Origin of the sequence: Bifidobacterium callimiconis, from assembly GCF_003952005.1 — a bacterium.
In the GTDB taxonomy this organism is placed as follows: Bacteria; Actinomycetota; Actinomycetes; order Actinomycetales; family Bifidobacteriaceae; genus Galliscardovia; species Galliscardovia callimiconis.
Window position 1 is genome coordinate 1 of the sequence record NZ_QXGJ01000008.1, and the last position, 57,671, is coordinate 57,671.

Below are 57,671 nucleotides of genomic sequence, written 5' to 3' on the forward strand. Positions count from 1 at the left end.
GGGTTGGGAGCGCGCAGGGGTCTGATCCCTCCCCTTTGTCTGCTTTGCAGACATCTCCCCTCCCTGGGAGGGGAGACACTGGGGTATCTCATACTGGTCACTTGAGCAACCGGATCTGGGTGCTGACCCCTCCCCTCTGTCAGCGGAGCTGACATCTCCCCTCCCTGGGAGGGGAGACGGCGAATTAGGAATCAGTTGTCGGAGAGGTGGAAATCGTTGCGCATGTTCATGCTGGCGGCGTACAGCACGTCGCCGAGCAGCGCGTCGGTCTCCGCCTTCACCTGATCGGCGATCGTCTGATTGGCGGCGGCGAGAATGCCGCGCACCTCCGGGTTACGCGTGGACGCGATGATCGCGTCGGCGTCACGCACGTCGTCGACGGCCTTCTCCTCGTCCGCAAGATCATCCAGATCCACCGGATTCGTATCGAGACGGCCCACCTGCTCGTCGGCCGCGGCGAGCATACGGTGACCAAGTCCGCCGGTCTTCTCGCAGTAGCGGTCGATCAGCGGCGACGCGGCGGCGAAATGCGCGTCGGCGAGCGCGGCGATCAGTCGGTTCGCCCAGTAGAAGTTGCCGGAGTCCACATGATCGGTGGTATCGGCAAGATAGGCGGGCGTGGTGTCGACGTTCGCGTAGAACGGCACGAGCGTGTTGAACGGGTTGGAGCCGAACGCCATCCACTGAATGGAGCGGCAGGATTCGGGACGGTACGGGCGGATCTGCATGACGGCGAGCTGGCTCTGACGATTGATGCCGATCGGGCGCAGACTGCCGCGCGTGTGTTCGTCGCCAAGCGTTCCGTACGGATCGTACGGCGTGCCCTGATAGTGCGAGCTGAGCACGTACTTCACGTCCTCGATCGTGATCTTGCGTTCGGGCTGACGAGCCCACGGGATGTCGTCGCTGTCGGGGCGATGGGCGGCGTCGGGGCCGTCCCACACCTCGTCGTACGGGTTGAGGAAGCGCTGCATGTACCAGGCGCGCGGCGTGTTGTACACGTGGTCGCGGTCGGAATGCGAGCCGAACATGTCACGCGGGTTGAGCGGGCTGACCGGTTCGACGGCGAGATCGAGGTGATTGTCGTCGATGAACTCACGAAGGTCGGCGGAGCACATGTGCTCCTCCTGGGCGCCAAGTGCGTCGTCGAGATCGAACTCGTCGATGCCCAGCTGGTTCGGCATGGTCACGTAGGCGTCGTCGGGAACGCGCTTGGCGATCCAGTGATGGCCGCCGACGGTCTCCATCCACCAGATCTCGTTGACGTCGGAGAAGGCGATGCCGTTCATCTCGTAGGTGCCGTATTCCTCGAGCAGCGCACCGAGTCGTTCCACGCCTTCGCGGGCGGAGCGGATGTACGGCAGCACGATGGTGAGCATGTCTTCCTCGCCGATGCCGCCGGGCACTTCGGGTTCGTAGCCGGGCTCGCCTTCGGTTCCGCGCGCGGGGGTGAGCTCGACGAACGGGTCGGCGCCGATCACACGCTCGTTGGTGGTGAGGGTTTCGGTGGCGCTCATGGCCACGTTCGCCTCGTTGACGCCGGCCTCGCCCCAGATGCCTTCCTTGAGGTTCGCGTTCGGCACGGAGGTGTACTGCATCGGATCGTCCGGCAGGTCGAGTTCGACGTGGCTGATGACGGAACGGTAATGGCGAGGCTGATCATCGGGCTTGACGACGATGAACTTCTTCGACGTGAATTCGCCCTGCTGCGAATCCTCGTTGCGAGCGATGATCGTGGATCCGTCGTAGCTGGCGTTCTTGCCGACCAGAATCGTGGTGCATGCCATGGTGGGTTTGGGTTCTCCTTTGGTGAATGATGGGTTTGAGGGGATGGCGGGGATGGGTGTGATCTGTGATCACCTCATCCGTCACGCTGCGCGTGCCACCTTCCCCTCAAGGGGAAGGATAGGGAATGAAGTGCACTTCGTGTGCTGGCCTTCTCTGGGGAAGGATGGTTGGTGAGTCAGGCCTTGCCGGTGAGGAAGATGGCGTCCTGATCGGCGGGGTCGCCGTTGGCGGCGGAATCGCGCAGGGCGTGGATCATCTCGTTCATCCAGAAGCCGCCGTTCAGTCCCTTGAGCGGCTGCTTGGTGGCGTACACGTGCAGATAGTAGTCGTGGTCCTTGTCCGGCGGCTGCGGTCCGTTGTACCGCATGGTCGCGGCCGGGTCGGTGCCGCCGACGAAGCGGGACGCCTGCGAGGTGCGGCCCTGCAGCGCCTCGGGGATCATGGCCACCATCTGGCGGGAGAAGTCCGGCGGGATCTGCAGCGCATGCGAATCGTTGAAGTCGTACATAAGCGCGGCGATCGGCAGATTGGCGACCGTCCAATGGATCCATTCGAACCCGCACACGGGAATCGAATCGGGGTCGGTGAACGTCCAGTGCAGGTACTGGGCGTCGGGATTGACATCGTCCACGTAGAACGGGAACGACACGACGGGCACGCCGGCGTTGATGTACTCCGGTTCGGCGGCCTTGGCGAACACATCGGGAATCACGGTGAAATCGGCTGAAATCTTCATGGTTTCAGTATAGGTGGGCGAACGGGGGCAGCCGATTACGCTCGGTTACGGTGTGATTACCGGCGCGGTGCGGGAGCGGTGCTCGCGCGGGGGATGAATTCGGCGGGCACGCGCACGACCGGACCGGCGGATTCGCCGATGTGCAGCAGACGTGAGATCAGGCAGCGGGCCGCCGCACTGCCGAGGTCACGGTAGTCGATGGCGATGGTGGACAGCTGCGGCGTGTATTCCGCGCCCTGCACGATGCCGTCGAAGCCGATCACCGAGCAGCGGTCGGGAATCGCGTATCCGCGCGCGGCCAGCCCCTCCATGAACCCGATTGCCATCAGATCGTCGTAGGAGACCACCGCCGTGGTCGGATTACGCAGGAACTCGTCGACCGCACGCCGACCGCCCTCGCGCAGGAACGATTCGCCAGCCACGCGGCGCATCGTCATGCCGATTCTGCGGCTCGCCAGATGCAGGGAATTCCAACGGTATCCGTCCTGCCATGAGCCGTCCGGACCGGCCAGATACGTCACCTTGCCGTGGCCGAGTCGGGAAAGATACTCCATCGCGTCGGCCGTGGCAGCACGATCGTCGACCACGATCGACGGCACGCCGCGCACCACACGATCGGCCACCACTGTGGGTACCACCTGCGCGATCTTGCGGATCGACGTGCTCGACGTGCGCGGCGAAGCGAACACGACCGCATCCACGAACGGGGCGAGACGCTCGGCGACCTCGATCTCGCGAACGGGGTCCTCCTGGAAATCGACGACGCTCGTCACGAATCCGTATTCGGCAAGACGCGTATCCATGCCGTGGATCATGTCCACGAACACGGGATTGTCGAGGTTCGCCACCAGCACGGCGATCACGGAGCGCAGCTGCCGCTTCTCCTCCACCGGCGCGATCGGATCGGGGATATATCCGAGTTCGTTCGCCACCTGATGCACGTATCGCACCGTGCGCTCGCTCACGCGGCCGGGACGAGAAAACGCGCGCGACACCGTGGTCAGCGACAGTCCGGCCGCCTCGGCCACGTCCTTGAGCCGCACCCGGGCCGGCGGGTGCCCCTTCTCCGAATCACTCATGTGCACCATCGTAATGATGGGTGCGGCTGGGGACTCGGCATCGTGGCGGTCGACGCCCGATCAAGGCCCGGCAAATGCCCGGCATTTACTGGTTCATGCAACAACAAGCATTTCGTCGCATGAACCAGAAATAGAGCTGAAGGACTCCCCTCGGTCTGTCATGTATTGAACGGCCGCCTTCCCCGGGGAGTCGAAGAACGAGGAAGTGGCCCGGACCCAAGGAAGGCAAAAAATCCGGGCCACAGTGATATCGCCGCAAAGCGGCGATCCAGCCGATCGGCGTCAACGCTCAGGTGTATCGGCCATTTGGCTGGCAGAGTTGAATCAGTCGCCCCAGGCGGGCTTGTAGAACTCGCCGTTAAGCGCCTTCTCGGCCTTCTCGCGGGCCTCGTCCATCGTCCAGTTGGCCAGTTCGGCGCGTACGTCGTCGAGGGCGACCGGAGTCATCGACAGGGAGTTGACGCCAATGCCGGCGAGAACCACGGCCAGATCGGGATCGGCCGCAGCCTCACCGCACACGCCGACCGGCATGCCGTACTTGTTGCCGGCATCGGCGATGAGCTTGATCATGCGCAGCACGGCCGGATGCCATGCGGTCTGGTAGTTGGAGACCGTGCCGAGCGTACGGTCGGCGGCCATGGTGTACTGGGTCAGATCGTTGGTGCCGATCGACACGAAGTCGGCGACCTGCGCCACCTTGTCGGCCATCAGGGCGATGGACGGCACCTCGGCCATCACACCGACCTTCTTCAGACCGAAGCTCTTGCCCAGCTTGACGAAGTAGGCGGCCTCATGCTCGTCGGAGACCATCGGGGCCATGACCCACAGATCGGCGTTGGTCTGGGCGTCGGCGGCGGCAAGGGCCTTGAGCTGGCCCTCGATGACGTCCTTGTGCACGCGCAGGGTGCGCAGACCGCGCAGACCCAGCGCGGGATTCGGCTCGTCCTCCTGAGTGAGGAACGGCAGCGGCTTGTCCGCACCGGCGTCGAGCAGACGGATCACGACCTTCTTGCCCGGGAAACGGCTCAGCAGTTCGGTGTAAGCCTTCGTCTGTTCCTCCACGCTCGGCGGCTCGGAGTTGCCGATGAACAGGAACTCCGTGCGGAACAGGCCCACGCCCTCGGCGCCGTACTCGAGCGCCGGATCGGCGTCCTTGGGCTTGCCGACGTTGGCGAGCAGCGGAATGTGGGTGCCGTCCTTGAGGGAACCGGGCTTGCCGCGCAGCTCCTTGGCCTTGGCGGCGTGGGCGCGGGCTGCCTCGGCGGCGGCGATTTGGTCGTCGGTCGGCTCGGAGATCACGGTGCCGGAAGCCGCGTTGACGATCACGGTCTCGCCGTCGGTCAGATCATCGGCCTCGGCCGCGGAGACCACCGCGACGATGCCACGGGCGCGGGCCAGGATGGCGGTGTGCGAGGTGGGACCTCCCTGCGAGGTGACGATGGCGAGGGTCTTGTCCATGTCAAGCGAGGCGGTGTCGGCGGGGGAAAGATCCTCGGCCACCAGCACGAACGGGGTCTCGCTGAACGGAATGCCGGGGGCCGGCAGACCCATCAGGTTGGCGATGACGCGCTGACCGACATCATGCAGATCGGCCGCACGTTCGGCCTGGTAGCCGCCGATCGCCTTGAACACGGACTCGACCGCGGCGAATCCCTCCAGCACAGCACGCTCGGCGGTCTTGCCATTGGCGATGAGATCGGAGATGTTCTTGGCCAGCGACGGATCGGACGCGAACATGGAGATGGCCTGCAGGATCGGAGCGGCCTTCTTGGCACCCTCGTCTCCGTTGGCGGCCTCTTCGGCACGACGACGCAGATCGTCGTTCACCACGGCCAGCGCATCGTTCGCGCGCTTGATCTCCGCCTCGGCGGACACGCTCTCCGCACGCGGCGTATCCGCCGGCTCCGGCAATGCCGCCGCCATACGGACGACAGGACCAACCGCAACGCCGCGGCCAATGCCAACACCTGTGATTTCCATGGGATTCTCCTTCTTTGTTTGGTATTCAGTTGTCCTGAGCTGTTTCAGAAATCGTTTTCTGAAAGTCTGAATTTTATACTTTTCTTTTCGCGACACACCAAGGGTAATCGTTTGCTGGATTTTGTCGCCGTATACACTATACTCGTCAATACGTGGTCGAAATCGACCGCAACGAGATGCACACAACCAACTATCCACAGACGCAAAGGAGTGTCATCATGGTTACCCGCACAGCAGTCATCAACGATCCGGTCGGCATTCACGCCCGCCCGGCGGCCCAGTTCGTTCAGGCCGTCATGGGCTCCGGCTGCACCGTCACCATCGCCAAGGAGGGCGGCGATCCCGCTCCGGCCGGCTCCATCCTGTCGATCATGGCCCTGGGTATTCAGCAGGGCGATACGGTGGAAATCACCGTTGAGGGCGACAACGCCGAATCCGTTGCCGATTCCCTGATCGAAACTCTTCTCGCCGCCGACTGATTTCACAGTCGACACCCGCTGTTTGCCTACGACCGCCCGCGGTATCCGGGCGGTCGTATTCTGTTCTGCGAAACATTTCGACCCCCACGCATGCATCATGCGGGCACGGCGACCATCAGGAAGGGCGTATGACCAAACACATACCAACGGCATCCGCATCATCATCGACCCCCTCTCTCGCCAATGTGGCGGCACTGGCGGGCGTCTCCTCCGCCACGGCGTCCCGCGTACTGTCCGGCAAACGCACGAAAGACGACGACATCGCCCGAAACGTGCGAGACGCCGCCATCAAACTCAACTATTCGGTGAATCACGCGGCCAGCGCACTGCGCTCCGACGTGACCAACACCATCGGCCTGATCGCGTCCAACGCCGACGACCCATTCGTCGCCCAGCTGATCGGAGTCCTCGAACCGATGATCAGCCAGCGGTCGCAGCAGCTGGCGCTTGGCCTCGGCGGCACAGCCACGCTGCTGAAGCAACGCATCGCCGCCATGACGGCCCGTCATGTGGACGGTCTGATCATCGCGACCGACCCCGGCGTCGATCTCACGGATGTTCTGGAGCATCACGCCCGGCGTATTCCCATCGTGCAGGTGGGCGGCACCCAGCGAGCGTTCTGCACGTCGATGATCGGCATCGACAACGCGGCATCCATGACGGAGACCCTGCGGCACCTCGCCAAAGTCGGCGTACGGTCGGCCGCATTCCTGCACGGACCCCGCCCGACGGTCTCCGCTGCCGGCAACGGCGGTGCGTTCGACGCCGACGCGCTGCTGAGCGCATTCGATTCCCAGACCACGCAATACGGCCTGTTCACCCGCCGGGAATGGAACGACCGGACGGCCGTACCAGCCGGCACCTCGACGATGGCATACGGATTCGATTACGCCACGAGGCTGTTCGCGAACTCCGGTGATGGCAACTCCGGCGACGGCGACGCCGGCGACATTGCCACGGAAACGAGGAACGACACGAGCGCATTCCAGCGACGCCCCGAAGCGCTGATCTGCATCAACGACGCCATCGCGATGGGCGCACTGCACGCACTGCACGCACTGGGACTGCGCGTCCCGCAGGACGTGTGCATCGTCAGCCATGGCGATACGCCGCTCGCGACGCTCGCCATGCCGCAGCTGACGTCCCTGCAGCCGCCCACGCAGCAGATCGCCGCAGAGGCGCTGCGTCTGATCGACGCCGACCGTGATTGCCCGGCTCATGTCTTCCTCCTTCCTCATGTGATAGTCCGCGATTCCACGCAACGTTCCCGTTCCTGACTGCGGCCGACCTACAGCAGCTGCAGTCGCTGAAGCGCCTGATACAGCCCGCCCTCGTCGACGTCGCCCGTGACGAAATCGGCGACATCCTTGACGGAATCGGTGCCGTTGCCCATGGCCACGGCGGTGCCGGCCGCCTCGAGCATGGCCAGATCGTTGTCACTATCGCCAACGGCCACGGTTTCCGACATCGGCACGCCGGTCAGTTCGGCGACCTCGCGCAATGCCGAACCCTTGGTGACGCCCGGAATCATCACCTCGCCGTTGACCTTCGCAAACGAACCCATCGAGCCGTTGACCATCGCCAGATCGTCGCCGAGCGCCCAATGCACGTCGGCCAGGGTGAGCTCGGAATCGTCCGGCACCAGGAACGTGCCCTTGCTGGCCGGCACAACATCGCCGATGCCGCAGCCAAGCGAGACCGCATGACGTCGGCTGTCGTCGATGTCATGCCAACGGGACATCGCATCCGAAGAGTCCTTGAACCGTGTGAACACCTGAAGCCTCTCGAGAAGTCGGCGAGTGCCCCACATGCCCTTGGACGACTGCCAGACGTAATCCACGCCCAACGTGTCCAGCACCTTGCTGGCGCTCGTCACCACATCCGGCTCTATGAACCGTTCGGAGCGCACCGTTCCGCCGACTTCCACGTATGCGCCGGATACGGCGATCAGTCCGTCGAAGCCCGTCTGGAGAATATGGTCCTCGATCTCCACACTGGCCCGCCCGGTGCAGATCATCACCAGATGCCCCTTGGCCTGGGCGGCGTGTACAGCACTGACCGCGCTCTCGGGAATATGATGCGTCCGTCCTACCAGCGTGCCATCGATATCCAGCAGAATCAGCTTGCGCGACATCGTATTCCTTTCTCTCCGTCCGGCTCCCTGCCGGCGTATCCGCGTTGCTTGCACATAATGCGATGTGGACCGAAACTCCCGTTTCGGCCCACACAGCCTTTACAGTTCCTCGCCGTTGCTGGCGATCACCTTGCGATACCAGTCGAAGGACTTCTTACGGAACCGTCGATAACTGCCCTTGCCGTAGTCGTCGGCGTCCACGTAGATCAGTCCGTAGCGCTTCTTCATCTCGCCGGTGCCGAAGGAGATCACGTCGATGCAGCCCCACACGGTGTAGCCCATGACCTCAACGCCATCCAGCGCGATGGCCTTGCCGACCTGTTCGATGTGCGAACGCAGGTAGGCGATGCGCGCGTCGTCGGACACGAAGTTGTCGGCGTCGGGCGTCTCGTACATGCCGATGCCGTTCTCCACCACGAAGATCGGCTTGCGGTAGCGTTCGTACAGCGTGCACAGCACGTAACGCAGGCCGACCGGATCGATCTGCCAGCCCCAGTCCGTGGCGGCGATGTATGGGTTGCGCACCTGACCGGGCAGACCGTGTCCGTCCCAGTTCGGCACTTCACTGGCCTTGACGGCCGCGCTCATGTAGTAGCTGATCGAGATGAAGTCGACGGTGCCGGCCTTGATGATCTCGTCGTCGCCGGGCTCGCGCTTGATGTCGAATCCCTCGCGCTCCCAACGATTGAGCAGGTAGTGCGGGTACTCGCCGTTCACGTATACGTCGCCGAACAGCAGACGATCGCGCATCAGCACCTCGGCATGCATCACGTCGTCCGGGTTGCAGGTGGCCGGGTAGATCGGCACCATGGCAATCATGCATCCGATCTGGAAGTCCGGATTGATCTCATGACCGCGCTTGACGACGATGGCGCTGGCGACGAATTCGTTGTGGATGGCCTGCCAGACCTTCTGCTCCACCTCGTGCGGGGTGTCGTTCGGGTCGGGGATGATGCCCGAGTTCGTGTACGGGAAGATCTCGGTGTGCATCTCCATCTGGTTGTTGACCTCATTGAAGGTCAGCCAGTACTTGACCAGATCCTTGTAGCGCTCCATGACCGTGGTGGCGAACCGTACGAAGCAGTCGACCACGTCACGGTTGACGAATCCGCCCTGCTTGGCCAGATGCAGAGGCATCTCGAAGTGCGAGAGCGTGACCACCGGCTCCATGCCCTTGGCACGGTAGTCGGCGAACAGCTTGTCGTAGAACTTGAGTCCCTCCTCGTTCGGCTCGTCCTCGTCCCCGTTGGGGAAGATGCGCGACCACGAGATGGAGGTGCGGAAGCACTTGAAGCCCATCTCCTGGAACAGGGAGTCGTCCGAACGGAAGGTGTGGTAGTAGTCGATGCCGCGCTGGTTCGGGTAGTTCCTGCCCTCCACCACGCCATCAGTGATCTCTCGGGCCACGCCGTGGGCCCCGCCGGTCAGCACGTCACAGATGCTCGGGCCTCGGCCGCCCTCGTTCCATGCGCCTTCCAGCTGGTGGGCCGCCACTGCGCCTCCCCAAAGGAATCCATCGGGAAACTTCATATCGGACCCGTCACTTGTCCTGATCGGCGAGCTTCTTGTACAGCCCGATCATCTCTACGGCCATGGCGCGGAAGATCTCCGCGGCCATCATCTGGTCCTCGACGTGGATGAGCAGCAGACCGACCGGAACCGCGCTGCCGGCCGCCTCCTGCTGCACCAGCTTGGAATGCACCGTATGGCCTTCGCGATAGCTGACGTCTCCGGATTCGATGAGCTTCTGCGCACCCTCGAAATCGCCGTCCTTGGCCGTGTTGATGGCCTCGAGATAGTCGGACTTCGCACTGCCGGCGGCGGTGATGAGCTGGAAGCAGGTGGTTTCCATATCCATGATGTTCTCCTGTACTCTTTGATCCTGTTGCGTTCCGGCCGCGATCACTTGCCGGCGAGCTTCAGGGCGAAGTCGAGGACGTTGCCGCCACGGGCCATGCCGTAGTCCTGCGGGGCGATGACCTCGACGGGCTTGGAGGCGAACTCCTTCTTGACGCCACGGAGCATGTAGCGCACCTGGGGTCCGAGGAGGATGACGTCGGCGTCCTGGGCGTTGGTTTCGAGGGTGGAGACCGGCATGGCGGAGATGTCGGCGTCCATGCCACGCTGGGCGGCGGCGTCCTGCATCTTCTTCACCAGAATGGAAGTGGACATTCCATCGCTGCAGCACAGTACGATCTTCATGATGTTCTCCTTTGAATTCCGCGGCCGAAGCCGCTCATGATGGTAGGCAATTACTAATGTGAGAGAAACGATGGCAATACGTTGCCGCATCGCCAAGAATGTTATTGAATTTTTTAGGGGGGCGGCTGGCCGCATCATCGATTGGCGGTCGACGATTGGTTGCACGGCCAGCCGGATATGACGGGAAAGCTAAGACTTAGCGGATTACTTGGCCTCCTCGTCGCCCTGTTCCTGCTCGAGGCAGACCTTGTCCTGCATCTTCACGAACGGCATGTAGATGAAGACGGCGATCACGGCGATGATGATCTGCAGCAGCGCGCACTTCCAGCCACCGAGGATGAAGCCGGAGATGATCGGCGGCGTGGTCCACGGCACCTGGACGGCGCCGAACGGTGCGATGAAGCCGATGGAGACGGCGCCATACATGATGATCATGGCGACCATAGGAGTCAGGATGAACGGGATGAGCATGATCGGGTTGAACACGATCGGCAGACCGAAGATCACAGGCTCGTTGATGCCGAAGATGCCCGGCACGATGGAGAGCTTGGAGACGGTACGCATCTGTTCGGACTTGGCGAAGAGCAGTGCGGCGACCAGCAGGCCGACGGTCAGGCCGACGCCGGAGAACTTGCAGAAGCAGTCGATCATCTGCGGGGTCAGGTAGTGGAAGCCGTTGGCCTTGGTGTACGGAGCGACACCGGCATCGAAGAGCTTCTGGTTGCTCAGGGTGTTGGCGAGCAGCAGCGGGGTGACCACGCCGGACACGACGTTGGCGCCGTGAATACCACACCAGAACAGCACCGACATGAGCAGAATGATGATGATGGCGCCGGCCCAGGTATCGGTCAAGGACTGCAGCGGGATCTGGAGGATCTTGAAGATGAGCTCGGTCAGGGACACGCCGCCGAAGCCCTTGCACAGGTGGTACAGGATGGCGGAGCCGGTGATGACGAACAGACCGGGGATCAGCGCGGAGAAGGCGTTGGTGACGCCGGCGGGCACGGCATCAGGCATCTTGATCTTCAGATCGTGCTTGATGCAGGCGGTGTAGACCCAACCGACGAGCAGGCCCATGATGATGGCGGAGATGATGCCGTTGGAACCGGTCCAAGTCTGGTTGAACACACCGGAGACATCAACGTCGACGGCGTGCTTGGTGGTGTCGGTGGCCGCCGCGAGGGTGTCCTTATCCAGGGACATCACCATCGACGACGGGGACACGATGAAGAACGCGACCAGAGACAGCAGGCCGGCGGAGATGCCGTCGCACTTCTCGTTACGAGCGTAGGCGTAGCCGATGCCGACGGCCACGATGATGGCCAGAATGTTGAACGTTGCCGCACTGACCTGATTGAGGCCAATGTTCCATTCGTCGCCGAAGATTCCGGCCATCCAGTCGGAATATCCGGTAATCGGGATGTTGGCAATCAGCAGGAACAGCGAACCGATCAGTGTAGCCGGCATGGTCAGGATGAAGCCATCCTTCAATGCCACCAGCGCCTTAAGACTGGCGAATTTCATGAAGCCATTAAGCATCGCATCGCCGATGGCTTGCATCTTCTCCTTCATGGACTTTCCTTCCTTGGACAGTTGTGGGCAACGGTGCCCGCAAGCTCCACATCCGTGTTATTCGCAGTTCACTCTGTTGTTCGAATAACTAAGTCATCAGTATATGCCTCCCCCTGTCGGAAGTCAAAATCACGAAAGCAAGGAACAAAAAGCCCGAAAAGCCCGGAATTCCAACGTTTTTGAAAACATATTAACAAAACTTCGACACGCCGGAGTAAGGAATTTATTCGAATCTATTCTTTAAACGGATCGCCGCTCTCCATCGCGGGCTCTCCATACGAACGATGCCGATGGCGGACGTCGACGCCACTGTCGACACCACCATCGGCATCATCATCGGGATTTATCGTCAGCGCATGGACGCCATCGAATAGAACTTCGCGTTCTTGTAGTGATAGAGGTTTCGGGACGCGTTGAACAGCTTGCCGTTGGACAGAAACGCATCGTCCTCGATGCAGATGGCGGGATCGCCCTCGTTCAGCTCAAGCAGTCGCGCGGCCTCGGCCGTCAGCCAACCCATATGGATCACCTTGTCGTCGAAGCCGAACGTCAGTCCCAGATCGTCACGCATGTAGGCGTACAGCGAGCCCCGCGCGATCTCCTCATTGAGATACGGCACGTATTCCTTGAGATACCACGCCGTCTCGTAGCTGATCGGCTGGTCATTGACGCTGCGAAGACGCACCACCCGCCATACCTGATCACCCTCGGCGCATCGCATACGCTTCGCCAGCTGCTTGTCCGCACGGATCAACGCCAGCTCCTGCACGAACGACGACACCTTGCGATCGGGGAAGTCCGCAACGATGCCGTTCGACGATCCGATAGGCATGTAGTTGCCGACACGGTCCTCGCGGACGAACACACCGCTGCCCCGCACCGGAAACACCTCGCCGGCGGCGGCAAGAACGGCAATGGCGCCACGCACGCAGTATCGGGACACCTGATACTGCTCGATAAGCTGATCTTCGGTAGGCAGCTTGCCGGTTTCGGAAAACTCCCCCTGATTGATCCGCTGCCGCAATTTACGTGCCAGTTCGTGCTTTGAAGCCACACCTATCTCCCATTCCATGAGTCAAAGACCTGCAACGACATCGATGCCAAGCGCCTCACGCCGTAGCGCTCAAAAAGCGCACAACTATATTTAATTCGAATAACTTAAGTATATGTCAAACGTTTCGGAATATGACACAAATATGGCACGATGGCGGTTGGCGTATGTGAAACCGGAAATGGGGTTGGAGCACTCCCCTCAGTCCGCCGTGTGGCGGACGGCTCCCCTCGGTGGCGAGGGGAGCCGGAAAATGCTAGATCAGAGCGCAGAAGAGGGCCTCGAAGACGAGGAGGGGGTTGCCGTTGCCGGCGAGACGACGACGGGCCTCGGCCACGTGCTCCAATCGTTCGATGGCGGCTTCGCGGCTCAGGCGCGAGGCAAGCTCGGCGATGGCCGTACGATTCTCCTTGTTGACGATGCCGACGGAATCCTCGGCGTCATTCTGCAGCACGGCGACGTCACGGTACACGCTGGCGATGGAGTTGAGCGCACGATCGAGCACGTCGCGGCTACGGCGGGTCACGCGGCGGCGCACGTCCTCCTTCTTGCCGATCGCATTGTAGGCGCCGCGGATCTTCGGCGGGATGCGGTCCTTCTCCCCCAGTCCGTTCACGCGTCGGAAATCAGCCTGCTCGCGCGCCACCTGCACGTCGATCTCGGCCTCGGCCTGCGCCTTGGCATCGGAGATCAGATGGTCGGCGAGCAGTACCGCATCCGACGCCTTGGCAAGGTTCAGCACGCCGACCACGAGCGTGTCACGGTCGCTCATCACGCGTTCGTTCGTCGCGTACAGGCGTGCGATGCCGATGTGTCCCTCGGCCAGACGCGCGGCACGGGCGGCCACGTGCTCGGTGAAGCGCTTGTCGTCCGGCAGGGTGGGGTTCACGGATGTCATGAGATACTTCGCTACCTCGCGGTCGCCGGGGATGGCGAGGTTCACCACGCGGGTGCGTGAACGGATCGTGGGCAGCACGTCCTGGGCGCTCGGCGCGCACAGCAGCCAGATCGTGTGCGCGGCCGGTTCCTCGATCTCCTTGAGCAGCACGTTGGTGGTGCGCTCGAGCATGCGATCCACGTCCTCGATGATGATGATGCGCCACGGCGCGGTGCTCGGCATCTGTTCGGATTTTTCGATGAGCCCGCGTACCGCATCGATGCCGATGGTCACCTTGTCGGTGGCGAGCACGGTGACGTCCGGATGCGTGCCGGCGAGGATATGACGGCACGTGGAACATTCGCCGCAGCCGTGGTTCGGACATTCGAGCGCGGCGGCGAATGCGCGCGCCACATTGGAGCGGCCGGAACCGGCGGGACCGCAGATCAGCCAGGACTGGGCAATGTCCGCGGTGGTGGCGGCCGTGCGGGACAGGAGTTCCACGGTCGGGCGCTGGCCGACGATGGTGGACCAGACGGCGGGGATGGTGGGGGCGGCAGTGCCGGTGGCGGCGGGCGCGGAAGCGGTGGAATCGGCGGCGGTCATCGGGTGGCCTCCGGGGCGTCGAGCAGAGCGTCGATGTCGGCCTGAATCACGGACCAGACCTGATCGATGGTCTGCGCGGCGTCGATCACGCGGAACCGATTCGGTTCGGCGGCCGCCAGGTCAAGGAAGGCCTGACGTGTGCGATTCTGAAAATCATCGCCGGCGGATTCCATACGATCGGCCTCATGCTGCAGTCGCGTATGGGAAACGGCCGGATCCATATCAAGCAGATACGTGCGCACGGGCAGCAGATTGTTCGTGGCCCACAGGCTCAGATTGCGAATCTCGTCGGAGGTGAGCTCTCGTCCGCCGGCCTGATATGCCAGTGAGGAATCGAGATACCGATCGGTGATCACTACTTCGTCGCGCGCCAACGCCGGGCGGATAAGTTCGGCCACGTGCTGGGCACGATCGGCGGCGAAGATCAGGGCCTCCGCACGCGGGGCGATGTCGGCGGCCAGGACGCCGTCGGTGGCAGCGGGCACGTTGTGCAGCAGCAGCTGGCGCAGCGTGGCGCCCAACGGCGTGCCGCCCGGCTCGCGGGTCACGATCACCGTGCGCCCGCGGGATTCGAGATACTGACGCAGTCGCTCCACCTGCGTGGTCTTGCCCACGCCATCGACGCCTTCAAAGGAGATAAACAGTCCAGCCATGCACCCTACCGTATCGGCGTGGGCCAACTTTTCGGCGGAACGGGGAGGTGGGAAGACGACAGGGAGAGTCGGGGCTGGCTGGAGTCGGAGCCCTCCCTCAGTCCGGCTACGCCGGCCAGCTCCCTCCCACGGAGGGAGCACGAAGGAGAACAGCGTTCTCCCTCCACGGGAGGGAGATGTCACGACAAACGTCGTGACAGAGGGAGGGAACCACACCCGAAACCCACAAATCCCACCCAGGACAGGAAGAAAAATGAGACCCGTCGAAGTCGAAGCCCTCCCTCAGTCCGGCTGCGCCGGCCAGCTCCCTCCCTCGGAGGGAGCACGAAGGAGAACAGCGTTCTCCCTCCACGGGAGGGAGATGTCACGACGAACGTCGTGACAGAGGGAGGGAACCACACCGGAAACCCACGAATCCCGCCCAAACGGAGAGAAAATAAAGCCTTCTCCTACTCGGCCGTCTTCTTGGTCTTGGCAGTAGTCTTCTTCGCCGTGGAAGCCTTCTTCGTTGCCGTCGAAGACTTCTTCGCGGTCGACTTCTTAGCGGTGGTCGTCTTCTTCGCGGTCGACTTGCGCGTGGTCTTGCGCTTGGTCGGACCGGCGGCACGCTTTTCGGCGAGCAGACGGAACGCCTCCTCCGGGGAGATCGACTCGGGCGTGAACTGCCGCGGCAGCGTACGGTTCGTCTCGCCGTCGGTGATGTACGGACCGAATCGGCCGTCCTTGATCGTCACCGGCTTGGCGGTGTCCGGATCCGGACCAAGCTCGCGCAGCGGCGGCTTGGCGGCCGCACGGCCACGTCCGCGACCGTACTTGGGCTGGTCGAACAGTTCCTTCGCCTTGGCCAGGTCCACGGTGAAGATCTCGTCCTCACTGCCCAGCGAGCGTGTCTCCGGCTTGCCGCCCTCCACGGTCTTGGTCAGGTACGGACCGTAACGGCCGTTGTTGGCCTCCACCGTGGCCTTGACGGTCTCGCCGGTCTCGGCATTGGTCTCCTCCAGCGTGCCGACGACGCGCGGCAGACTGAGCAGCTTCAACGCATCATCCAGCGACAGCGCATCGGGGTCCATGGTCTTGAACAGCGAGGCCATCTTCGGCTTGATCGTGGCGGTCTTCTTGCGCGTGGCGCGGCGCTTCGGAGCCGGCTCGCCCTTGGCCGCAGCCTCTTCGGCGGCCTTGCGCGCCTTCTCCTCGGCCTCCTTCTCCGCGGCCTTCTCGGCCTCGAGCTGCGCCTGCATCTCCGGGGTGATCAGCGCCACGTACGGGCCGAAGCGACCCTTGCGAAGCTCCACGGTTCCGCCTGTGGCAGGGTCGATGCCCAGCACGCGCGGACCGCCGGAGTTCGTGGCGATGAGCTCGTGCCCCACCTCCGGGGTGAGTTCGTCGGGCGCGAGCGTGTCGGGGATTGACGCATGCTTCGGATTGCCGTCGGCGTCGAGGTTCTTCATATCCTCGAGGTACGGGCCGTAGCGGCCCACGCGCACGTGCAATCCGTCGCCGATGTCGATCGTGTTGATCTCACGCGCATCGATGTCGCCAAGCTGCGCCACCTGCTGCTGCAGGCCCTTGTGCGCGGCCTCGGGCGAATCCACCGTGCCCTCGCCGGTGCCGAAATAGAATCGCGTCAGCCAGTCGCGGCCGCTTTCGTGACCGCGGGCGATCTGGTCGAGTCCGTTCTCCATCTGTGCGGTGAACTGGTAGTCCACGTACTGCGGGAAGTTCGTCTCGAGCAGCTTGACCACGGAGAATGCCAGCCACGACGGGATGAGCGCGCGGCCCTTCTCGTACACGTAGCCGCGGTCGATGATCGTGGAGATGATGCTCGCGTAGGTGGACGGGCGGCCGATCTCCTTGGCCTCCAACGTCTTGACGAGCGACGCCTCGGTGTAGCGTGCCGGCGGCTGCGTCTCATGGCCGTTGGACTCCACATCCACGGCGGTGAGCGAGTCACCGACGGCCATCGGCGGCAGCGACACGTTTTCCGTGTCCTTTGTACCCTTCGTATCGCCGTGCTTGCCGGACTCCGCCTTACCCGCACCGGAGCCGGACGCGGAACGCGCTCCCCCGTACACTTCCATGAAGCCGGGGAATTCGATCACCGTGCCGGACGCCTGGAACAGCGCCTCGCCATGTGCACCCGAGTCGGCGCCCAAACGGACGGTGGCGGTGGAACCGGTGGCGTCGGCCATCTGCGAGGCAAGCGTACGACGCCAGATCAGCGTGTACAGCTTGAGCTGGTCCGGCGGCACGCGGTTCGCCAGTTCCTCCGGGGAACGGAACGAGGAGCCGGCCGGGCGGATGCACTCGTGCGCCTCCTGCGCGCCGGCGGTCTTGGTCACATACTGCTTGGGGCTGTCGGACAGGAATCGGTCGCCGTAGCGCTTGCTCACCTCGGCGCGGGCGGCGGCGATGGCCTCCTGGGAAAGCGTGACCGAATCGGTACGCATATACGTGATGTAGCCGTTCTCGTACAGGCCTTGCGCGGCGCGCATGGTGGCGCGGGAACTGAATCCGAGACGATTGCCGGCGGTCTGCTGCAGCGTGGACGTGGTGAACGGCGGCTGCGGACGACGACGGTACGGCTTGGTCTCCAGTGAACGCACGACGAACGGCACGTCGCGTACGGCGTCGGCGATCGCATGCGCAAGCGTCTCGTCCATGACGACCGGTTCGTCCTTGCGCGCGGCGTCGGTCAGCTGCCCGTCGGCGCCGAAGTCCTTGGACACGGCGAGACGACGGCCGCCGAGCGCGACCAGTCGGGAGTCGAATCCGGCATCGACGTCACCGTCGGCGGCCACCAGCGTGGCCACCACATCCCAGTACGATGCGCGGACGAACGCCATGCGCTCGCGCTCGCGCTCGACGATCAGTCGGGTGGCGACGGACTGCACGCGGCCGGCGGACAGGCCCGGCCCCACCTTGCGCCACAGCACGGGAGACAGTTCGTAGCCGTAGAGTCGGTCGAGCACGCGGCGGGTCTCCTGTGCGTCCACCATGTGCCCGTCCACGTCGCGCGTGGCGGTGAGGGAGCGACGGATCGCCTCGGGCGTGATCTCGTGGAACACCATGCGCTTGACCGGCACCTTGGGCTTGAGCGTCTGCACCAGATGCCATGCGATGGCCTCGCCTTCGCGATCCTCATCGGTCGCGAGGTAGAGTTCGTCGGCGTTCTTCAGCGCGGACTTGAGTTCGGCCACCGTGGACTTCTTGTTGTCGTTGACGATGTAGTACGGCTCGAACCCGTCGTTCACGTCGACGCCGAACTTGCCGAACTTCTCCTTGCGGCTGGGCGGAACCTGCGAGGGCTGGGCCAGATCACGGATATGGCCCACCGACGCCATCACCTCATACCCCTTGCCCAGATAACCGCCGATCTTCTTTGCCTTGGTGGGCGACTCGACGATAACGAGCTTGGTGCCGTCAGTCATGGTCCTCTCCTTCTTGGTCAACTACAGTGCATAATAACCATGACCGCGCCCGGTTTGACGAATCGGACGTTCGGCATGGCATCGGCATGGCGGATTCGCGCGTGGCGTCAGCGCTTGCGCGGCGGGGCGGGCGGAGCCCCCACCAGACCGATCTTAGACAACGGCGCGGCGGTGATGTGACGCATGGCGAGCATAAGTCCGAACGTGAGCGCCACGGACGCGCAGATGAGTATGCCGGCCGATCCGTGCGCGGCGGACGACGCCCACTTGGCGCTGTACTGCAGACCGGGGGCCAACTGCCAGACCACGTACAGTCCGTATGCGACGGCCATGATGCCGCCGACGATCATCACCGTGCCCACGATCTGAATGCTGGCGGACGATACGCGTGTGCCCGGCTCGTCCATGCCCGATGCGCGGGTGAACGCCAACGCCAGGAATGCCAGTCCGGACGCCAGTGCGGTCGCCATGATCACGTCGCACGGGCGGTGCCATCCGCCGACGAGCAGCGCCATGCCAGACAGGGATGCGTATACGGCGGCGATCACCGCGACCAGCGCACGCCAGACGCGGGGCACGACGCACAGCAGAGCGAGCGCGGCCACGACGACCATGGTCATGTGTCCGGAGGGGGCGGTGTTGCCGTCGACCTTGATCATCGACACGTCGTAGACCTTGCGCGGCAGCAGATGCTTGAGCAGTTCGGCCGCGGCGAACGCGACGACGGCGAACGCCACGAGCTGCACGATCGCGCGCCAGCGCTTGCGGGAAACGGCCACAATGACCGCTACCACGCCGAACGCGACATCGGTGAACGCCATGACGGGAATCGTCAGCGGGCCGAGTGTCACGGACGTGGCGAGCGGCGCGCACAGGGCCGCAAGCCAGCCGGGCAGGGCGTTGGAGAAACCGTCGACGGCAAGATTGTCGTATTCCTGACCGCCCACGGTGCCCACGCCCACCAGGTACACGGCGGCGGCGATGGCGAGCAGCGCGATGCCGAACACGACGCACAGGATCACGCTGGAAGTACGGGGACGGTCGGTGAGCGGGTCGTCGGAACGGTCTCGCGGCATGCGCGGATCCACGGCGGGGGTCGAGGCGTTACCGCGTCGGCCACCCTTGCCGGAGCTTCTGCCGCGGCGGGAGCGGGGAGCGTCATCATCGGCGTCATCGGCGACCTGGGCGAGGGATGCCAACGTGCCGGACGGCTCCCCATCCAGTCCCAGGGCCGCGGCCTCGAGCGGAGACAGGCCACCGGAACGCTCCGGCGTTCCCCCGGACGTCGCCGGGGGAATCGACTGCGGAGAGATCGGCTGTGTGGCGGACGAGTCGACGGGCTCGGGGTCCAACGGCTCGAAATACAGGTTCGATGGCTTCTTGTCACTCATAGTCACGACTTTAGAGCCGACGGGACCCAAACCGGGGTAATGAGGATGGCGACTACTCGCCGAGGCCATTCCAACGGTGGTAGCGTGGCGCTTCGATGCCGAACGGCATGAGCAGTCGCGCGGCCACGTCGTAGGTCATGTCCTCGATCGTGGACGCGTTGCCGTAGAACGTCAGCATCGGCGGGCAGATGCGCACGCCGGGAATCATCGACAGCTCCTGCATGTTGCGCAGATGAATCGGGCTGAGCGGGCTCTCCCGCGCGCACAGCACCAGCGGACGCTGCTCCTTGATCGTCACGTCGGCGGCGCGCAGCAGCAGCGTCTCCGCATAGCCGCTGTGGATGCCGGCCAACGTCTTCATGGAACACGGCACGACGATCATGCCGGCCGTACGGTACGATCCGCTTGCCGGCCCGGCGCCAATCTCCTCCGGCTCATACCATTCGTCGGCCAACGCGCGCACCTCATCCACGCCCAGACCGGTCTCCCATGCGAGCGTGGTCCGGGCGCCATGACTCATGATCAGGCAGGAACGGAAACCGTCCGCCTCACGGATGATCCGTAGACACTGCACGAGCAGCGGCAGGCCGCTCGCCCCCGTGGCGCCCACCACGATGCGCTGTTCGTCACGTTCGTCACTCATACAGATCCGGCACCCAATGCGTGGGATCAAGCTCCATGAACCGGGCCCTATGGAACCGCGCCTTCTGATCGAACGGCACCGTGCAGTCGAAGATCGTCTTGCACGCGATGCCGTGATCACGAATCGACGGATCGCACGTCGGATCGTTCGACGGATCCAACGGATGACAGCGCACGCCCGGAATCGTAACCACGTCAACATCGCCCTGGAAACGCGTGTTCATCGCCCACAGCACGTCACTCATGTCGAAGCAGTCCACATCCTCGTCCACCAGGAAGATGTGCTTGAGCTCGCTGAACGCGCTGAACGCCAGCAGCGCGGCCTGACGCTGGCGGCCCTCGTCCGACGGCACGCGCTTGACGAACTGCAGCACCGCCATGAACTTGCCGCCGCCCGCGCTCGCGCAGTACACGTTCTGCAAGCGGCCCGGCATGGCCTTCTCGATCATGCCGTAGACGCTCGCCTCAGTGGGGATGCCGGCCATCGACACGTGCTCCTCGCTCGGGCCAATGCACGTCTGCATGATCGGATCGCGACGCGTGGTGACCGCCTTCACCTTGATCTTCCAGCACTGATCCGACGCCGGGCCGGTGTAGCCGGGGAACTCGGGCATCGCGTAGCCGGTGTGGCTGTTCTGATCCTCCACCACGCGCTCGCCGGGGATCACCTCGCCCTCGATCACGTATTCGGCGTTGGCGATGGCACGCTGATCGATGGTCAGACACTGCGTGAGTTCGACCGGGTGTCCGCGCAGGGCGCCGGCCACGGACAGCTCGTCGTAGCCGAGCGGCGTGGTCGGCGGCTCGAAGCAGGAACCGATCTCGATGGCCGGATCCACGCCGATGCTCACCGAGATCGGCAGACGCCGGCTCAGCTGTTCGGCGCGCTCGGCCATGGCGCCGATGTGGCGGGCGCCGGGGGTGAAGAAGATCGAGAGTTCGTCGCGGCCCTGAATGCACAGGCGGTGGATGGTCACGTCGTGCACGCCCGTGTCGGGATGCGTGGCGTAGCACATGCCGAGCGTGATGTACGGGCCGGCGTCGTCGGGCGTGTTCGTGGGCGCGGGCACGAGCTTGTATAGGTCGAAGTCGGGGTCGCTGGCGCGGTACACCACCTCCTGGCAGGGGGCGGGGCCATCGACCACCACGGGCTGGATGGGGTTGTCGACCGACCGCCACAGCAGCTTGCCCAGGTCCTTGGGATCGCAGCCGAGCAGCGCGCCCACGCGGCGGCGGCTCGCCAGCAGACCGATCGCCACGCGGGCGCCCGGATGGCCCTTCACCGTGTTGAAGATCATGGCCGGACCTTCGCGCGTGGGGCGTCGCACCGTGCCGCCCGCGCCCACGTAACGGTATACGCCGGCCAGTTCGGCGGCCGGGTCCACCTCCACGTCCGTTTCGATCAGCTGGCCGGGCATGGATCGCAGCAGATCCAGCGTCGATCGCAGACTGTTCACCTCATTCGTCTCGCTCATGCGGCTTGCTCCTTTATTGCTTATTGCCCTGTGCTTCACGTGCTCGCTGTCGCGTTTCGTGCGTCATCGCACCGTTGACGCATCCACCTTAGCGCCTAGCGGAGGACGGACAATGGAAGACATGATGGAATTTGGGAAAGAGGAATGCGGCGTGCAGGTGCGGGCGCTGCTCGAGCGGCAGGGGGCGGATGTGCTTGTGCAGCTTGTAGGTGGGGATGTGCCGCATTACGGTGTGATCGTCACGGTGGATCGCGCTGGGGAGGCTCGTAGCATCGCGCTGCCCAGCCGGCCGGGGCACGTGCATCAGGAGACCGCGATCGCCGAGCCGTTTGCGCTGCGGCTGCACGCGGCGCTACTGCCGCCGGGCACCAGGTCGGACACCAAGCCCGACGCCAAGTTAGGTGTCAAGTCAGGTGTCAATGAAAAGAGTAAGGAAGGTGAGAAAGGCGTAACCGCTTCCCCGCTTGCGTCGGGGAACGTCATGGTGGCATCCGGTGTGCATGTCAACGCCATCACCCCGAAACAGATGCGAGCCGTGTTCCGCATGTGCGAGCGCCTCGGCGAGCGCGCGGCCGACTGGCTGGAACGGCACCCGGTTGACGCTCTGGAGGAGGTGTTCGCATCGTCCTCCGACACGGGCTCCGAGCGCATCGGCCGGGAATAGGGCCCAGAATGCCGGTACGGAACGGCATGAGACCGGCAGAACTATCCGGCAGACCCAAAAATCAGACCTATTCCAACATATGGAGGTACTTGAGCACCGTTGCACGGCGATAACCTTCGATTTGGAGGTCCTTGAAATCGCGGATTCCATTTCAGGCGGCGGGAAAATGGTCTCATCGCACCGCCAGATCGTTGCAATTACGTCATACAGGCGTTGAGGCCTACTTGCTGAAGGACCTCCAAATCGGAGGTTAGGCCCGTGCACAACACGAGATGAACCTCCAAATCGGCAGATAGCCCGGCAGATCGGCATTTATGGGCAATTCATGGGCATGAGCCGAGCTCCGGCACCTTCCGAGCCTGCGTATGCTCGCCCACACCCATTGTCCGAGCCCCGTTATGCGGAGGTTCCACTCTATTGATCAGAAATCCTTGAGTACGGGGTTCGTGTGTTCGCCGGTTTCGAGGAAGTGGGACAGATCCTCCGGGGAGGTGAAGATCGCATCCACGGACTGGGAGATCATGATGTTCACGGCGTCTCCGTCCTTAAGCCCGTCGAGATAGGCGTACACGGGCTTGCCGATGCCGTGCGCATAGCCGATCTCGAACATCGTGCCCGGGTCGTCGTCGATCAGGTTGGCGATCACGGCCTTGGAGCTGCGGATGCCCTCGACGTCGGCCTCGAAGCACGCCTTGGCGCCGATGGCCGCCAGATCGGATTCGAAGCGAGGCTTGAACAGCTTCTTGCCATGGGATTCGAGCGCGGCCTCGAGGCGTTCCATGCTGGACACCTCGGCGGGGTTGAAGAACGGGCCGGCTGCGTAGAAATCGTAATCAGTATTGGTCATGCGCATCATTGTAGAAGCGCGAAGACCACGGGCCGTGAACGACGCGACCGAATGTACGACAGGTTATAGGTCAGAATGCATGTCTGTTTTGGCCGGCAATTCGGTGGCCCCTCCCTCAGTCCGTCTGCGACGGCCAGCTCCCTCCCCCGGAGGGAGCACACGCTCTTTATCTTCGTGCTCCCTCCGGGGGAGGGAGCTGTCACGCGCAGCGTGACTGAGGGAGGGAAACGCCACTAACAAAGCTAGGTCGAATACCCCTCAACTGAAAACCAATTTGGCCTATAACCCAGAACTTGGCCCGCAACCCCGGAAACCGCATGGACCCGAACTATGAAATCACGGAAATGAACGGACGTATTCGGGAGAGGGCAAGAACGCCCCTGAAAATTGGAAAGGCCTCGGACACTAATGTTTCCGAGGCCTCATGTGCGCCAGACAGGATTCGAACCTGCGACCTTCTGATCCGTAGTCAGATGCTCTAATCCGCTGGGCTACTGGCGCATGTTGTCTTTCCGAAGTCGCCTTCGTGAAGCAACTCGAATACAATAAGCCGCAGATGAATTTTATGCAAATTCGATGTTACATACGGAGTGTCGCCAATGATTGCAAGGGTTTGGCGGTGAGAGCGGTAACAATTGCGAGAGGTTTCCGGCCTGGGGCGATCAGAATTCAGCATCCTAGACAGCGTCACGATCCTTCTCCCTGCCGCTTCGCTCCTCAGATGCACGCTTCCCTCGGTCACACACACAGGACCGAGGGAAGCGTGAACGATTTCAGCCGATGGTCTTGATGGCGTCGATGATGAGGTTCCAGAAGCCGTCGAAGTCGAGCTTCACGGCCACCTGGGTGTGGCAATCCTCGGCGCTGGGCTCGGGGCCACGCAGATCGGCCACGGTCATGCCCGTGGTCAGCGCGCCGTGGATCTCCACGTCGACCGGGCAGCGGCGCGTGGCCACCACCGCGTGGTCGATCAGGTAGGCGACGGTGCAGGGATCGTGCACCGGCGGGTCGACGAAGTCCTGATTGTTCTTGTATGCCTCGCGGAAGAAGTCCATGAGCCCACTGGCGAACTTGGACAGATCGGTACCGATCGCGTCGATGCGCGACTGCACCTCGGGCGTGCACAGCGCCTGATGGGTGAGATCGAGGCCCACCATGGTGATCGGCCAGGCCTCATTGAACACGATGTGCGCGGCCTCGGGATCGGTGGCCACGTTGAATTCGGCGACCGGCGAGCAGTTGCCCACGTGGTAGCCGCCGCCCATGAGCACGACCTCCTTGACACGGTCGACGATGCGCGGCTCCATGCGCACGGCCAGCGCGATGTTGGTGAGCGGACCGGTGGGCACGAGCGTGATGGTCTTCGGCTCGGCGTTCATGATCGTGTCGATGATCCAGTTGACCGCGTGCCCCGGGTCGAGCGGACGGGTGGGCTCGGGCAGCTCCACGCCGTCGAGTCCGGTGTCGCCATGCACGGCGGCGGCCACCTTGAGCGGACGGACGAGCGGCCGATCGGCACCGGCGTGCACGGGGATGTCAGTGGCATGCGCGGCCTCGAGCACGGCACGCGCGTTGTAGGTCACCTTGTCGAGGCTCTGATTGCCGCCGACGGTGGTGACGCCAAGCAGTTCAATCTTCGGATTGCCCAGCGCCAGCAGGATCGCCATCGCATCGTCGTGACCGGGATCGGAATCAAGAATGATCTTCGTCGGGTTCTCTGCCATATTCGCTCCTTCACGAATCGCATATGCTGTGTCCAATTGCCGCGGATTCGCATCATTCCGTTGAAAATCCGCCTGATAAAACGTTACACCATAACACGCTACACCACGGTGCATACGCGACACGACGGTGCCGATTCGCAGCGTCAAACGCCCGTTTTTCGGTATTCGCAGCGCCAAACGCCCATCAGACACGATCCGCGACGGGTGTTTCGTGCTGTGAATACGACATGAGGGCGCGGAAACGCAGAGCCAAAGCTCGAAGAAAAGGGGAAACAAAAAAGAAAAATAACGAGAGAAAGAAAAGACCCCTACGCACCCGACAGAGACCACTTACCCTTGCTGCATTCCTGCCCTGGGGGAGTTGGGCGGCATGACGCCGCGTAGGAGCCGAATTCACACTATAGCGCACACCGTGCGACAACGCCACCCCGACGCGGCGGGCACCCCGCGTCAAACCCGCAAAACCGTAGTGTGATCACACTAAGGAAATCGGCGAGGAACGCACCCGGTACGATGGTACGGCAGACATAATGCGCGGAACCATGCCAGCGGACGGCATCAGACCGGGCTGCACCCGATCAGGCGATCAACCGTTCGTCCGGTCGAAACGCTGAACGCTCTGACGGATAGTCGGCCAACCATCCGACCAACCAGCTAGCCGTCCGGCTAACAAGCCGGCCAAGCAGCCAACCGGCCCGCCGCCCCGTCATCTGCCCGACCGAATAGCCGACATCACCCGTCCGGCAGCCAGCCGCCTCATACGCGGCCGTAAAAGAAGAGAAAGAGAAGCCGATCCATGACCATCAATCCTGCAAACGCCGATCTCGTCATCGTGGGCGCGGGCCTGTTCGGACTGACCGTCGCGCAGCAGGCGGCCGAACACGCCGGCGTGCGCGTACTCATCATCGACGTGCGCGATCACATCGGCGGCAACGCCTACTCGTACTTCGACAAGGAAACCGGCATCGAGATCCACAAGTACGGCGCGCACCTGTTCCACACGTCGAACCGTCGCGTGTGGGAGTATGTCAACCGATTCACCGAATTCACGGACTACGTGCACCGCGTGTACGCCACGCATGACGGCGAAGTCTATCCGCTGCCGATCAATCTGGGCACGATCAACCAGTTCTTCCGCGCGCACTACACGCCCGCCGAGGCGCGCGCACTGGTGGAGCGTCAGGCCGGCGAACACGCGCACGGCATCGCGCGCAATCTCGACGAGCAGGGCAAGAAGCTCATCGGCCAGCCGTTGTACGAGGCGTTCATCAAGAACTACACGGCCAAGCAGTGGCAGACCGATCCCGCCGAACTGCCGGCGAGCATCATCCGTCGTCTGCCCGTGCGGTTCAACTACGACAACCGCTATTTCAAGGACACGTGGGAGGGTCTGCCGAAGAACGGCTACACCGCATGGTTCGAGAGGATGATCGCCGATCCGCGCATCGAGGTGAAGCTCGGCGTGGACTTCTTCGACGAGTCGCAGCCGCTCAACAGGCGCACGCTGGCCGAGGCGGGCGTGCCCGTGGTGTACACCGGCCCGATCGATCGGTATTTCGACTACGAGCTGGGCGAGCTCAAGTGGCGAACCGTGGACTTCAAGGAGCGTCGATACGACGAGGACGATCATTTCGGCTGCCCGGTCATGAACTATTCCGACGCGGACGTGCCGTACACGCGTGCGATCGAGTTCAAGAACTTCAATCCGGAGCGCGCCGAGTCGTATGCGCCCGGCAAGACGGTGGTGTGGGAGGAGTATTCGCGTTTCGCGCGCCGCGGCGACGAACCCTACTACCCCATCAACACCGACGAGGACAAGAGCATCTACGACCAGTACCGCACCAAGGCGCAGCTCGAGCCGAACACGGTGTTCGGCGGACGCCTGGGCACGTATCAGTACTACGACATGCATCAGGTGATCGACACGGCGCTGACCGCGTACGTGGAGGAGGTCGCCCCGCTGCTCAATCGGTGGTAGGACGGGTGCGGCGCGCGGGCTGGTGGACTACTGAATTCGCGTACGTCATTCGGTAAATCAATTCAGGAGTCCGCCGGTCCGCCACCGCCGCAGCACCATCACAGCGCGTTGAGCGTATCGCGCAGCTTGGCGGAGAGCAGATCCTGCTCGTGGAAGTCCTCGGCGAGCTTGGCGAACTGCGCGCCCAGCGACGTCAGACGGTCCTTGACCGAGGCGATACGCTGCTCGTAGGCAAGGTCGATGCGCTTGCGCTTGTTCATGTTGAGCAAGAGCATGCCCACGCCGCCGATGGCCACGATCGCGCCCACGGCGATCAGCGCGGGCGAGACGAATGCCGCCGCCACGCCGCCGACCACACCCACCACCATGAGCACGATCGGCACGATGTCCTTGATCTGCGCCTTCTCGGCCGCGGCCTTGCCGTGGTAGAACTCCTCCACCTGGCCGAACACGCCCTGCGGCTGGCTCAGATCCACCTGACCGGCCTCGAAGTCGTCGATCTTCACCGCCTGCACCGGCTGGAACATGCGACGATACCCGTCCACGTATCGGTCGCCCGCCTCCTGCTGCAGTTCGCGTGTCATAAGCAGCATGTTGCGACGCATCTGCGCGTTGGCCTCGCCGTTGCCGCCGGGAGAGAACAGCCACGCCATCATCTCGTGCACGATGTCGAATTCGGCGGCGTCATGCTGCTTGTGCAGACGGTACGCCTCGTTCGCCGCGTCCACATCGCCCTGCAGACGGATGATCATCTCGTTGCGTTCGATCTCGTCGTACACCTTCTGTTCGACTGCGCACGGGTCGGCCACGATCTTGTCGATGTACGCCTTGAGGAATTCGTTGCGCACGTCGTCGTCCACGTTCATGACGGCGTTGATGAAGTCGATCACGTTCGCGTTGTTGCGCGCCAGCGACAGCGCCTGCTGCAGCCCGTCATACGTGGGCACGAGCGCGGCGATCTGATCGTACGGGAAGGATCGGTCGTTAACGAACGTGCCGTACCGTGCGGCGATCTCGTCGATCACCGAGTCGCGCACGTTGCCGGATCCGGTGATCGCGTCGTTGACCAGCGTGCGGATGTAGTCGTTCACCTTGGTGCGCGTGGCGTCGGACAGCTTGTCCTCCACGGTCTTCGACAGCATGGAGAAGAACAGCAGCACCATGGGCTTCTCCGAGCCCGACAGCGGCTTGGCCGTCAGGTACGCGAACCATTTGAGCGCCACGTCCTCGCGGCGCAGACGCAGGTAGAACACGAGCAGGAACGATGCGGTACGGCGATCGTCGAGCTGCATGGCACGTTCGAGTGCGCGCTGGGCGCGTTCACGCTGGTCGGCACGCCACGCCACCACGGCCATGAGCGTGCAGGTGAGCCAGTAGTCGGGCTCCTCCAGCTGCTTGCGTTCCACGGCCTTCTCGATCACCTCCTCGGTGACCATGGAGAAGTCGAGGTTGTCCATGATGCCCTGCACGATCTTGCGCACCGTGCGGTATACGGCGAAGTCGTAGTACTTCGTGTTGTTGCACTCGCGGATGCGCTTGTTCGCCAGCTCCATCTGCTTGAGCCGGGCGTAAAGCTTATCCATGTCCTTCTGGATCTCATAGGCGGCGATCACGCGCTCGTGCGAGCGCTGTAGCGAACCGTCGGATGCGCTCAACGTATGGCGAATCTGATTCGTGGTGTCGTTCAACGAATTCCGGGCACCGTTGATGGCGCCCACCGCCGCGCCGATCTCGCTGCGCAGACGCTGATTCTCCGCCTTGATGGCGCTCAGTTCCGACTCCAGTGCGGCGATCTCGGCCCTCAGGTCTCCGTTTGCCATGTCTTCCTCCTCGTCACGATTCTTTCCAATGCCTGTGTCACGATTGCCGTGGTGTGATGCCGTCCGTCATGATTCGCACACCCGTCACGATGCCGGCTGGGCGTGGGTTCGACCCCATTCGCGGATGAACGCGATACGGTCCGGCGCGATGGGGATGGTATGCGCGAAATGATCGTCCAATGCCTCCGCCGTGGGGTGAATTTCCGGCCGATCATCCGCATCTTCCCGACCGTCGCCGAACACGATCTGTTCGGCCAGATCCTTGATGGTCTGTTCGATGTCGGAATACGAGAATCCTTCGCACCGATCCACCAGACGAGTGATCTCGTCGTCGCTGAATTCCGTATGCAGGCACAGTCGCGAGTACAGGCGGATCGCCTCGGCGCGCTCGTCCGCGTTCGGCAGATCGATGAAGAACGTCTCCGAGAACCGCCCCTTGCGGAACAGTTCGGGCGGCAGACGGGTGATGTCGTTCGCCGTGGCCACCATGAACACCTTGGCACGCGACTCCTGCAGCCAGAACAGGAACTGGCCGAGCACGCGGTTGGCCACGTCGCTTTCGCCGGACGTGGTGGACAGCGCCTTTTCGATCTCGTCGACCCACAGCACGCACGGCGCCACGTTGTCGATGTAGTCGAGCGCCTCCTGCATGCGACGCTCGGTCTCGCCCACGTATTTGTTGTAGACGGCACCGATGTCGAAACGGAACAACGGCAGTTCCCACCGGGCGGCGATCATCTTCGCGGAGAACGACTTGCCGCAGCCGGGCACGCCGGCGAGCAGAATGCCACGCGGCGGCTGCAGACAGTACTCGTCAAGCACATCGGAGGGTGCAAAGAACACGTCACGCTTGCGGTCCAGCCACGCCTTGAGATTGTTGAGACCGGCCACCTTGAGCTGCTGCGGATACGATACGGCGGTCACATTGCTCACCGGCGTGAACAGATGCTCCTTGCTGGATGCGAGCCGCGGGATGTCGTCGTGGCCGAGTCCGTTGGACGCGACCAACGACGACCGCAGCAGATTGACGATCTGAATCTCGCTCATGCCACGCAACAACGTGGCCAGCTGGTCGACATCACGATCGGACCAGCGCACGACGGGACCAGCCGCACGGGATGCGACGGCCGATCCAGCATCCGTACCGGCGCCTGATCCATCGTCATCCGCGAAACGACGCGCGAAATCGACGATGAGATCGCGGCGCTCGCCGAAGTCGGGAAAATCAAGATCGACGAACAGACCGAATCGCGACAGCCGCGGCCACACGTCCTCGGCGGCGACCACGATCAGCGTATTGCCGGTGTCACGCGCCAGATACGCGGCGGCGAGCAGCTCACGCACGTACATGCCGTCCTGACCGAGACGACGGGTATCGGCGAGCGCGAAGATCACATGATGGCCGTGGCGGAACCGTTCGCGGATGAACGCCATCGGGTCGGAATCCACGTCCTTGGACGGAGTGGCGGCCGCGTCGGACGGACCGGAACCGTATGCCGCCGCGCCCGCCGCGCCCGAGACGCCCGCCGCACCGAAGTGCTGCACCTGCTTGGCATCGGTGTAGCAGTAGGCGTTCAGCGAGCGTTCGGCGGCGAGTTCGCGCAGCGCCTGTTCCACACGATGCCGTTCGATGGTGCGGATGAGCACCAGCGGCACGCCGGCGCGAATATAGTCGTCCAGCGCGCGTTTCATCTGCCGATAGTTGCTCATGTGCGCATCCATCTCCTTTCCAATCGTCTGATGACGTATGCCGTGTCGTCGGCCTCCGGCGAGGCTCCCCCGTCTCCCCCGTTGCCGATGCCCGTCGCCACGCTGTGCAGCACGCCGGCCACGTGGTCGCGGATCTGCGTGACGAGCTGGCCGCCTTCATGCTCCGGCATGCCCGGCACGTCGGTGACGAACAGCAGTCGTTCGCAGGAGTTCGAGTAGCGTCTGCACAGCATGATGATGCCGTCCGCGTCGGTGACCGAAATCTCCTCGAGCGCCTGGGACAGTCGCCGGCCTTCGCGGTTGATCACGCGCTCGCAGAAGCGGCGGATCAGGTCGAAGATCTGCGGGGTAGCGCCGGCGGGAATGTCGCCGTGACGCAGGGCCTGGGCGAGGTCTGCCGGGCAACGGTCGGCGTCCTCGAGAAGGTGTCGCCAGTCGCCATAGTTGCGGGGGGGCTGCGGAAGTGGAGGGGCGGCGGCGGAGTTCTTACCGGTGTTGCCGGTGTTGGAGCCCTCCCTCAGTCCGCCGTTGGCGGCCAGCTCCCTCCCTCGGAGGGAGCACGGGAGAAGACGGGCGAACAGGCGTCGTAACCACAGCAGCCACGAGCGAAGCCGGCGGCGAGAGGTCACGACAGGAAGGTCTCCGGGGGTTCGAGGCTCCAGTCGGGCAGGGACTTGCTCATTTCGGCGAGGCTGTCCTTCTTGGACTGGCGTACGGCGTCCTGATGGTCGTCGCCGAAGTTGGCGTTCAGGGAGGCGAGCAGGTCGTCGGAGCTGGTATCAGGCTGGTTCTTTGCCATGATGGTCCTTTCTTTCGCGGGTATCAGACGGGTATCGAATCGTTCGGGGTCATTGGCCGAGTGTTGCCGGCCATGGACGTCGGTCAGAAGTTGAAGTTGAGCTTCTCGATGGTGGCCGCGCAGATGCTGTGACCCTCCGCGCAGCTGTGTTGGAACGCGCCTATCTCCTGCATGGTGTTGGCGAGGTTCTGCAGCGCGGCCTTCACGCGTTCGGGGAACGCCTTGAGATTGCGCCAGATGCTCACGCCCAGGAAGATCAGGCCGAGTCCCAGTCCGATCAGGAAGTACAGCGACACAAAGGCGAGTCCCGCACACAGCACGGCGAGCACGGCGGCCACCACGTTCGGAATGGTCAGATACACCATGGTGAGCTTGTGGGTGTCGAAGTACTCCTTGAGGCTTGTCTCCATGGCGGTCTGATCGTTGCCGTTCGACACGCCCTCCCATCCGTCGATGGCCAGCTGATAGCCGGTGGGCGTGCGCTGCTTGATGTTGTCCGAGTAGGCGTTCATGGCGTCGATCAGCCACGTCTTGGTCTGACTGAGCGCGAACTTGCGCACGTGCACGTCGGTGTTCTGCTGGTCGTCGTAGATCACCCAGCTGATCATCTGACGGCCCACGTTGAAGCCTTCGCCCTTAAGCCGCAGCATCTCGTCGTACTGCTTCTGCGCGTCTTCGACCACGCCGTTGTTCTTGATGACGAGGTTGAAGTACTGCTGCTGGGTGCGCAGCTCGTCCTCGTCCTGATCGTAGTTGGTGATCAGATCGGTGAGCACGGCGTCCACGCGCGCCTTGTAGTTGTCGGGACGCTGTTCGATCTCGGACACGTCGAGGCTGTCGACGATCGCCTGCAATGTGGCGAACTTCGATACGTCGCGGTACACGCCTTCGATCTGCTGCGCGTTCTTGCAGAACTGTCGGATGGACACGAAGTCGAACTGCGCGGGCGCCTGCATGTTGGCGATGTACTTGGCGTAGTCGCCCACCAGTTCACGGCAGATCTCCGCGTCCTCGTTGATGATGCCAATCCACTTCTCGATGGTGGCGTTCACCTTGGCTTGCAGCGCCTTGTCGGTGCCGAACACGCCGGACAGGTACGCCTGCAGCATCACGGCGGCCTCGTTCTGCATGCACTTGGGGTCGAGCGTCTTCAGGTATTCGGTGAACCAGCGGCGGGCGGTCTCGTTGCGGCCGAAGCGCAGATTGAGCAGCGTGAAGAACAGCGTGGCCTTGATGCGGTCACGGCGAGTGCCTTCGGCCACGGCGTTGGCGGCCACCTCCGGGTAGTCGTTCACCCATGCGGTGACGGCGATGAGCGCATAGGAGAGCCAGTAGCGGGAGCTGGTGAGCCACAGTTCCTCGGAAAGCTCCTGGATGGTCTTGTTGCGTACCAGATTGATGTCGAAGTCGCGTACCACGCCGATGATCGTCTTGCGAATGCGTGCGTAGTCGCCGAACTGCTCCTTGAGTACCTGATCAATGCGGATCAGATTCTCGTGGGCGAGCTGCACCTCCTCGCTTTTGATCATGTTCTCTTTGAATTCGGAGACGCTCTGGTAGATCTCGTTCGTCGTCTCCTGGATGCGATTGGTGGTCGCATCGATCTGGTTCATCTGCGTGTCGATGGAGGAACGGAAGCCACTGATGGTGGAGTTGAGTTCCTGTACCGCGTATTCGCTGTCCATGAGTCCGGTCCTCTCTTAGTTGGCGAACAGGCCGAGGGCCTGCTGCAATGCTTCGGTTCCCTTGTCGGCGGCACGATACTCCTTGCGCCACCGACCCATTTCCTCGAGTGTTCTGGTGATGATCTCCAGATCCTTTTTCTTGCGTCTGAGCAGGTTCATGCGCACGCTGTCGAGTTGCCTCCACAGGCAGAACGCGCCGACGAGCACGAGCAGCATGGAGATCACGATGAGCGCGGGCTGGCGTACCCATACGCCGGCCACCACGAGTCCGACGATGCCGATGGCGATCATGCCCAGCCAGATAAGCACGAACTTGTCCTTGAGATAGTTGGTCAGACTGTGCTTGCGGTAGAACTCGAGGAAGCTCTTCTTGGCGAGCGGCAGCTCGTTCTCGTTGCAGGACATGGACCAGCCGTCCACGGTGATCGGATACCGTTCCTGCTCCTTGGCGCGATAGTCCTCGGCGAACTTGCGCGTGCCGTTCTGGATGCTGGGCGCGAGTTTTTCGATGGCGAATCGGCGGGTCTGCGGCAGGATGTTCACGTCGTCTTCGGTGAACGCCCATTTGCGCAGCAGATCGGCGAATCCGACCGGTCCCTTTTCCGGGTAGCGTTCCTCGAACGCCTGGTCGGCGGTATGGATGTCGCCCTTGGCGGCCACGATCAGCTCGTTGTAGCGGATGCGACGATAGAGCTTCTCCTCCTCGGGGTCCATGGATTCGATGAGGTTGTAGATGGAGTCCTCGAGGCGTTCCTTCACGCCGTCGTCGTCGGCGTCCTCCTGATACAGCTTCTGATAGTCGCGCGCCACGATCTCGTTCTTCTCCGCGTCCGACAGCAGCTGCTTCATGGAAGGGAAGCCCTCCTTGCAGTATTCGGGCAGGTAGAAGAAGTCGAAATCGGTGGTGTGCGCCTTGGTGGCCATGAACCGTCGGGCGTCGTCCGCCACCTTGGCGTCGAAGTTGATGTCGTAGACGGCGATCTCGTCGAGCATGTCGCTCACCTTGGCCGCCACGCGAATCTCAAGCCCGTGGTCGCCGCCGAGCGCGCCGGCCAGACGGGCCTCGAGCAGGTATTGGAACTCCTCGCCCACGTCGTTGGCGCGGATGCAGCCCAGATAGTAGGCGTACCAGCGCATGGCGGTGTCGCGACGGCCGAACTTGAGATTGCAGAACAGGAAGAACAGCGCGCTCTTGCGTTCGGAGATGAGCAGTGCGCGGCGCATGGCACGGTCGGCGGCCTCCGGCTCGTCGGCCCACCACAGCATGACGGCGCTGGCCGCGTAGGCGAGCCAGTAGTCGGTGTTCGCCAGATACGCCTTCTCCACCTTGGTGCGCGTGGTCTCCTGCGAGATCAGGTTGCCGTCCACGGCCATCACGCAGCCGAGCGAGATGCGGCGCAGCTCGTGGAAGAACTGGAACTTGGTGTAGTACTCGTCGGTGAACTGGGTGAGGTTCTTGGTGGCGGTGGAGAGGTTCTTGTACGTGAAGTACTTCTCCGACACGTCGCGCAGCAGCTGCAGCAGGTCACGCGCGTCGATGCTGCGGCCCTCGATGTGCTTGGCGAGCACACCCACATCGGAGGTCACCTCTTCCGACATGCTTTGCGCAGCGCTGGTGAGCACCGGAATGGTCTCGACCAGATATTCGAGCTCTTCCTCCAGATGCGCCTGTTCCAGTTGCGCGGTGTAGATACGCTGTTCGAGACTGCGGATCTCGGCCAGCAGTCGTGCGCGTTCCGCGGCGTCATCGCTCGCCATGGGACATCACTCTTCCTTCCCCGGTTTCAAACCCATTATCGGACTTCATCGAATTCATCGGGCGTCGTTCGTCATCGTGTTTCGTGTCACTCGGCCCATCCGTCACATGCCGCTCGGGTCGAGCAGCCGTTCCTGAACCAGAATGGAGACGATGTGGTCACGCACCTGCGGCGCATCCTGCGTGGACGCGGGATAACGTCGTACGGCCATGCGCAACGATTCGCGAGCCTGCAGATGGTCGAGCAGCACGCGCAGCACCTTGGGCTTGTCGGCGCCGTCCACGGTGGATCCCATCAGGTATTCCTCCACCGACATTGGGTTGAGCGACGGAATGGCCGCGAGCAGCCCCTCCAGCACGGCGAGCTTGTCGTCGATCGGCACGCGCGCCGACACGAATCCGGACAGCACGCTCTGCACGCGACGGTCGTTCATGCCGATCGTCTTGGCGGCGGTGAAGATCGACAGACGCGCGGCGGCGTCCAGATCGGTGCGGGTGAGCATGGCAAGCAACGCCTGCTGCGAGAACTCGAGATAGTAGCCGGCGTTGGCCAGCGCGTTCAGCCCCTTGACCGCCACGGCGGCATCGGTAGCCGTAAGCAGCGCCTGCACGGTGGCCGCCAGATCCTCGTCGTTCAGCTTGTCCCCGCCGAGCGTGCCGAGCAGGCCGAGCACGCTCGCCTCGTCGGAGGCGATCTCGATCAGCGCGGCGATGGCCCGGCCGTTGGGCACGACGCCACGCGCCGTGCTGCGTTCGGCGATGGCGAGCTTGGTGGCCGGCGCATCCTGAGATTGCGTCAGATACTCGGACAGCGCGTCACGTCCATCGGACGGATTCACGCCGCGGCCGATCGTGGTGGCGACGTTCTCCACCTTCTGCGGGGTGTCCGGATACTGGTTCAGCACGAGCGCGTACAGACGGTCTGCGTCAAGGCCGGCAGGCGACTTGAGCAGCGCGTCCACCTTCGCGTAGTCGCCGCTCGAGAACGCCTGCGCGATCAGGCCGTTCGCGGCCTTCTCGGAGTGGATGTTCGTCACGTCGAACGACTTGTTGAGATAGTCGACGCGTGCGGTGTCCTTGAACGTGCGGAACACGGTGATGAGCAGCGAACGGATGTCGGCCGACTCGATGTTGTCGTAGAAGTCGGCCTCCACGTCCGCCGTCTGCGGGTCGAACGGGCTGGGCAGCTTCTTGTAGGCCTCGATGGCCTGTGACAGTGCGTTGCGCTTCTCGTTCTGGTCGAGCGTACGCGACGCCGAGATCACGTGCAGGGCGAGCTGCGCCACGATCGAACCGGGATAGGTCGGGTCGATCGAACGGCACTTGACCAGACCGTCCTCCGCCTGGCTCAAGTCACGCTCCACCAGCGACGACAGCGTTTCGGTGGCCGTATGACGGATCTCGTAGACGCCGTCATACTCCTCCTGCCGCTCGTAATGATTGCCGCAGTAGGTGCAGATGTATTCGTTGCCGGCCTTGTCGAACTGCAGCGGACCGCCGCAGGTCTCACACTCGCGCTGTTTGTAGCTGAAGCTGGATGCCATTCGTCACTCTCTCTACTTGCTCCCGAAGACGCCTGGAGGCGTCGTCGTATGCACCTTCGTCGCGTGTTCTACTGCCGCTGGTAATGGTTGCCGCAGTAGACGCAGACGTATCCGTTGCCGGTCTTGTCCGCCTGCAGCGGACCGCCGCAGGTCTCACACTCATGCCGGCTGACGCCGGAATCGGATGTCATGTCGTCATCCTCCCTACTTGATGAGCATCAGCTTGCGGCGACGCTCCATGTACAGGTTCTCGAGCTCCTGGATCGCGCGGGTCATGGTCACGGTGTCGCCGCGGCTGGATGCGTCGCGCAGTTCGCCCATCTTGCCGCCGATGCGCTGCTCGACCTCCATGATGGCCGGATTGTTGCGGCCGAAGGCGTCGGAGTACTTCACGGTGTCGTTGAGATGCTCGAGCGCGTGCAGCAGGTTCGGATCGGCGCCGCGCATGCGGTTCTCGTCGATCAGCGACTGGATGTCGACGGTCTGCACGGCCCACGTCATGGCCGTCTGATGACGTTCGGCGCTGGCCGATGCGGAGGCGCGCTGGGCGGTGAAGCTCACGATCGTGATGATCAGGAACAGCACAAGCAGCACGAGCTGGATGAACAGGGAGATCTTGAACGGGATGATCTTCTGCAGCCAGATGCACACCACGCTCACGAAGATCTCGGCGAAGAAGTAGTACACGGCGAAGCCGATCATCGGGATGCCGAAGAACACGGCCTCGATGTCGGGGCGTTCCACCGCGAAACGCGGCATGAGGAACGTGAGCAGGAACGCGATCACCGCGAACACGAGTGAGACCACCGCGCCGGGCGTATACAGCCCGGAGAACAGATAGATGGCCACCGCGTACACGATGAACAGCAGGAAGCCGATGATGCAGATGATGTTATTGGTTTTACCGCCGATGTTCTTCACAATGTCACCTCGGATTGGGTTACGGAATACGGAAAAGAATGTGCGTGGTCAATGATGCGAAAGGGGAAGGCGATCGGGCGACCGTCACAGCTTGGTGCCGCAGTTCGGGCAGGCGGCCCAGCCGGGCTGCACCTCCTGACTGCAGTTCGGACACGTCGGCTTCGGCTGGTTCAATGCCGTGCCGCATGCCGGGCACACCTTCCAGCCGTCCTGCACGGGCTGATTGCAGTTCGGGCACGTCTCCGGCTTGCTCAACGGCGTACCGCACGCCGGGCAGACCTTCCAACCATCCTGAACCTCCTGACCGCAGTTCGGGCACTTCGGCTTGCTCAACGACGTGCCACATGCCGGGCAGACCTTCCAACCGTCCTGCACGGGCTGGCCGCACTGCGGGTTGGGGCAGACGTGGCCGGTGGCGGGTGTGGTCGGCGCGGCGGGCTGCTGGGAGGGCATGACCGGCTGCGCGCCGAGCATATTGGCCAGCGGGGATCCGGCGGCAGCGGCGGGTGTGGGGATGCCGGGAGTCGGCGTACCGGGGGCCGCAGGATTGGCGGGGGGCGCAGGATTGCCGCCGTTCATGGCGACGCCAACGCCCATGCCGTTGTTGACCAGTCCCACGAATCCATTGAGAATGTCGCCGGTGCCACCGCCGATGACGGTGTTGGTCTGGTTGCTGGCGAGCGCCTTGAGGATGTCCGCCTTCTTTTCGGCGGCCCAGTCGTAGCCCTGGATGGCACGGGAGTCCGCCGCGCCCTTCGCCTTGATGCGCATGGCGGCGGCCTCCGACAGGGCAGCCTTGATCTCAGCGACGTCGTCCTCATCGGAGCGGATCGTCTCCATGTTGAAGAAGACGAGCTTGATGCCGTAGTCCTCGAAGTACTGGGACAGCGGCTGCATCAGGATCTGGCCGATCTCCTTGAGATACATGGCCAGATGCACGTAGTCGATGTTCGCGCCGATCATCATCTGCGCGACGGAGGTCTTCACCTCGGTGGAGATGATGCCGCGGAATTTGTCGATCACCTCTTCGGGGCGGAATTCACGTCGGTATCCGGTGAACTTCTCCACGAACTTCCTTGAATCGGTGACCACGAAGCTCAGGCTGCCGCGGATGCCGAGGTTCAGCATGATGCCGTATGTGACATCGGGGACCACGATCTTCTCGCGGGTGCCCCACTTCATGTCCATGGCGTGCACCTTGTTCACGAAGTACACCTGGCACGGGAACGGGGTTTCGCCGCCGGTGGCCATGCGCTGGATTGCGTTGAGACCGAAGTAGTTCTGTGTCTCGATGGTATGGCGGCCCTCGCCGTATACCTCGGGATGGCCTTCGATGATCACGATCGCCTCGTGAGTGGGGTCGACGATCAGCTGGGACGCGGTATTGAAATCCTCGATCGGGCTTTTCCAGACCAGTGCGTCGGGATCGCCTTCAAACTGAATGACATTGGCAATGGCCATTGCTATTCCTCGCTCTTCCCGGGAATCGGCGTAGATTCCCTGTCTCGATACGGCTTCAACATAGCATCATAAGATGACGCTCGGGGACGGCTGATTTGCCGCCTCCGATGGTTCGAATTGCACGGATTCAATCGTTGTCACATCCGTGCCGAACGTGACGTCGGCGGCCTCGGCCCCCGGTGTGGGGTGGGCGATCGACAGCCAGATCAGCACGCCGGCGGCCACGACCGCGAGTCCCGACAGCACGGCGAGCACGATGTTCACGATCTTGAAGCTCTGCGACTGCTCGTCTTCGCCGAGTTCCTTGAAATCCTCCGGGGTGAGCGGGTCGGGGGCGATGCCTTCGGTCTGCACCTGGCCGGTGAGCACCATGGGCTGGCCAGGGTTGGGATTCTGCGGTAGCGGCATGGGTGCGGGCGTGGAGGGCTGGATCGGTGCGGGAGCCGGAGCCTGCGGAGGCATCGGCTGATTGGGCACGGTCTGGTTCGGCACCGGCTGCGTTGGCATCGTAGACTGCTGAACCGGTGTGGCCTGTTCCGCGGGAGCGGATTCGACGGGCGTTTCCACGGTGGGAGCGGGCTCGGGCAGCGTACGGGGTTCCTCTGCGACAGTGGTGGGCTCAGGCTCAGGCTCAGGCTCAGGCTCAGGCTCAGGCTCAGGCTCAGGCTCAGGCTCAGGCTCAGGCTCAGGCTCAGGCTCAGGCTCAGGCTCAGGCTCAGGCTCAGAGGGATTCTCGCTCACCTCCGTATCGGAGGCAACCTGCGTGTCCGTTTCCGGCTCCGCGGATTCGGCAGGCACGGTGTCACGAACCGGGGTTTCCTGCTCCGCAGTAGGCGTCACATCCGGTTCGGATTCATCTTCGTCTGCAGGTTCAGCCTCCGACTCCTCAGGTTCCGGCTCATTGGCAGACTCGGGCACCGGTTCAATCGCCTCGGACACCGATTCCCGATCGACCGCCGACTCCTCGATCCCTGATTCGCTCTCGGAGACAACGGATTCCAACCCAGATTCGGTCGTCGTTTCGGGCTTGAGCGTCGGCGCCGGCGCCGACTCCTCGGGCAGTGTCGTCTCGGCCTCCGTCTTGGTTCCGACCGCATCATCCGTCGTCATAACTGACGTATCTGACGTAATAACCGAGGCCTCGGTTTTGAAATCCTTCGGCGTGGCGCGCTGCTGTTCCGGTTCCTCCGTGGCTGTCATCTCGTCCACCGGCGTATCCGCCGACTCATCAGTCGTCGAAGCATCCGGCGCATCCGGCTGCTTCGAGTCGGTCTCGGATTCCGGCGCGGGTTCGATGACGTCATCGTCATCGGTGATCTCATCGAAATCCGCGATCTCGCCATCGTCGACGATCTCCCCGTCGTCGGTGATCTCGCCGTCTTCAAGGATCTCGCTATCGTCGATCTCCTCATGATGATCATCCGCATCCGCCGTCGTGCCGGCCGTTTCGCCGGTCGTCGTCTCGACAGACGATGTCGATTCGTCGTCTGACACCGTCTCAGACTGTTCCACCGCATCGGATTCCATCGCGGTCGAGGCTGCGGACGGCTCGGACTCCACCGGCTTCACGGACTGGGCGGCCTCGTCATGGCGCTCGCCGTGAGCGGCCGGCGTCGCATCAGGTAGCTGTCTGAAGTACAGCTCCGGGGGTGTGGGCACCATCTCAGCAATGCTCGGTTCGCTGGCGGATTCGCTCTTTACGGGCTCAGGCCGGAGTTCGGCAATCGGGGCCGTATCCATCGACGGAGTGTCCGGAGCAGCAGTCGGTGCAGTCTGCACGGGGGCCGCCTGCACCGGCGTAGGCGTAGGCATCGGCGCTGGCGCGGGCGTTACCGGAACGTTCGGTGCGGGAGCCGTCATGTCGGGGACCGGGGTGCCGCACTTGCCACAGAACTTGCCGCGCACCAGAGCACCACATTTCGGGCAGTGGCGTTCCACCGGAGCGGGAGCCGCCTGCACCGGAGTCGTAGGAGTCTGAACGACGTCGGGAATGCGCGTGCCGCACTTGCCGCAGAACTTGCCTTTTGCGGGGGCGCCGCACGACGGGCAGACGCGCTGGGCAACGATCGGCGCAACGGATGCCGCGGGTGCCACCGGAGTACCGCAACGCCTGCAGAACTTGTCGTTCGGGCCCAGCGCCCAATTACAATGCACGCAATTCGCCACCATGAGACCTTTCTCTCGCCCTCCGGCGCCACGTCAGAACGCGGCACCCATGCACTGATCCCATGGTATGCCCATACATGCCATCAGGCCGGCAGTCGAAACGGGACATTCGTGGCCATCTGCGAGCACTCATCCCGTTCCGTCCGGCCCGCTGAATCCGCGCGCGCCATTCGGTGAATCAATTCAGTAGTCCGCAGGCGACAACACCCCACGCGAGACGATTCACCGTTCACTGCGCGGCGGACTGGGCGCCCTGCCCCTCCTGCTGGCTGGCGGCGGCCGCGGCGAGCTTGCCGTTCACCATCGGCACCTCGCCCGCGTTCTTGGTGCCCATCGGCAGCTTCGCGGCTTCCTCGGCCTCCTCCAGCGCCTCGGTCTTGGGCAGCTCCATGAAGTCGAGGTCCTTGAGATATCCCTTGCCGGCGGTGATGTCGTACTGGATGAGCTTGTAGTCCTCGAGCAGCTGCTGCGTGGCCTTGTCCGCCTGCGTGATGTCGATGCGGTTGCCTTCCTTGTCGAGGTAGAGCGCCTGGCCGTCAGGAATGCGCGACCAGCTCTGGATCTTGTTGACCACCGGCGGCTCGAGCGCGGGCACCTTGTCGTGCAGCCGCGTCAGGAACGCCAGATACGGGCTCACCTTGGCGTTCATATGTTCGGCCGTCTGCGCCATGAAATAGTTCGGCGAGGTGAACGCGGTCGTCGAATCGGGCAGCTTGGTGCCGTGCGAGCCGGACGCCTTGTTCGACCAGATGAAGTAGTCGGTCTCGTGCAGCGCCACCGAATTGTCGGTGTTGTCGGACGCCGACGCGTACGCGCCAGGCAGGTGGTCGCCGTAGAAGATCACGGTGATCGGCTTGTCGATGTTGTCGAGCTGGTCCAGGAACGCCTTGGTGGCCTGATCCGTGTACTCCACGCCCTTCGCATACGTCTGGATCTGCGTGGTCTCGTCAAGGCCCAGCGGTTCGTCGGTGGTGCTCGTGGCCTGGAACTCGTTGTTCGTGTACCAGTTGTCGTAGCTCATGTGATTCTGCATGGTGAGCACGGACAGGAACTGGCTCTTGCTGGTGTCGATCTTCTCCAGCAGGCTCTGGTAGGCGTCGGAGTCCTGCACGTACGGTGACGAGTCGATCTTCGACTGGTGCGCGATCACGTCGGGTTCGTTCAACGTCCAGAAATGCTTGAACTTGAACTTCTTGTAGTTCGACGAACGCGAGTACATCGACGACTCATACGGGTGGAACGCCTGAGAATCCTTGCCGTCGTTCCACAGCTGGTTGAACGTGGGCGTCCAGCTGAGCTTGGGAATCAACTGCTGGTACGGCGAGCTGAGCGACGCGTCGAAGTTCGCCATCGACAGACCGGTCAGCGCCATGAACTCCATGTTCGCTGTGCCGCCGCCATAGCCCGCGGACAGCATCAGACCGGACGTGGTCTGCGTCTTGATTTCGCGAATGTTCGGCATCGGATCCTTGTTGAGCGCCAGACCGGGCACGCGCGTCGGATCGGAGAACGACTCCGACAGCACCATGATCACCGTGCTGTCCTCGAGATTGCTTTCACGGGTCTGGTTGATCTCGTCGGCCGCCTGCGAGTATCGTTTGGCGATCTTCGCCATCGTCTTTTCCGAATAGTTCGCCGGCTCGTCCATGACCTTCGGATTGACGAAGCGCTGGAATCCGATAAGCGTGCCGTTGGCCTGCGCGTCGGTGACGGAATCCCACAGCTTCGGCGAATCGCCGAGCGCCTGCGCGAAGTTGTACGACCACGATCCGGTGGTGGCGAGTCCGGCCGTGAACAGACCGAGGAACAGTCCGGGGCACACGATGAACAGCAGTCGTGCGGCCGTGTTCTTCACACGACTGTGCAGATCGATGAATTTACGACGACCGTCACGCTGATGCAGCGAATAGCAGATCACCACCATGGCGAGGAAGAAAATGGCCGCGTCCATGAACACGCGCGACGACCCCGTGGGGATGAATCCGACCATGCTGCCGGCATCGCTTTTCAGGAAGCTCAGATCGGATGGTTTGATCGTCTCATAGCGGACCATCACCTTGAATCGGTCGGCCACCGCGCAAAATCCGACGATCGACAGAAACACCGCCGACGCGATCCAGAACCGGTTGATCAGCACGACGAGGATCAGATACGCCACGGCAAGGATCAGCATGTTGAGCAGGAACTGATAGTCGTTGCTCGTCCACATCTTGGAGATGAATCCGCCGAAGCCACGCAACGGTTCGACCGTCCACACGCTCCACTGCAACAAGCCCACGGCCACGACGTCGACCATGAGGAACGAAATGAGATAGAACCGCCAGCCGAACGGCTTCATGTGCCGCGTCCGCAAGTCGAAGTCGGCGATGTTCACGTCGGCCGAGTCGATCACGCCATCGGCAGCGGATTCCCCGGTGGTTTCCTCCATCTCGGCTGGTTCGCGCACCTCAGTCACTCGCGGCACTCCTTACAATCGCAGTCGTCGGGTCGACGGCAAAGTCGACCGGCAATTTAAACACACCAACGTTAGCCCACCGAGTGGTCAGTTTCCATAACGGATCGACCAATACCCTACGAACTTCCACAGCCGACTCCACCGAGGACGTTGGACAAAACACGCCGCGGAAACGCCCGAAAAACGTACGAATCCTATGAACATTCCTAAAATCCGCCATGAATTCGCAAGATTTCGGGGGTAGCCTGACCCTTATGGCTTCTCAGACTCCTCGATCCATACGATCCGCCTCCTCTTCGGGCGTGGCCGGCGAAGCGGCATCGACCGTTCGCCCCTCCAAGCGACATCGTTCGCATCGTCCCCCGAAGAAGCAGAAGAAGCATCGTATTCTCAAGGGATTCCTCATCTTCATCGCCGTGTGCGTCGTCGGCGGAATCGGCGCGTTCGCGTTCATGTACGCCACCACCAAGGTGCCCAATCCGGAGGACGTGGCGCTCGCGGAGAAGACGCGCGTCTACTATTCCGACGGCACCACCGAGATCGGCACGTTCGCCGAACAGAACCGCGATATCATCGACTGTTCCGTGCTGCCCGACTATGTGGGCAACGCGATCGTCGCCTCCGAGAACCGCACGTTCTGGACGGACAAGGGCATCGATCTCAGGGGCATCAGCCGAGCGCTCATCAACAACGTGACCAAGGGCACGCGTCAGGGCGGCTCGACGATCACCCAGCAGTACGCGGAACGCTACTATCTGGGCGAAACCACCACGTACAAGGGCAAGGTCAAGGAAGCGTTCCTGGCCCTGAAGATCGCACAGACCCAGGATAAGGACACGGTGCTGTGCAACTACATGAACACCATCTATCTGGGACGCAACGCGTACGGCATCCAGGCCGCGGCGCAGGCGTACTTCGGCAAGGACGCGAAGGACCTTACGCTGTCCGAGGCCGCCACGATCGCCGGCATCATCCCGTCGCCGAACAACTGGGATCCGGCGGTGAACCAGAAGATGGCCAAGCAGCGCTTCGACCGCGTGCTCAACATCATGAAGGAGGACGGCTACATCTCCGCCAAGGAGAAGAGCGAGGCGCAGCTGCCCGACACCGTGCAGCAGTCCACCGACAACATCTATCAGGGCACCAAGGGCTATCTGCTCAAGATGGTGCGCGACGAGCTCGTGGCGTCCAAGGCGTTCACCGAGACCGACATCGACACCGGCGGATACAAGATCATCACGACGATCGACAAGACGCGTCAGGATGAGCTGTACAACGTGGTCAGCCCCACGGCGAACGCGTCGACCGTACCGGAGGGCCTTGAGGCCGGCGCCATGAGCGTGAACCCGAAGGACGGCTCGATCATCTCGCTGTACGCGGGCGAGGACTACCTCACGCACAGCCTCAACAACGTGACGCAGTCCACGTTCGAGATCGGCTCCACTATGAAGCCGTTCGCGCTGCTCGCCACCGTGCAGAAGGGCGTGAACCTGAGCACCACGTTCAACGGCAACTCGCCGCGATCGTTCCCCGGTCTCACCCAGGCCATGAACAACGCCGGCGGCGTGAGCTACGGCTACATCGACCTATACAAGGCCACGGCGAACTCGGTGAACACCGTGTACATGGATCTGGCGCAGCATCTCGGCTCGCAGACGATCATCGACACGGCCAAGACGGCCGGCATCAAGGGTACGATCGCCAACGACTCGTACACCGTGCTCGGCAACTCCGGTCTGACCGTGTACGACATGGTGCGCGGCTACTCCACCATCGCCAACCAGGGCCAGAAGGTGTCGATCCACATCGTGAACAAGGTGACCGACGGCAACAACAAGGACCTGTACAAGTCCACCACCACGGCCGAGCGCGTGTTCGACGCGAACGACGTGGCACTGGTGACCAAGGCCATGACTGGCACGATCAAGTACGGCACCGGTAAGGAGGCCAACTCCATCGGTCTGACCATGGCCGGCAAGTCCGGTACGGCAAACGACAGCAAGGCGGCAAGCTTCGTCGGCTTCACGCCGTCCGTGCTCACGTACATGGCCATCTGGTATCCGGGCGACGGCGGCACCGCCGAGGAGGTGCCCACCTTCGCCGGCTACAGCCACGGCTCCGGCTACCCGGCGCACATGTTCACCAAGTACATGAAGCAGGCGCTGTCCGGCGCCAAGGACGAGGCGTTCCCCACGGCCAAGGACGACGGCACGATCGGCGGCAGCGACGGCACCTGGGGCACCGGCGGCAAGAAGAGCTCGTCGTCGTCCTCGTCCGGCACGACCAGCAAGAACAAGTCCGAAAGCTCCGACACCACCGATGAGGGCACCTCCACCGGCACCGAAAACTCGGGCGGCACAGGCAGCGGTACGGGCAGCAACACGACCGGCGGCACCACCGGAACCGAAGGCTCGACCGGAACCGAAAGCAACAGCACAGGTTCCGGCACCACCGGCGGAACCGGAACCGAAGGCTCGACCGGAACCGAGAACGGCACAGGTGGCGGCACCACGGGCGGCGGCACCACGACCGGCGGCGGCACCAGCGGCAACACTTCTGGCGGCACCACCGGCGGAACCGGAACCGAAGGCGCCACGGGCCAGTCCGGTCAGTAACCGGCGGATTCCCGGCACGGCAAGAAGGGGCGGCGATCACGACACGAGTCGTGGCGCCGCCCTTTTGCGTTGAATGCGGCATTTGGGATCGGCCTGCGGCCGATGCTGTGTTTTGCGGCCTACGGCCAGTCACCTCATCAGTCGGCTGCGCCGACAGCTTCCCCTCAAGGGGAAGCCAGAAATACGTGGGCAGATTCATCCCTTGAACCCGGCTCCCCTTCAGGAGAAATTCAAAACACCCAGAAAGCTTCGTCCCTTAAACTTGGCTTCCCCCTTGGGGGAAGCTGTCGGCGCAGCCGACTGATGAGGGTACGCGGCCTGCGGCCGCCATCAACACGGATCGGCCGCAGGCCGATTCCAACGCCCCCGGATACGCAAAAGGGTCTGACCTCTTTTACGGAGGTCGGACCCTTTACGCTTCTATCGCTCTATCAGCGACTCAGCAAATCAGCGCTCGGAGCGGTTGATCGCGGAAATGATGGCCTTCAGCGAGCTCGTGATGATTGAGGAGTCGATGCCCACGCCCCAGATCACCTTGGTCTCGGGAGCGTCACCGATCTCGCACTCCACGTAGGAGGCGGCCATGGCGTCGGTGCTGGCGGTCATCGTGTGCTCCACGTAGTCCATCACGGACACGTCGATGCCCAGCGTGGACACGGCGTTGATGAACGCGGCGATCGGACCGTTACCCACACCGGACAGGTCACGCTCGATCGGCTCGGCGCCCGGCGTGGTGCCACGGTCGAGCAGGCGGGCCTTAAGCACGGTGTCGGAGCCATCCTCGCCGGACGAAACGGACACCTTGAGCAGCTTGAGACGACCCCACTGCTTAAGCGTCTCGTCGGTGGTATCACCCACCACATGACCGGCCGCAGTGGCACCGCCGGACTCCACCGGAAGGTACTCGTCCTTGAACAGGCGCCAGATGTCCTCGTCCTTGACTTCCTTCTTGGTGTCGTCGGCGTACTTCTGCACGATCTTGTCGAACTCCACCTGCAGACGCTTCGGCAGGTCGAGGTTGTGGTTCGTCTTGAGCAGGTAGGCCATACCGCCCTTACCGGACTGCGAGTTCACGCGGATGATGGCCTCGTAGCTGCGGCCGATGTCCTTCGGATCGATCGGCAGGTACGGCACGAGCCACACGAACTTGTCGAGATCGGCGTCGGCACGGTCGGCGGCCATCTGACGGGCCTCGAGACCCTTCTTGATGGCGTCCTGATGCGAACCGGAGAACGCGGTGAACACGAAGTTGCCCGCGTACGGATGACGCTCGGAGATCTTGATCTGGTTGCAGTACTCCACCGTCTTGCGGATCTCCGGCACGTTGGAGAAGTCGATCTGCGGGTCCACGCCCTGCGTGAGCAGGTTCAGGCCCAGCGTGACGAGATCGACGTTGCCGGTGCGCTCGCCGTTGCCCAGCAGGCAGCCCTCGACGCGGTCGGCGCCGGCCAGCACGCCCAACTCGGTGGCGGCCACGCCCATGCCCTCGTCGTTGTGCGGGTGCAGGGACAGCACGATGGCGTCGCGATCCTTCAGATGCGTGGACACGTACTCCACTTCGTCGGCGAACACGTTCGGCGTGGTCATCTCCACCGTGGCCGGCAGGTTGATGATCATCGGGTGTTCCGGCGTCGGCTTGATCACGTCGATCACGGCGTTGCACACCTCGACGGCGTACTCCGGCTCGGTGCCGGTGAACGACTCCGGCGAGTACTCGTAATACAGGTCGATGCCCTCGGCCTCGCCCTCGAGATCCTTGCACAGTTCGGCGGCGTCGGTGGCGAGCTTCTTGATCTCCGCGCGGTTCTTGCGGAACACGACCTCGCGCTGCAGCACGGAAACGGAGTTGTAGAAGTGCACGATCGCGCGCTTGGCACCGCGCAGCGCCTCGTAGGTGCGGCGGATCAGGTGCTCGCGGCACTGGGTGAGCACCACGATGGTCACGTCGTCGGGGATGAGTTCACGCTCGATGAGCATGCGGATGAAGTCGAAGTCCGTCTCGGACGCGGACGGGAAGCCCACTTCGATCTCCTTGTAGCCCATGGAGACGAGCAGGTTCCAGAAGCGCAGCTTGCGCTCGGAGTCCATCGGGTTGACGAGCGCCTGGTTGCCGTCGCGAAGATCGACGGAGCACCAGCGCGGAGCGCGCTTGAACGTCTTGTTCGGCCACGTGCGCTCAGGGAAGCTGAACGGCACCTGGAGTTCGTAGGATGCGTACTTGTTGTACGGCATGCGACTCGGCTTCTGCGGGGAGCCGATGAAACGAGCCGGAGGCAGCAGCGGGTCGTTGTTCCCTCCGTTGGATGCCGCAGCAGCGGCTGCAAGATCGAATACCGATTCAACGTCGGGGTTGTGATCCTGGCCCATAACTTCCTCCTTTTCTGTATAGTGCAGCGCCATTTGCGCTGAAACTCACGTTCGGCGGTCCCTCGGCCGCCAACTTCCCCAGTTTACAAGCCGGCAACAACAGAAACACCGAGCCCGCCGCGACCGGCCACGTGCGATGCGTGCAGGAACCAGGTCATGGGAGCCGGTTGAGGAGTGTGGCATCGGCCTGCGGCCGATACTGTGTTGATGGCGGCCGGTGGCCGCGATCACCTCATCAGTCAGCTTCGCTGACAGCTTCCCCTCAAGGGGAAGCCGGCAAATGAGGGGCTAGGCCTTCCCCCGGAAACCTGGCTTCCCCCTTGGGGGAAGCTGTCGAGCGCATGCGAGACTGATGAGGGTACGCGGCCACCGGCCGCAAACAACACAGCATCGGGCGAAGCCCGATCCCACTCCCACCGCCGGCAGCAAGCCCGGCGACACCCCGCCCGCAGCCCTTCACACGATGCGGCGGTAGGCGGCCCAGCGGGCGAGTTCGCCGCGGTTGGACAGCTGGAGTTTGCGCAGCACTTTGGAGACGTGCGTTTCCACGGTCTTCACGGAGATGAACAGTTCGGCGGCCACCTCCTTGTAGGAGTAGCCACGGGCGATGAGCCGCATGACCTCCTGCTCGCGCGGACTGAGCACGTCGATGTCGATGTCGTCGTCGGGAACCGGCGCAGCCGCGGATCGGGTGCCGTTGGGCGTGGGTTGGGCGTACGGATTGTAGTCGTCCCCGGCGGATGCGGCACCACCTACACCACCTACGCCACCGGCCGCCGCGCCCGCTCCCCCGTTCTGCTGGCTGCCCGGTCCGAGCGCGTTGAGCACGAATCCCGCCAGCTTGGGGCTGAACACGGCGTAGCCTTCCGCCACCTGATGAATCGATGCGATGAGGTCCTGAGCGGTGATGGTTTTGGTCACGTATCCGCGAGCGCCGGCACGGATCACTGCGCCCACGTCGGTCGGCGAATCGGATACGGACAACGCCAGATACAGCGTGTGCGGCGCGTACTGTACGCTGCGCAGGATGATTTCGGATCCGCCGCCGCCTTCGCCGCCGGGCACGTGCACGTCGAGCAGTACCACATCGGGCTGGGTTTCGGCGATCATTCGCACCGAGGATTCCACGTCACCGGCCTGTCCGACGATTGCGATGTCGTCGGATCCGGCGGTGATGGCCGCGATCACGCCCGCGCGGAACAGATCATGGTCATCCACCACGCCGATGCGTACGGATCGTTTGCCCGACGGTGCCGTTGTCGGCGGTATCGTTGCCGTCGGCTGGTTCGGCTGCGCTGCCTGTGTCATTCCCCGCTCCTCGTATGTTCGTCGTCGTTTCTACCTTACTGCGACTCGCCTCGACCGTCGGGAATGGTCGAGAACGATCGGAAATGACCGCGCCGGACTGATCGGTCTGTATCTCCAGACCGGGTATCTCCAGACCCCGGGTATTTCTAAATCGGCTGGGATAGACGGACTTCGGTACCCCATCCGGGTCTGGAGACGATTTCGGCGGTGCCGCCAGCCCGCCGCATGCGGCCGATGATCGATTCTTTGACGCCCAGATGGCCTACGGGCAGCCGGTTCACGTCGAACCCCTCGCCGTGATCGCGGACGAACACCTGCACCTTGGCGTCGCTCGCCTCCATGTAGACGGAGATCGGCGGAGCGCCGTGCCGGGCGGCGTTGGACATGGCTTCGGCGGCGGCGTCAAGCAGCGACGACAATGCCGGCGCATATGTGCACTCCCCCACGGTCACCACGTCGATCGGCTTTTCGCATGAGTCCTCCACATTGGCGGCGATACGTTTAAGTACGCGGGAGAACGGTTCCGCGACGGCCGGGGTGCGTGCGGATGCGGCATATGACGCTACTGGCCGTGAGCCGGCCGTCGCGGACTGCGCGGCCGACATGGACTGCGCGGCCGGTTGCGTCACGGTTTGAGACATCGTCTGATTGGGCGGCTGAACCGACGCAGGCGATGCCGGCACCGGACCGGTCCCGCCTGTACCGGCCCTCATGCCGCTGGCGGTCGCGGTGGATTCAGGATCGCCGTACAGCCATTCGCGCAGTTCGCGTTCCTGCGCGCGGGCGAGCGCGGCCACCTTGGCGGAGTCGGTGGATTGCAGTTGGATCAGCGCGAGCGTCTGCAATACGGAGTCGTGCAGTCGTGCGGCGATGTCGGCGCGCAGTTCCTCGCGTGCGGTCTGTGCCCGCTGCATGCCCAGATCGGCGATCAGGCTGATCCACCATGGTGCGATGATGACGGCGAGCGCGGCGATCATGACGAGTCCGGCGAGCGCGCCTTTGAGCAGCGTTCCCAACGACATGGTGAGGCTGAACATGGCCAGCACGCCGACGATCGTGACGATGATGCTGGCTACGGTCACGACGATGGTGAATTTTCCGGTGTGGGCGTCGGGGTGGAGACGGTCGTCCATGATGAAGCTCATCTGCGCCCATCCGACGGTCACGCCGATGAAGACCAAGGCCAGTCCGATGACGATCTGCGCGGGAAGTCCGGCGAGCGCACCCCAGATGCCCAGTCCGATGGCGAGCGCGCCGATCAGTGCGATGACCACGCCGATAGTGGCCGGACGCACGGGTTTGGTTGCGTTGGCCGCACGGCTGGCCGCGTCGACGAGCGAGCTCAGCGTGGTCCGCCGCAACGGCGAGTCGAAGACCGGCGGCTGGGTCGGAGACGCCGATGATTCCGGCGGCGTTCCGGTTCGCTGATCATCCATCATGTCTCCCTTTCTCGTAGCGGCGCGGACTCAAGTCGGAATCGGACTTCGTCCGCTGCGGTGTTATTTGCGGCCTGCGGCCGCGGCCGTGATCACCTCATCAGTCAGCTTCGCTGACAGCTTCCCCTCAAGGGGAAGCCGGGTTTCCGGGGACTGATCAAGCCCCTCACCTGCCGGCTTCCCCCTTGGGGGAAGCTGTCGAGCGAATGCGAGACTGATGAGGGTACGCGGCCGCAGGCCGCAAATAACACCGCATCGGCCATCGGCCGATTCCACGGCATATCGCAGGCCAATGCCACCGACCGTGTCCGCACGGTATCACCAGCCGATTCCACGTCACCGACCGTGTCCGCACCGTGTCACCGGCCGATTCCACGGATCACCGACCGTTTCCGCACCGTAACGCCGTCTATCCACACTCCAGCGTAGCAATCTCATCCGGGGGAATGAGGGGGATTCGGGGTGGGGAATCGTGGTTCAGGGTTCTTTCAGGGTGTTCCCCCATAGCGGGGGGACTGGTTTTGCGGTGGAATGGAATCAACAAGGAAAACATCAGGAAACAACGAGAATGCATCGTCCTTGACCGGTGCAATCGGCCGCGTGGCATCGTATGCGACGTTCGCCGGCACTGCAGCGGTAGAGGACGATCCAGGGAGATGAGCATCATGACGTCAGGTATTCCGAACAACCCATTCGGCTCCGGCCAGCAGCCGGGCCCCTACACCGATCCTGGTCCTCAGAGCAACACGAACCAGGACAATCCGAACCCGTACACCGGCACGGATCCGTACGGCCAATTCAATCAGCAGAACCCGAACCAGTCCGGTCAGCCGGCGCCGAATCAGCCCGCGGGCAGCCGGTTCTTCAACTGGATCCGCTCGCTCGGCTTCCGTCGCAGCACCGACCGTTGGATCGGTGGTGTGTCCGGCGCGATCGCGAACCGTCTGGGTTGGGATCCGCTGATCATCCGCATCATCTGGTTCGCGTTCTTCTGCGCGGCCGGCTTCGGCGCGCTGCTCTATGGTCTGGCCTGGTTCCTGCTGCCCGATGAACGTGACGGCACGATCATCGCCGAGGAGGCGCTGGTCAACGGCCGGTTCCCTGCACCGTTCTGGATGTCGATCCTGTTCATGATCATCGGCTGCCCGGGTAGCGTGTTCGCCGTGCCGTTCATTTCGATTCCGCTGTTCATCGCGCTGATTGTCGCCGCGATCCTGCTGTACAACCGTGACAGGAACGGTGGCGATCGTCAGCCGAATCAGAATCCCACCGCGACGGGAGAGCCCACCATGCCCAACGTGAATCCGAATCCCGCCAATCCGGCGAACAATTTCGCCGGTCCCGCTCCGCAGCAGCCGTTCGCTCCGCAGCAGCCCGGTCCGGCACCGTATTTCGGACCCGCCCGTCCCCAGCCCGCCCAGCCGACCGTGGTCTATCGTCGCAAGCCGGCCGGCCCGGTGGTGGTGGGCATCGTCTCCGGTCTGATCCTGCTGTCACTGGCCGGACTGATCGCGCTGATGGCGTTCGGCCGCCACTATGAACTGCCGACCGCCGTCACGATGGTATCCGTCTGGATTCTGGTGGTCACGTTCCTGCTCGGTCTGGTCACGATCATCGTCGGGTTCACCGGCCGCAAATCCGGTGGTCTGATTCCGCTGACCATTGTGGCGCTTATCGCTTCGATGTGCGCGTACGTCGCTCTGCCCGGCGCGAGCTACATGACCGGATCCGCTTACGGCACCGAAGTGACGTTCGCCGACCGCACCTACCGTTCCGCTGATCTCGACATGCTGCAGACCACTGGTCTGGATGTCGCGTTCTCGTCGGTGACCCTCGACCTGTCCGACTGGGGCAACGTGTACCCCGGTTCCGCCTGCCCCACCGGTGAGCTTGGGCTCGACATCGCGTTCTCCGATCTGGAGATCGAGCTGCCGGACGGCTGCAAGGTCGTGTCGAACGTCGACAACACGTTCAGTTCCACCATCAACAACGACGGCGCGCTGACGACGTTGGACAGCGCCGGTTCCAGTAGCGTGCTTGTGCTCACCGGCGACTCGGTGTTCTCCAACATCTCCGTCGACCTGTCGCACAGCGGTTTCCACGGCCGCGGCTACGACGACTGACCGTCGTCCGACAACCGTTCCCATTCGCAGCAAGTTTCAACGACGAGATTTTCCAAGGAGATATCATGACCAACCTTGCCCCTCATAACCAGCAGGATCCTCAGAAAACCCAGGTGATGCCGGTCAACGGCGTAACGCCGAACGACGACATGCCCACGCAGACGCTCGACCCGGATCGCATCAAGACGCAGAACGCGCCGACGGAGACCATGCCGCCGGTTGGCGTAAACGATGATGTGACCGCCGGCGCGGTCGGCACACCGATCACCGATACGGTCGCCAATGTCGACTCGACCGATGATGCCGATGTGAATCCGGCCGATCCGAATGCCAACGCACTGCCCACACAACCGATCATCGGCAAGCCCGATGTGACGCTCGCCGGCACCGAATACGAGACGGGCGATACGACACGGACCGATGACGCACCAGCCACGACGGACGACGATTCCGCATCGGCGGGAGGCACATATGATCCGTTCGCACCGATCGGTCAGGCCGGGCAGTCGTTCCAGACGGGTGCCGATCAGGCCACACCCACTGGTGATGGTCAGCCAGCGGCGGAGCAGCCATGGACACAGCAGACGCAAGACCAGCCGGTGCAGAACCAGCAGCCGATGAATCCGCAGGAGGCCGCGTGGAGCCAGCAGCAGGCCGCCGCGCAGGGCTACGCGGATGAGGCGCAGCGCAACAACTACCCCGGTTCCGGCACCGCCGCGCAGGCCACGGCCGGCCCGCAGTTCCAGAACTATCCGGGTTGGAATCAGTACGCGCCGAACATGGGTCAGCCGTATACGCCGAAGATCGAGTACCGCAAAGGGCCGAGCACGCCCACGATCATCTGGGGCGCACTGGTCGCCCTGTTCGCGCTCGGCGGTTTGGGCAGTTCCTGGCTGTTTGGGTTCTCGATGTCGCTAAGCATGTGGACGATCTTCGCAATCGTCGCCCTGGTGGTCATGGGCGTCACGCTCGTGGTGGGCGGCGTGGCCTCCGCCATGCGTCGCAAAAGCCGCAAGCCCAAGGCCTAAGCGCCGGTGTTCTCCCTCAAGTCGACCAGCAGAGGAAGATCCGCCCTCACACCGGCGTTCTCCCTCCAGGGGAGGGAGATGTCACGACAAAAGTCGTGACAGAGGGAGGGCTCGGAACGCCGCTCAGAAGAACAATGCCGGTTGCACTCAATCCCTCCCTCAGTCCGCCTACGGCGGCCAGCTCCCTCCCTAGGAGGGAGCACAAGGCTAAATTCTGCGTGCTCCCTCCTAGGGAGGGAGCTGTCACGCTACGCGTGACTGAGGGAGGGTTGCCCGGCAAAACGTCCTACAGACACTTACAGATAATGGAACAGCGAAACACCCCGTCGGCCCATACAGTAGGCGTTGCCCAGCCACGTGTGCTTGCTGGTGGGCCATACGGCTCCCAGTCGCGGCGCGTTCTGGCTCATCCAGATGCTGGGCACGCGACCGTCGGCGCTGCGTGAGCCGAGCAGATTGAATCCGTTCTTGTGCACGAGCCAGTCGGGATGCTGGGTGGCGATGGCGAGGCCCTCCTCCAGCGTGAGCGGCAGTCGCCCGTCGGATTCGACGAGCTTGCGTGCGATGTCGGGCTCGCGGTTCGTGTACCTAGTGCCGGTGTGCGGATCCACGACGATGTAGAACGGTCCTTCCGGCGGCTCGAAGCCGTCCTGCGGCAGGAAACTGGCGATATCGCGCGGCGGCATGGTGGTGAAGCCGGCCATGCGGTTGATGCTGGTTCGCGCGATCAGCGATTCGGGGGACACGAGTTCGCGCGTGGGCACGAGAAGAATGTTGGAGCCCAGGTCGGACTTAGCCAGGGCGTTGATGATCGGGGTGGCGAGTGCCCGGAATGCGGCGGCCGTCATATCGGCCACGTCGGGGTATCCCAACGCCACGATTCGGTCGAGCTGTTTTTGCGCTTCCACGGATGCTTCAGACATATCCCCAGTATGCCAGCCGGGCAGACATAGGGGCTGTCGGAGTGAATGGAGCGTCTCTGGGGTTCATCCCTCCCTCAGTCCGCCTGCGGCGGCCAGCTCCCTCCCCCGGAGGGAGCACCAAGAGGAACGGCGTTCTCCCTCCAAGGGAGGGAGATGTCATGACGCAGTCATGACAGAGGGAGGGATCGGCACCATAAAGGCACCGATCCCTCCCCCGGGGATAAGCGCACGGCTCCCCTCAGTCGGCTGCGCCGACAGCTCCCCTCAGCGAGGGGAGCCACAGCGTGTTGTCTTGGGCTCCCCTCGCTGAGGGGAGCTGTCTGCCGAAGGCAGACTGAGGGGAGCCACCGCAACCAAGCCGCGCAGGCTCGGATCAGAGCTGATCGGCGAAGTGCTTCTTCGCCACGATCTCCGCAAGCTCAATGGCGTTGAGCGCGGCGCCCTTGCGCAGGTTGTCGTTCGTGATGAACATGGACAGGCCCTTCTTGCCGTCCACCGCCTGATCCTGACGGATGCGGCCCACGAAGCTCGGGTCCTTGCCGGCGGCGAGCTGCGGGGTGGGGATGTCGTTGAGTTCCACGCCCGGGGCCTTGGCCAGCACCTCGCGGGCCTGATCCGGGGTCACGTCCTTCTCGAACTCGGCGTTGATGCTCATGCCGTGGGAGGTGAACACGCCGATGCGCACGCAGGTGCAGCTGGCCTTGAGATCGGGCAGGTGCAGGATCTTGCGGCTCTCGTTGCGCAGCTTCTGCTCCTCGTCGGTCTCCTCGCTGCCGTCGTCCACGATCGCGCCGATGAACGGCACGGCGTTGAAGGCGATGGTGCGCACCACCTTGGTCGGCTCGGGGAAGTCGATCGCGCTGCCGTCGAACACGAGCTTGTCGGCGCCCTGCTCCACGGCGGCCTTGGCCTCGTTCATGAGCTGCAGCACGCCGGCGCGGCCCGCACCGGACACGGCCTGGTAGGAGCTGACGATCAGACGCTTGAGGCCGAACTCGTCGGACAGCGCCTTCATGGCCGGCATGCACGCCATGGTCGTGCAGTTCGGGTTGGCGATGATGCGGTCCGGAACGTCGTCCAGATCCTCAGGGTTGACCTCGGCCACGACCAGCGGCACGTTGTCGTGCATACGCCACTGGGAGGAGTTGTCGATCACGTAGGCGCCGGCCTCGGCGAACTTGGGGGCCCACACCTTGGACGTGCCGCCGCCGGCGGAGAAGATGGCAATGTCGATGCCGGAGAGGTCGGCCTTGGCCACGTCCTCCACGGTGATGTCGTGACCGCGCCAGTTGAGCACGGTTCCGGCGGAGTGCGCGGACGCGAGGAAGCGCAGGTCCTTCACGGGGAAGTCGCGCTCGTCGAGAATGCGACGCATGACCATGCCCACCTGACCGGTGGCGCCCAGCACCGCTACGTTCACGCCTTTGTCATTGATCTGTACCATTGTGTGGCTCCTTTTTCTTCAGGCTGTAACGTCAGTCCGTTGGTTCCGATTGTCCGAAGTCGCGGCTCGATCAGCGGCCGGTGCCGCCGTAGACCACGGCCTCCACCTGATCGGCGTCGAGGTTGAACTTGGTGTGGATGGCGCGCACGGCGTCGTCGAGGTCCTCGAGCGGCACCATGGCGGAGATGCGGATCTCGGAGGTGGAGATCATCAGCACGTTGATGTTCTTCTCGCTCAGCGCGCGGAAGAAGGTGGCGGCGATGCCGGAGTGGGTCTTCATGCCCACGCCCACGAGCGCGACCTTGCCGACGGAGGTGTTGAAGTCCACGGACTCGTAGCCGAGCTCCTCGCGCTTGGCCTCGAGGATGTTCTCCACGTCGCGGATCTGCGACTCGGACGTGGTGAACGACACGTCGGCGGTACCGGTGGAGGCGGCGGCCTGCACGATCATGTCGACGTTCACGCCGGCGTCGGCCAGCTGCGTGAAGATCGACGCGCACACGCCCGGACGGTCAGGGATGCGACGCAGCGTGACCTGCGCTTCGGAACGGTCGTGCGCGATGCCGGAAACGACCGGATCCTCCGGGCCGAGGTCAGGGAAGAGGTCGCCCATGGACTGGTTATCGTTGCTCATTGTTGTCACCTTTACGTTTACGTTCTGATTGTCTTACTTAGGGTTTCGGCACATCTGTCGGATTGGTTCGATCATCGAACCCGCCCAACGCAGGCCAACGAAAATCGACTACTGCAGGTTCGGGATGCTGCGCGGATCCACGCCGTCGGGCAGCACGAGCGTACCCGGAC

The 57,671-nt window shown here is 63.2% G+C and carries 44 protein-coding genes, 1 tRNA gene and 1 other RNA gene (1 of these 46 running past the window's edge); 7 read left to right on the top strand and 39 right to left on the bottom strand.

What is annotated here, in order from left to right:
• Positions 1 to 191: 191 nt before the first annotated feature.
• From D2E23_RS08095 to ptsP, 4 genes are all read right to left on the bottom strand, one after another.
• Entirely contained in the window at positions 192 to 1,787 is a 1,596-nt protein-coding gene (locus D2E23_RS08095) for a C69 family dipeptidase (protein ID WP_126030418.1), read from the bottom strand.
• Positions 1,788 to 1,963: 176 nt separating this feature from the next.
• On the bottom strand, positions 1,964 to 2,524 hold the full coding sequence (locus tag D2E23_RS08100; protein ID WP_126030419.1) for a YbhB/YbcL family Raf kinase inhibitor-like protein: 561 nt from the start codon (positions 2,522 to 2,524) through the stop codon (positions 1,964 to 1,966).
• A gap of 56 nt (positions 2,525 to 2,580) precedes the next feature.
• Entirely contained in the window at positions 2,581 to 3,603 is a 1,023-nt protein-coding gene (locus D2E23_RS08105; RefSeq protein ID WP_164520742.1) for a LacI family DNA-binding transcriptional regulator, read from the bottom strand.
• Positions 3,604 to 3,927: 324 nt separating this feature from the next.
• Positions 3,928 to 5,583: a phosphoenolpyruvate--protein phosphotransferase gene (gene ptsP / locus D2E23_RS08110; RefSeq protein WP_126030421.1), complete on the bottom strand. Its 1,656-nt coding sequence runs from the start codon at positions 5,581 to 5,583 to the stop codon at positions 3,928 to 3,930.
• Positions 5,584 to 5,801: 218 nt separating this feature from the next.
• Between ptsP and D2E23_RS08115 the strand changes: the two genes are divergently transcribed.
• Positions 5,802 to 6,062, top strand: coding sequence for an HPr family phosphocarrier protein (locus D2E23_RS08115; RefSeq protein WP_126030422.1), 261 nt, complete (start codon positions 5,802 to 5,804; stop codon positions 6,060 to 6,062).
• A gap of 128 nt (positions 6,063 to 6,190) precedes the next feature.
• Entirely contained in the window at positions 6,191 to 7,339 is a 1,149-nt protein-coding gene (locus D2E23_RS08120; RefSeq protein WP_126030423.1) for a LacI family DNA-binding transcriptional regulator, read from the top strand.
• Positions 7,340 to 7,350: 11 nt separating this feature from the next.
• Here the strand turns inward: D2E23_RS08120 and D2E23_RS08125 are convergent, their stop codons facing one another.
• From D2E23_RS08125 to D2E23_RS08180, 12 genes are all read right to left on the bottom strand, one after another.
• Complete coding sequence (locus D2E23_RS08125; RefSeq protein WP_126030424.1) at positions 7,351 to 8,196, bottom strand: HAD family hydrolase; 846 nt, start codon at positions 8,194 to 8,196, stop codon at positions 7,351 to 7,353.
• Between the two features lie 99 nt (positions 8,197 to 8,295).
• Complete coding sequence (locus tag D2E23_RS08130) at positions 8,296 to 9,726, bottom strand: 6-phospho-beta-glucosidase (protein WP_126030425.1); 1,431 nt, start codon at positions 9,724 to 9,726, stop codon at positions 8,296 to 8,298.
• A 10-nt stretch (positions 9,727 to 9,736) separates the two neighbouring features.
• Positions 9,737 to 10,054, bottom strand: a complete 318-nt coding sequence (locus D2E23_RS08135) for a PTS sugar transporter subunit IIA (RefSeq protein WP_164520743.1) — start codon at positions 10,052 to 10,054, stop codon at positions 9,737 to 9,739.
• A gap of 44 nt (positions 10,055 to 10,098) precedes the next feature.
• Positions 10,099 to 10,398 (bottom strand): PTS sugar transporter subunit IIB, encoded by a 300-nt coding sequence (locus tag D2E23_RS08140; RefSeq protein ID WP_126030426.1) that lies wholly within the window; start codon positions 10,396 to 10,398, stop codon positions 10,099 to 10,101.
• Between the two features lie 204 nt (positions 10,399 to 10,602).
• Entirely contained in the window at positions 10,603 to 11,970 is a 1,368-nt protein-coding gene (locus D2E23_RS08145) for a PTS sugar transporter subunit IIC (RefSeq protein ID WP_206432023.1), read from the bottom strand.
• A 349-nt stretch (positions 11,971 to 12,319) separates the two neighbouring features.
• On the bottom strand, positions 12,320 to 13,024 hold the full coding sequence (locus D2E23_RS08150; RefSeq protein WP_126030427.1) for a GntR family transcriptional regulator: 705 nt from the start codon (positions 13,022 to 13,024) through the stop codon (positions 12,320 to 12,322).
• Positions 13,025 to 13,277: 253 nt separating this feature from the next.
• Positions 13,278 to 14,504 carry a DNA polymerase III subunit delta' gene (locus tag D2E23_RS08155; protein WP_126030428.1) on the bottom strand — a complete coding sequence of 409 codons (1,227 nt, stop codon included), beginning with the start codon at positions 14,502 to 14,504 and terminating at the stop codon, positions 13,278 to 13,280.
• Positions 14,501 to 15,157: a dTMP kinase gene (gene tmk, locus D2E23_RS08160; RefSeq protein WP_126030429.1), complete on the bottom strand. Its 657-nt coding sequence runs from the start codon at positions 15,155 to 15,157 to the stop codon at positions 14,501 to 14,503. The genes D2E23_RS08155 and tmk overlap by 4 nt, the downstream gene beginning before the upstream one ends.
• Before the next feature lie 449 nt (positions 15,158 to 15,606).
• Entirely contained in the window at positions 15,607 to 18,585 is a 2,979-nt protein-coding gene (gene topA, locus D2E23_RS08165; RefSeq protein ID WP_126030430.1) for a type I DNA topoisomerase, read from the bottom strand.
• 107 nt (positions 18,586 to 18,692) lie between these two features.
• The gene (locus tag D2E23_RS08170; RefSeq protein WP_126030431.1) at positions 18,693 to 19,976 is read right to left on the bottom strand and encodes a phosphatase PAP2 family protein; all 1,284 of its coding nucleotides are present in this window, start codon (positions 19,974 to 19,976) and stop codon (positions 18,693 to 18,695) included.
• Positions 19,977 to 20,028: 52 nt separating this feature from the next.
• Positions 20,029 to 20,619, bottom strand: coding sequence for a UbiX family flavin prenyltransferase (locus tag D2E23_RS08175; RefSeq protein ID WP_126030432.1), 591 nt, complete (start codon positions 20,617 to 20,619; stop codon positions 20,029 to 20,031).
• Entirely contained in the window at positions 20,612 to 22,093 is a 1,482-nt protein-coding gene (locus tag D2E23_RS08180) for a UbiD family decarboxylase (protein ID WP_126030433.1), read from the bottom strand. The genes D2E23_RS08175 and D2E23_RS08180 overlap by 8 nt, the downstream gene beginning before the upstream one ends.
• A 112-nt stretch (positions 22,094 to 22,205) precedes the next feature.
• Between D2E23_RS08180 and lpdD the strand changes: the two genes are divergently transcribed.
• Positions 22,206 to 22,757: a prenylated flavin chaperone LpdD gene (gene lpdD, locus D2E23_RS08185; RefSeq protein WP_126030434.1), complete on the top strand. Its 552-nt coding sequence runs from the start codon at positions 22,206 to 22,208 to the stop codon at positions 22,755 to 22,757.
• A gap of 421 nt (positions 22,758 to 23,178) precedes the next feature.
• Here the strand turns inward: lpdD and D2E23_RS08190 are convergent, their stop codons facing one another.
• The 4 genes from D2E23_RS08190 to ffs all read right to left on the bottom strand — a co-directional run bounded on the left by D2E23_RS08190 (position 23,179) and on the right by ffs (position 25,720).
• Entirely contained in the window at positions 23,179 to 23,604 is a 426-nt protein-coding gene (locus D2E23_RS08190) for a nucleoside 2-deoxyribosyltransferase (protein WP_126030435.1), read from the bottom strand.
• Between the two features lie 427 nt (positions 23,605 to 24,031).
• Positions 24,032 to 24,105, bottom strand: a tRNA-Arg gene (locus D2E23_RS08195).
• Between the two features lie 272 nt (positions 24,106 to 24,377).
• Positions 24,378 to 25,328: a uridine-preferring nucleoside hydrolase UriH gene (gene uriH, locus D2E23_RS08200; RefSeq protein ID WP_126030436.1), complete on the bottom strand. Its 951-nt coding sequence runs from the start codon at positions 25,326 to 25,328 to the stop codon at positions 24,378 to 24,380.
• Positions 25,329 to 25,625: 297 nt separating this feature from the next.
• Positions 25,626 to 25,720: signal recognition particle sRNA small type (gene ffs, locus D2E23_RS08205), an RNA gene on the bottom strand.
• Between the two features lie 404 nt (positions 25,721 to 26,124).
• Between ffs and glf the strand changes: the two genes are divergently transcribed.
• Positions 26,125 to 27,306: a UDP-galactopyranose mutase gene (gene glf / locus D2E23_RS08210; RefSeq protein ID WP_126030437.1), complete on the top strand. Its 1,182-nt coding sequence runs from the start codon at positions 26,125 to 26,127 to the stop codon at positions 27,304 to 27,306.
• A gap of 98 nt (positions 27,307 to 27,404) precedes the next feature.
• On the opposite strand, the gene D2E23_RS08215 is transcribed toward glf, so the two are convergent.
• The 12 genes from D2E23_RS08215 to D2E23_RS08260 all read right to left on the bottom strand — a co-directional run bounded on the left by D2E23_RS08215 (position 27,405) and on the right by D2E23_RS08260 (position 43,623).
• A complete protein-coding gene (locus tag D2E23_RS08215; RefSeq protein ID WP_126030438.1) occupies positions 27,405 to 29,126 on the bottom strand; it encodes a hypothetical protein in 1,722 nt (573 codons plus the stop codon).
• A gap of 84 nt (positions 29,127 to 29,210) precedes the next feature.
• Entirely contained in the window at positions 29,211 to 30,836 is a 1,626-nt protein-coding gene (locus D2E23_RS08220; protein WP_164520744.1) for an AAA family ATPase, read from the bottom strand.
• Positions 30,833 to 31,465 (bottom strand): hypothetical protein, encoded by a 633-nt coding sequence (locus tag D2E23_RS08225; RefSeq protein WP_126030440.1) that lies wholly within the window; start codon positions 31,463 to 31,465, stop codon positions 30,833 to 30,835. Before D2E23_RS08225 ends, D2E23_RS08220 begins: the two co-directional genes overlap by 4 nt.
• On the bottom strand, positions 31,462 to 31,635 hold the full coding sequence (locus D2E23_RS11620; RefSeq protein WP_164520745.1) for a hypothetical protein: 174 nt from the start codon (positions 31,633 to 31,635) through the stop codon (positions 31,462 to 31,464). The genes D2E23_RS08225 and D2E23_RS11620 overlap by 4 nt, the downstream gene beginning before the upstream one ends.
• An 83-nt stretch (positions 31,636 to 31,718) precedes the next feature.
• On the bottom strand, positions 31,719 to 33,320 hold the full coding sequence (locus D2E23_RS08230; protein ID WP_126030441.1) for a hypothetical protein: 1,602 nt from the start codon (positions 33,318 to 33,320) through the stop codon (positions 31,719 to 31,721).
• 15 nt (positions 33,321 to 33,335) lie between these two features.
• A complete protein-coding gene (locus tag D2E23_RS08235) occupies positions 33,336 to 35,078 on the bottom strand; it encodes a hypothetical protein (RefSeq protein WP_126030442.1) in 1,743 nt (580 codons plus the stop codon).
• A gap of 102 nt (positions 35,079 to 35,180) precedes the next feature.
• The gene (locus tag D2E23_RS08240; protein ID WP_126030443.1) at positions 35,181 to 36,620 is read right to left on the bottom strand and encodes a hypothetical protein; all 1,440 of its coding nucleotides are present in this window, start codon (positions 36,618 to 36,620) and stop codon (positions 35,181 to 35,183) included.
• A 68-nt stretch (positions 36,621 to 36,688) separates the two neighbouring features.
• Positions 36,689 to 36,811 (bottom strand): hypothetical protein, encoded by a 123-nt coding sequence (locus tag D2E23_RS11955; RefSeq protein WP_276313595.1) that lies wholly within the window; start codon positions 36,809 to 36,811, stop codon positions 36,689 to 36,691.
• Between the two features lie 13 nt (positions 36,812 to 36,824).
• Complete coding sequence (locus D2E23_RS08245; protein WP_126030444.1) at positions 36,825 to 37,541, bottom strand: hypothetical protein; 717 nt, start codon at positions 37,539 to 37,541, stop codon at positions 36,825 to 36,827.
• An 84-nt stretch (positions 37,542 to 37,625) separates the two neighbouring features.
• Positions 37,626 to 39,002, bottom strand: coding sequence for an SPFH domain-containing protein (locus D2E23_RS08250; RefSeq protein WP_126030445.1), 1,377 nt, complete (start codon positions 39,000 to 39,002; stop codon positions 37,626 to 37,628).
• 66 nt (positions 39,003 to 39,068) lie between these two features.
• Entirely contained in the window at positions 39,069 to 41,171 is a 2,103-nt protein-coding gene (locus D2E23_RS08255) for a double zinc ribbon domain-containing protein (RefSeq protein WP_126030446.1), read from the bottom strand.
• Positions 41,172 to 41,397: 226 nt separating this feature from the next.
• Entirely contained in the window at positions 41,398 to 43,623 is a 2,226-nt protein-coding gene (locus tag D2E23_RS08260; RefSeq protein ID WP_241227256.1) for an LTA synthase family protein, read from the bottom strand.
• 254 nt (positions 43,624 to 43,877) lie between these two features.
• Between D2E23_RS08260 and D2E23_RS08265 the strand changes: the two genes are divergently transcribed.
• Entirely contained in the window at positions 43,878 to 46,238 is a 2,361-nt protein-coding gene (locus D2E23_RS08265) for a transglycosylase domain-containing protein (protein ID WP_126030447.1), read from the top strand.
• Between the two features lie 447 nt (positions 46,239 to 46,685).
• Here D2E23_RS08265 and leuA read toward each other — a convergent pair whose 3' ends face one another.
• The 3 genes from leuA to D2E23_RS08280 form a co-directional block, all read right to left on the bottom strand.
• Entirely contained in the window at positions 46,686 to 48,605 is a 1,920-nt protein-coding gene (leuA, locus tag D2E23_RS08270) for a 2-isopropylmalate synthase (RefSeq protein WP_126030448.1), read from the bottom strand.
• A 456-nt stretch (positions 48,606 to 49,061) separates the two neighbouring features.
• A complete protein-coding gene (locus D2E23_RS08275) occupies positions 49,062 to 49,913 on the bottom strand; it encodes a LuxR C-terminal-related transcriptional regulator (protein ID WP_126030449.1) in 852 nt (283 codons plus the stop codon).
• 146 nt (positions 49,914 to 50,059) lie between these two features.
• Complete coding sequence (locus D2E23_RS08280) at positions 50,060 to 51,352, bottom strand: sensor histidine kinase (RefSeq protein WP_126030450.1); 1,293 nt, start codon at positions 51,350 to 51,352, stop codon at positions 50,060 to 50,062.
• A gap of 662 nt (positions 51,353 to 52,014) precedes the next feature.
• Here D2E23_RS08280 and D2E23_RS08285 point away from each other — a divergent pair.
• Both D2E23_RS08285 and D2E23_RS08290 read left to right on the top strand, forming a co-directional pair.
• Positions 52,015 to 53,472, top strand: coding sequence for a PspC domain-containing protein (locus tag D2E23_RS08285; RefSeq protein ID WP_164520746.1), 1,458 nt, complete (start codon positions 52,015 to 52,017; stop codon positions 53,470 to 53,472).
• A 65-nt stretch (positions 53,473 to 53,537) separates the two neighbouring features.
• Entirely contained in the window at positions 53,538 to 54,500 is a 963-nt protein-coding gene (locus D2E23_RS08290; RefSeq protein WP_126030452.1) for a phage holin family protein, read from the top strand.
• Between the two features lie 296 nt (positions 54,501 to 54,796).
• Here the strand turns inward: D2E23_RS08290 and D2E23_RS08295 are convergent, their stop codons facing one another.
• The 4 genes from D2E23_RS08295 to D2E23_RS08310 all read right to left on the bottom strand — a co-directional run.
• Positions 54,797 to 55,423: a DUF5701 family protein gene (locus tag D2E23_RS08295; RefSeq protein WP_126030453.1), complete on the bottom strand. Its 627-nt coding sequence runs from the start codon at positions 55,421 to 55,423 to the stop codon at positions 54,797 to 54,799.
• Between the two features lie 373 nt (positions 55,424 to 55,796).
• Positions 55,797 to 56,867: an aspartate-semialdehyde dehydrogenase gene (locus D2E23_RS08300; protein WP_126030454.1), complete on the bottom strand. Its 1,071-nt coding sequence runs from the start codon at positions 56,865 to 56,867 to the stop codon at positions 55,797 to 55,799.
• Between the two features lie 70 nt (positions 56,868 to 56,937).
• Positions 56,938 to 57,501, bottom strand: a complete 564-nt coding sequence (locus tag D2E23_RS08305) for an ACT domain-containing protein (protein ID WP_164520747.1) — start codon at positions 57,499 to 57,501, stop codon at positions 56,938 to 56,940.
• A 108-nt stretch (positions 57,502 to 57,609) separates the two neighbouring features.
• Positions 57,610 to 57,671: the 3' portion of an aspartate kinase gene (locus D2E23_RS08310; RefSeq protein ID WP_126030455.1), read on the bottom strand. Its footprint extends 703 nt past the window's final position; 62 of the gene's 765 nt are visible here — the last part of the coding sequence; its start codon lies off the right edge, out of view; it ends in the stop codon at positions 57,610 to 57,612.

Excerpts from the sequence above, each read along its gene's own strand:
- leuA (WP_126030448.1), bottom strand. The coding sequence starts at position 48,605 with ATGGGCCAGGATCACAACCCCGACGTTGAATCGGTATTCGATCTTGCA.
- uriH (WP_126030436.1), bottom strand. The coding sequence starts at position 25,328 with ATGGCAGAGAACCCGACGAAGATCATTCTTGATTCCGATCCCGGTCAC.
- D2E23_RS08300 (WP_126030454.1), bottom strand. The coding sequence starts at position 56,867 with ATGGTACAGATCAATGACAAAGGCGTGAACGTAGCGGTGCTGGGCGCC.
- D2E23_RS08180 (WP_126030433.1), bottom strand. The coding sequence starts at position 22,093 with ATGAGCGAGACGAATGAGGTGAACAGTCTGCGATCGACGCTGGATCTG.
- D2E23_RS08305 (WP_164520747.1), bottom strand. The coding sequence starts at position 57,501 with ATGAGCAACGATAACCAGTCCATGGGCGACCTCTTCCCTGACCTCGGC.
- D2E23_RS08280 (WP_126030450.1), bottom strand. The coding sequence starts at position 51,352 with ATGATGGATGATCAGCGAACCGGAACGCCGCCGGAATCATCGGCGTCT.
- D2E23_RS08265 (WP_126030447.1), top strand. The coding sequence starts at position 43,878 with ATGGCTTCTCAGACTCCTCGATCCATACGATCCGCCTCCTCTTCGGGC.
- D2E23_RS08155 (WP_126030428.1), bottom strand. The coding sequence starts at position 14,504 with ATGACCGCCGCCGATTCCACCGCTTCCGCGCCCGCCGCCACCGGCACT.
- D2E23_RS08135 (WP_164520743.1), bottom strand. The coding sequence starts at position 10,054 with ATGGATATGGAAACCACCTGCTTCCAGCTCATCACCGCCGCCGGCAGT.
- D2E23_RS08175 (WP_126030432.1), bottom strand. The coding sequence starts at position 20,619 with ATGAGTGACGAACGTGACGAACAGCGCATCGTGGTGGGCGCCACGGGG.
- D2E23_RS08095 (WP_126030418.1), bottom strand. The coding sequence starts at position 1,787 with ATGGCATGCACCACGATTCTGGTCGGCAAGAACGCCAGCTACGACGGA.
- D2E23_RS11955 (WP_276313595.1), bottom strand. The coding sequence starts at position 36,811 with ATGACATCCGATTCCGGCGTCAGCCGGCATGAGTGTGAGACCTGCGGC.
- D2E23_RS11620 (WP_164520745.1), bottom strand. The coding sequence starts at position 31,635 with ATGGCAAAGAACCAGCCTGATACCAGCTCCGACGACCTGCTCGCCTCC.
- D2E23_RS08255 (WP_126030446.1), bottom strand. The coding sequence starts at position 41,171 with ATGGTGGCGAATTGCGTGCATTGTAATTGGGCGCTGGGCCCGAACGAC.
- tmk (WP_126030429.1), bottom strand. The coding sequence starts at position 15,157 with ATGGCTGGACTGTTTATCTCCTTTGAAGGCGTCGATGGCGTGGGCAAG.
- D2E23_RS08100 (WP_126030419.1), bottom strand. The coding sequence starts at position 2,524 with ATGAAGATTTCAGCCGATTTCACCGTGATTCCCGATGTGTTCGCCAAG.
- D2E23_RS08130 (WP_126030425.1), bottom strand. The coding sequence starts at position 9,726 with ATGAAGTTTCCCGATGGATTCCTTTGGGGAGGCGCAGTGGCGGCCCAC.
- topA (WP_126030430.1), bottom strand. The coding sequence starts at position 18,585 with ATGACTGACGGCACCAAGCTCGTTATCGTCGAGTCGCCCACCAAGGCA.
- ptsP (WP_126030421.1), bottom strand. The coding sequence starts at position 5,583 with ATGGAAATCACAGGTGTTGGCATTGGCCGCGGCGTTGCGGTTGGTCCT.
- D2E23_RS08230 (WP_126030441.1), bottom strand. The coding sequence starts at position 33,320 with ATGGACAGCGAATACGCGGTACAGGAACTCAACTCCACCATCAGTGGC.
- D2E23_RS08290 (WP_126030452.1), top strand. The coding sequence starts at position 53,538 with ATGACCAACCTTGCCCCTCATAACCAGCAGGATCCTCAGAAAACCCAG.
- D2E23_RS08120 (WP_126030423.1), top strand. The coding sequence starts at position 6,191 with ATGACCAAACACATACCAACGGCATCCGCATCATCATCGACCCCCTCT.
- D2E23_RS08240 (WP_126030443.1), bottom strand. The coding sequence starts at position 36,620 with ATGGCATCCAGCTTCAGCTACAAACAGCGCGAGTGTGAGACCTGCGGC.
- D2E23_RS08235 (WP_126030442.1), bottom strand. The coding sequence starts at position 35,078 with ATGGCGAGCGATGACGCCGCGGAACGCGCACGACTGCTGGCCGAGATC.
- D2E23_RS08295 (WP_126030453.1), bottom strand. The coding sequence starts at position 55,423 with ATGTCTGAAGCATCCGTGGAAGCGCAAAAACAGCTCGACCGAATCGTG.
- D2E23_RS08190 (WP_126030435.1), bottom strand. The coding sequence starts at position 23,604 with ATGACCAATACTGATTACGATTTCTACGCAGCCGGCCCGTTCTTCAAC.
- D2E23_RS08140 (WP_126030426.1), bottom strand. The coding sequence starts at position 10,398 with ATGAAGATCGTACTGTGCTGCAGCGATGGAATGTCCACTTCCATTCTG.
- D2E23_RS08105 (WP_164520742.1), bottom strand. The coding sequence starts at position 3,603 with ATGAGTGATTCGGAGAAGGGGCACCCGCCGGCCCGGGTGCGGCTCAAG.
- glf (WP_126030437.1), top strand. The coding sequence starts at position 26,125 with ATGACCATCAATCCTGCAAACGCCGATCTCGTCATCGTGGGCGCGGGC.
- D2E23_RS08115 (WP_126030422.1), top strand. The coding sequence starts at position 5,802 with ATGGTTACCCGCACAGCAGTCATCAACGATCCGGTCGGCATTCACGCC.
- D2E23_RS08220 (WP_164520744.1), bottom strand. The coding sequence starts at position 30,836 with ATGAGCAACTATCGGCAGATGAAACGCGCGCTGGACGACTATATTCGC.
- D2E23_RS08275 (WP_126030449.1), bottom strand. The coding sequence starts at position 49,913 with ATGACACAGGCAGCGCAGCCGAACCAGCCGACGGCAACGATACCGCCG.
- D2E23_RS08285 (WP_164520746.1), top strand. The coding sequence starts at position 52,015 with ATGACGTCAGGTATTCCGAACAACCCATTCGGCTCCGGCCAGCAGCCG.
- lpdD (WP_126030434.1), top strand. The coding sequence starts at position 22,206 with ATGGAAGACATGATGGAATTTGGGAAAGAGGAATGCGGCGTGCAGGTG.
- D2E23_RS08170 (WP_126030431.1), bottom strand. The coding sequence starts at position 19,976 with ATGAGTGACAAGAAGCCATCGAACCTGTATTTCGAGCCGTTGGACCCC.
- D2E23_RS08250 (WP_126030445.1), bottom strand. The coding sequence starts at position 39,002 with ATGGCCATTGCCAATGTCATTCAGTTTGAAGGCGATCCCGACGCACTG.
- D2E23_RS08125 (WP_126030424.1), bottom strand. The coding sequence starts at position 8,196 with ATGTCGCGCAAGCTGATTCTGCTGGATATCGATGGCACGCTGGTAGGA.
- D2E23_RS08215 (WP_126030438.1), bottom strand. The coding sequence starts at position 29,126 with ATGGCAAACGGAGACCTGAGGGCCGAGATCGCCGCACTGGAGTCGGAA.
- D2E23_RS08145 (WP_206432023.1), bottom strand. The coding sequence starts at position 11,970 with ATGAAGGAGAAGATGCAAGCCATCGGCGATGCGATGCTTAATGGCTTC.